General features: G+C 51.2%; 46 protein-coding genes, 3 tRNA genes, 3 rRNA genes, 1 pseudogene and 1 riboswitch (2 of these 54 cut by a window edge). Of the genes and pseudogenes, 15 read left to right on the forward strand and 38 right to left on the reverse strand.

What is annotated here, in order from left to right; all coding sequences use genetic code 11:
• The 7 genes from ubiB to argC form a co-directional block, all read right to left on the reverse strand.
• On the reverse strand, positions 1-1,233 hold the 5' portion of the coding sequence (gene ubiB, locus AACH44_RS19375; RefSeq protein ID WP_261849848.1) for a ubiquinone biosynthesis regulatory protein kinase UbiB. Its footprint begins 408 nt before the window's first position; 1,233 of the gene's 1,641 nt are visible here — the first part of the coding sequence; the start codon lies at positions 1,231-1,233; the stop codon falls past the left edge of the window.
• The gene (gene ubiJ, locus AACH44_RS19380; protein ID WP_261849847.1) at positions 1,230-1,853 is read right to left on the reverse strand and encodes a ubiquinone biosynthesis protein UbiJ; all 624 of its coding nucleotides are present in this window, start codon (positions 1,851-1,853) and stop codon (positions 1,230-1,232) included. Before ubiJ ends, ubiB begins: the two co-directional genes overlap by 4 nt.
• Positions 1,854-1,865: 12 nt before the next feature.
• Positions 1,866-2,621, reverse strand: a complete 756-nt coding sequence (gene ubiE, locus AACH44_RS19385; RefSeq protein ID WP_005973427.1) for a bifunctional demethylmenaquinone methyltransferase/2-methoxy-6-polyprenyl-1,4-benzoquinol methylase UbiE — start codon at positions 2,619-2,621, stop codon at positions 1,866-1,868.
• Positions 2,622-2,753: 132 nt separating this feature from the next.
• The gene (rmuC, locus tag AACH44_RS19390) at positions 2,754-4,316 is read right to left on the reverse strand and encodes a DNA recombination protein RmuC (RefSeq protein ID WP_261849846.1); all 1,563 of its coding nucleotides are present in this window, start codon (positions 4,314-4,316) and stop codon (positions 2,754-2,756) included.
• A gap of 225 nt (positions 4,317-4,541) precedes the next feature.
• A complete protein-coding gene (gene argH, locus AACH44_RS19395) occupies positions 4,542-5,915 on the reverse strand; it encodes an argininosuccinate lyase (protein ID WP_261849845.1) in 1,374 nt (457 codons plus the stop codon).
• 61 nt (positions 5,916-5,976) lie between these two features.
• Entirely contained in the window at positions 5,977-6,750 is a 774-nt protein-coding gene (gene argB / locus AACH44_RS19400; protein ID WP_015842151.1) for an acetylglutamate kinase, read from the reverse strand.
• 37 nt (positions 6,751-6,787) lie between these two features.
• Positions 6,788-7,792, reverse strand: a complete 1,005-nt coding sequence (gene argC, locus AACH44_RS19405) for an N-acetyl-gamma-glutamyl-phosphate reductase (RefSeq protein WP_261849844.1) — start codon at positions 7,790-7,792, stop codon at positions 6,788-6,790.
• A 202-nt stretch (positions 7,793-7,994) separates the two neighbouring features.
• Between argC and argE the strand changes: the two genes are divergently transcribed.
• Both argE and AACH44_RS19415 read left to right on the forward strand, forming a co-directional pair.
• A complete protein-coding gene (gene argE / locus AACH44_RS19410) occupies positions 7,995-9,146 on the forward strand; it encodes an acetylornithine deacetylase (RefSeq protein ID WP_261849843.1) in 1,152 nt (383 codons plus the stop codon).
• Positions 9,147-9,198: 52 nt separating this feature from the next.
• Positions 9,199-9,912, forward strand: a complete 714-nt coding sequence (locus AACH44_RS19415) for a GntR family transcriptional regulator (protein WP_261849842.1) — start codon at positions 9,199-9,201, stop codon at positions 9,910-9,912.
• Between the two features lie 8 nt (positions 9,913-9,920).
• On the opposite strand, the gene AACH44_RS19420 is transcribed toward AACH44_RS19415, so the two are convergent.
• Positions 9,921-11,120 (reverse strand): starvation-sensing protein RspA, encoded by a 1,200-nt coding sequence (locus tag AACH44_RS19420; protein ID WP_261849841.1) that lies wholly within the window; start codon positions 11,118-11,120, stop codon positions 9,921-9,923.
• Between the two features lie 322 nt (positions 11,121-11,442).
• On the opposite strand from AACH44_RS19420, the gene AACH44_RS19425 reads away from it, so the two are divergent.
• On the forward strand, positions 11,443-12,825 hold the full coding sequence (locus AACH44_RS19425) for a PTS transporter subunit EIIC (RefSeq protein ID WP_261849840.1): 1,383 nt from the start codon (positions 11,443-11,445) through the stop codon (positions 12,823-12,825).
• Between the two features lie 146 nt (positions 12,826-12,971).
• Here AACH44_RS19425 and AACH44_RS19430 read toward each other — a convergent pair whose 3' ends face one another.
• From AACH44_RS19430 to ilvL, 10 genes and pseudogenes are all read right to left on the reverse strand, one after another.
• Entirely contained in the window at positions 12,972-13,412 is a 441-nt protein-coding gene (locus AACH44_RS19430) for a lysozyme inhibitor LprI family protein (protein ID WP_261849839.1), read from the reverse strand.
• A gap of 131 nt (positions 13,413-13,543) precedes the next feature.
• Positions 13,544-13,984 carry a lysozyme inhibitor LprI family protein gene (locus tag AACH44_RS19435; protein ID WP_261849838.1) on the reverse strand — a complete coding sequence of 147 codons (441 nt, stop codon included), beginning with the start codon at positions 13,982-13,984 and terminating at the stop codon, positions 13,544-13,546.
• Between the two features lie 345 nt (positions 13,985-14,329).
• Positions 14,330-14,440: pseudogene (locus AACH44_RS19440) on the reverse strand (type VI secretion system tube protein Hcp); the annotation flags it as partial.
• Positions 14,441-14,468: 28 nt separating this feature from the next.
• Complete coding sequence (locus AACH44_RS19445; protein WP_338659414.1) at positions 14,469-14,678, reverse strand: hypothetical protein; 210 nt, start codon at positions 14,676-14,678, stop codon at positions 14,469-14,471.
• A gap of 299 nt (positions 14,679-14,977) precedes the next feature.
• Positions 14,978-16,522 carry a threonine ammonia-lyase, biosynthetic gene (gene ilvA / locus AACH44_RS19450; RefSeq protein WP_261849836.1) on the reverse strand — a complete coding sequence of 515 codons (1,545 nt, stop codon included), beginning with the start codon at positions 16,520-16,522 and terminating at the stop codon, positions 14,978-14,980.
• A 5-nt stretch (positions 16,523-16,527) separates the two neighbouring features.
• The gene (ilvD, locus tag AACH44_RS19455) at positions 16,528-18,378 is read right to left on the reverse strand and encodes a dihydroxy-acid dehydratase (RefSeq protein ID WP_261849835.1); all 1,851 of its coding nucleotides are present in this window, start codon (positions 18,376-18,378) and stop codon (positions 16,528-16,530) included.
• A 73-nt stretch (positions 18,379-18,451) separates the two neighbouring features.
• On the reverse strand, positions 18,452-19,378 hold the full coding sequence (locus tag AACH44_RS19460) for a branched-chain amino acid transaminase (protein ID WP_095700894.1): 927 nt from the start codon (positions 19,376-19,378) through the stop codon (positions 18,452-18,454).
• Positions 19,379-19,403: 25 nt separating this feature from the next.
• A complete protein-coding gene (ilvM, locus tag AACH44_RS19465) occupies positions 19,404-19,664 on the reverse strand; it encodes an acetolactate synthase 2 small subunit (RefSeq protein ID WP_005969103.1) in 261 nt (86 codons plus the stop codon).
• A 57-nt stretch (positions 19,665-19,721) separates the two neighbouring features.
• The gene (gene ilvG, locus AACH44_RS19470; protein WP_261849834.1) at positions 19,722-21,368 is read right to left on the reverse strand and encodes an acetolactate synthase 2 catalytic subunit; all 1,647 of its coding nucleotides are present in this window, start codon (positions 21,366-21,368) and stop codon (positions 19,722-19,724) included.
• Positions 21,369-21,508: 140 nt separating this feature from the next.
• The gene (gene ilvL / locus AACH44_RS19475) at positions 21,509-21,607 is read right to left on the reverse strand and encodes an ilv operon leader peptide (RefSeq protein ID WP_071531109.1); all 99 of its coding nucleotides are present in this window, start codon (positions 21,605-21,607) and stop codon (positions 21,509-21,511) included.
• A 405-nt stretch (positions 21,608-22,012) separates the two neighbouring features.
• Here ilvL and AACH44_RS19480 point away from each other — a divergent pair, with 405 nt between their 5' ends.
• The gene (locus AACH44_RS19480) at positions 22,013-23,539 is read left to right on the forward strand and encodes a YifB family Mg chelatase-like AAA ATPase (RefSeq protein ID WP_261849833.1); all 1,527 of its coding nucleotides are present in this window, start codon (positions 22,013-22,015) and stop codon (positions 23,537-23,539) included.
• A gap of 57 nt (positions 23,540-23,596) precedes the next feature.
• Here the strand turns inward: AACH44_RS19480 and AACH44_RS19485 are convergent, their stop codons facing one another.
• Positions 23,597-23,935, reverse strand: a complete 339-nt coding sequence (locus tag AACH44_RS19485) for a DUF413 domain-containing protein (RefSeq protein WP_261849832.1) — start codon at positions 23,933-23,935, stop codon at positions 23,597-23,599.
• Positions 23,936-24,055: 120 nt separating this feature from the next.
• Here AACH44_RS19485 and hdfR point away from each other — a divergent pair, with 120 nt between their 5' ends.
• Entirely contained in the window at positions 24,056-24,883 is an 828-nt protein-coding gene (gene hdfR, locus AACH44_RS19490) for an HTH-type transcriptional regulator HdfR (protein ID WP_261849831.1), read from the forward strand.
• A gap of 22 nt (positions 24,884-24,905) precedes the next feature.
• Here hdfR and yjfF read toward each other — a convergent pair whose 3' ends face one another.
• From yjfF to btuB, 12 genes are all read right to left on the reverse strand, one after another.
• Complete coding sequence (yjfF, locus tag AACH44_RS19495; RefSeq protein ID WP_261849830.1) at positions 24,906-25,868, reverse strand: galactofuranose ABC transporter, permease protein YjfF; 963 nt, start codon at positions 25,866-25,868, stop codon at positions 24,906-24,908.
• Positions 25,868-26,878: a galactofuranose ABC transporter, ATP-binding protein YtfT gene (gene ytfT / locus AACH44_RS19500; RefSeq protein WP_261849829.1), complete on the reverse strand. Its 1,011-nt coding sequence runs from the start codon at positions 26,876-26,878 to the stop codon at positions 25,868-25,870. Before ytfT ends, yjfF begins: the two co-directional genes overlap by 1 nt.
• Entirely contained in the window at positions 26,865-28,385 is a 1,521-nt protein-coding gene (gene ytfR / locus AACH44_RS19505; RefSeq protein WP_261849828.1) for a galactofuranose ABC transporter, ATP-binding protein YtfR, read from the reverse strand. The genes ytfT and ytfR overlap by 14 nt, the downstream gene beginning before the upstream one ends.
• Before the next feature lie 190 nt (positions 28,386-28,575).
• Complete coding sequence (ytfQ, locus tag AACH44_RS19510; RefSeq protein WP_261849827.1) at positions 28,576-29,532, reverse strand: galactofuranose ABC transporter, galactofuranose-binding protein YtfQ; 957 nt, start codon at positions 29,530-29,532, stop codon at positions 28,576-28,578.
• A gap of 439 nt (positions 29,533-29,971) precedes the next feature.
• Positions 29,972-30,047, reverse strand: a tRNA-Trp gene (locus tag AACH44_RS19515).
• Between the two features lie 53 nt (positions 30,048-30,100).
• A tRNA-Asp gene (locus AACH44_RS19520) sits at positions 30,101-30,177 on the reverse strand.
• A gap of 52 nt (positions 30,178-30,229) precedes the next feature.
• Positions 30,230-30,345, reverse strand: a 5S ribosomal RNA gene (gene rrf / locus AACH44_RS19525).
• A gap of 133 nt (positions 30,346-30,478) precedes the next feature.
• Positions 30,479-33,386 (reverse strand): 23S ribosomal RNA (locus AACH44_RS19530).
• A gap of 233 nt (positions 33,387-33,619) precedes the next feature.
• Positions 33,620-33,695, reverse strand: a tRNA-Glu gene (locus AACH44_RS19535).
• A 140-nt stretch (positions 33,696-33,835) separates the two neighbouring features.
• Positions 33,836-35,377, reverse strand: a 16S ribosomal RNA gene (locus AACH44_RS19540).
• The 16S, 23S and 5S rRNA genes sit together here with 3 tRNA genes alongside, the layout of an rRNA operon.
• 376 nt (positions 35,378-35,753) lie before the next feature.
• Positions 35,754-36,614, reverse strand: coding sequence for a glutamate racemase (gene murI, locus AACH44_RS19545; protein ID WP_261849501.1), 861 nt, complete (start codon positions 36,612-36,614; stop codon positions 35,754-35,756).
• Positions 36,559-38,436 carry a TonB-dependent vitamin B12 receptor BtuB gene (gene btuB / locus AACH44_RS19550; RefSeq protein ID WP_261849502.1) on the reverse strand — a complete coding sequence of 626 codons (1,878 nt, stop codon included), beginning with the start codon at positions 38,434-38,436 and terminating at the stop codon, positions 36,559-36,561. Before btuB ends, murI begins: the two co-directional genes overlap by 56 nt.
• 66 nt (positions 38,437-38,502) lie before the next feature.
• A riboswitch (cobalamin riboswitch) is annotated at positions 38,503-38,733 on the reverse strand.
• 130 nt (positions 38,734-38,863) lie between these two features.
• Here btuB and trmA point away from each other — a divergent pair.
• Positions 38,864-39,967, forward strand: coding sequence for a tRNA (uridine(54)-C5)-methyltransferase TrmA (gene trmA, locus AACH44_RS19555; protein ID WP_261849503.1), 1,104 nt, complete (start codon positions 38,864-38,866; stop codon positions 39,965-39,967).
• Between the two features lie 40 nt (positions 39,968-40,007).
• Here trmA and AACH44_RS19560 read toward each other — a convergent pair whose 3' ends face one another.
• Together AACH44_RS19560 and fabR are read right to left on the reverse strand one after the other, a co-directional pair.
• Complete coding sequence (locus tag AACH44_RS19560) at positions 40,008-40,394, reverse strand: YijD family membrane protein (protein WP_261849504.1); 387 nt, start codon at positions 40,392-40,394, stop codon at positions 40,008-40,010.
• Between the two features lie 32 nt (positions 40,395-40,426).
• Positions 40,427-41,056, reverse strand: a complete 630-nt coding sequence (fabR, locus tag AACH44_RS19565) for an HTH-type transcriptional repressor FabR (protein ID WP_010308157.1) — start codon at positions 41,054-41,056, stop codon at positions 40,427-40,429.
• A 211-nt stretch (positions 41,057-41,267) separates the two neighbouring features.
• On the opposite strand from fabR, the gene sthA reads away from it, so the two are divergent.
• Positions 41,268-42,674 (forward strand): Si-specific NAD(P)(+) transhydrogenase, encoded by a 1,407-nt coding sequence (gene sthA / locus AACH44_RS19570; RefSeq protein ID WP_261849505.1) that lies wholly within the window; start codon positions 41,268-41,270, stop codon positions 42,672-42,674.
• Here the strand turns inward: sthA and oxyR are convergent.
• The 4 genes from oxyR to metB form a co-directional block, all read right to left on the reverse strand.
• Positions 42,666-43,574: a DNA-binding transcriptional regulator OxyR gene (oxyR, locus tag AACH44_RS19575; RefSeq protein WP_261849506.1), complete on the reverse strand. Its 909-nt coding sequence runs from the start codon at positions 43,572-43,574 to the stop codon at positions 42,666-42,668. The two genes, sthA and oxyR, sit on opposite strands and share 9 nt — an antisense overlap.
• 493 nt (positions 43,575-44,067) lie before the next feature.
• Positions 44,068-44,964: a methylenetetrahydrofolate reductase gene (metF, locus tag AACH44_RS19580; protein WP_261849507.1), complete on the reverse strand. Its 897-nt coding sequence runs from the start codon at positions 44,962-44,964 to the stop codon at positions 44,068-44,070.
• A 261-nt stretch (positions 44,965-45,225) separates the two neighbouring features.
• Positions 45,226-47,661, reverse strand: coding sequence for a bifunctional aspartate kinase/homoserine dehydrogenase II (locus tag AACH44_RS19585; RefSeq protein ID WP_261849508.1), 2,436 nt, complete (start codon positions 47,659-47,661; stop codon positions 45,226-45,228).
• A 2-nt stretch (positions 47,662-47,663) separates the two neighbouring features.
• Positions 47,664-48,824 carry a cystathionine gamma-synthase gene (gene metB / locus AACH44_RS19590; protein WP_261849509.1) on the reverse strand — a complete coding sequence of 387 codons (1,161 nt, stop codon included), beginning with the start codon at positions 48,822-48,824 and terminating at the stop codon, positions 47,664-47,666.
• A 186-nt stretch (positions 48,825-49,010) separates the two neighbouring features.
• Between metB and metJ the strand changes: the two genes are divergently transcribed.
• Positions 49,011-49,328 carry a met regulon transcriptional regulator MetJ gene (metJ, locus tag AACH44_RS19595; RefSeq protein WP_005973355.1) on the forward strand — a complete coding sequence of 106 codons (318 nt, stop codon included), beginning with the start codon at positions 49,011-49,013 and terminating at the stop codon, positions 49,326-49,328.
• A gap of 142 nt (positions 49,329-49,470) precedes the next feature.
• Positions 49,471-49,824, forward strand: coding sequence for a type II toxin-antitoxin system HicB family antitoxin (locus AACH44_RS19600; RefSeq protein WP_261849510.1), 354 nt, complete (start codon positions 49,471-49,473; stop codon positions 49,822-49,824).
• Positions 49,825-49,923: 99 nt separating this feature from the next.
• Here AACH44_RS19600 and rpmE read toward each other — a convergent pair whose 3' ends face one another.
• Positions 49,924-50,139 (reverse strand): 50S ribosomal protein L31, encoded by a 216-nt coding sequence (gene rpmE / locus AACH44_RS19605; RefSeq protein WP_261849511.1) that lies wholly within the window; start codon positions 50,137-50,139, stop codon positions 49,924-49,926.
• A 292-nt stretch (positions 50,140-50,431) separates the two neighbouring features.
• Between rpmE and priA the strand changes: the two genes are divergently transcribed.
• The 6 genes from priA to AACH44_RS19635 all read left to right on the forward strand — a co-directional run.
• Positions 50,432-52,630: a primosomal protein N' gene (gene priA, locus AACH44_RS19610; RefSeq protein WP_261849512.1), complete on the forward strand. Its 2,199-nt coding sequence runs from the start codon at positions 50,432-50,434 to the stop codon at positions 52,628-52,630.
• A gap of 268 nt (positions 52,631-52,898) precedes the next feature.
• Positions 52,899-53,942 (forward strand): DNA-binding transcriptional regulator CytR, encoded by a 1,044-nt coding sequence (gene cytR / locus AACH44_RS19615; RefSeq protein WP_261849513.1) that lies wholly within the window; start codon positions 52,899-52,901, stop codon positions 53,940-53,942.
• A gap of 88 nt (positions 53,943-54,030) precedes the next feature.
• A complete protein-coding gene (gene ftsN / locus AACH44_RS19620) occupies positions 54,031-54,909 on the forward strand; it encodes a cell division protein FtsN (RefSeq protein ID WP_261849514.1) in 879 nt (292 codons plus the stop codon).
• An 83-nt stretch (positions 54,910-54,992) separates the two neighbouring features.
• On the forward strand, positions 54,993-55,523 hold the full coding sequence (gene hslV, locus AACH44_RS19625; RefSeq protein ID WP_005973334.1) for an ATP-dependent protease subunit HslV: 531 nt from the start codon (positions 54,993-54,995) through the stop codon (positions 55,521-55,523).
• A gap of 9 nt (positions 55,524-55,532) precedes the next feature.
• On the forward strand, positions 55,533-56,864 hold the full coding sequence (gene hslU, locus AACH44_RS19630; RefSeq protein WP_261849515.1) for an HslU--HslV peptidase ATPase subunit: 1,332 nt from the start codon (positions 55,533-55,535) through the stop codon (positions 56,862-56,864).
• Between the two features lie 145 nt (positions 56,865-57,009).
• A protein-coding gene (locus tag AACH44_RS19635; protein ID WP_261849516.1) for a 1,4-dihydroxy-2-naphthoate polyprenyltransferase crosses the window boundary here: on the forward strand, positions 57,010-57,671 show its 5' portion. The gene runs 256 nt beyond the window's last position; only the first 662 of its 918 coding nucleotides appear in the window; the start codon lies at positions 57,010-57,012; its stop codon lies beyond the right edge, outside the window.

A 57,671-nucleotide genomic window follows, 5' to 3' on the forward strand; every position in this document is an offset into this window, starting at 1 on the left:
ATACAGCAGCGTTTTTTGCAGTAACACCAACTGAGGCTGTACTTCCATATTGAAGCGACGCGCCGTATTAAACAAATTCAATAATACATGGCCGAACGAAATTTCTGCCAACGGCTTCTCAAAGATCGGTTCACAGACTGTACGAATAGCAAATTCAAAATCTGCCACATTAGTGTCCGCCGGCACCCACCCCGAGTCCACATGCAGCTCGGCAACTTTACGATAATCACGGTTGAAAAACGCGATGAAATTCTCAGCCAAATAGCGCTTATCTTCTTTATTCAACGAACCGACAATACCGCAATCAATACCGATGTATTGCGGATCTTCCGGATGCTCGTGGCTAATAAAGATATTGCCGGGATGCATATCCGCATGGAAGAAACTGTCGCGAAAGACCTGCGTGAAGAAAACCTGAACGCCGCGTTCCGCCAGTAACTTCATGTCCGTGCCATTGGCTTTCAGCGCATCGACATCAGAAACAGGAATACCGTAGATTCGCTCCATCACCAGCATGCTTTCGCTGCAATAATCCGAATAAATTTCCGGCACATACAGCATTGGGCTGTTATCAAAATTACGCCGTAGCTGGATGGCATTCGCCGCTTCGCGCAACAGGTTCAGCTCATCAAGCAGCGTTTTTTCGTATTCCAGCACCACTTCGCGTGGGCGCAAGCGGCGACCATCCGGCAACAGACGGGGCAACCAGCCAGCCAGACGTTTCATCAGGCGCATATCTGCCTTGATAACCGGCAGAATATCCGGGCGGATCACCTTGATAACAATCTCTTTTCCCGTACTTTTCAGGCGTGCGGTATGAACCTGCGCAATCGAGGCAGAGGCCAGCGGTTTAATGTCGAAATCGTCAAACCACGCTTCCAAAGGGATTCCCCCCATCGACAGCTCAATTTGCTCACGCGCCAGTTTGCCGTCAAACGGTTCAACCTGATCCTGCAACATCGCTAACTGATCGGCGATAGCAGGCGGGAACAGATCGCGACGCGTCGACATCATTTGCCCGAACTTAATCCACACGGGTCCCAGTTCCTGAAGCGCCAAACGCAGACGCTCCCCTAAAGGCATATTGAGGTGACGATTAGGTAACCAGAACAGCAGGCGACGCCCCGCGCGCAGCGGAAACGTCAGACGCATTTTAGGAATGAGTTCATCCAGACCATAGCTCAACAACACACGCACAATACTGTAAAGACGGCGTAATTCACCAGGCGTCATCGTAAAGCCTCCAGCTTAGCCAGCCGTTCGGACAGCATGTCGGCGGATTTATCCAGTGCAATAATTTCCTCATGGAACCAAGCATTTTCCAATTTTCCCGGCGCTAATCGCCACTCTTCCGTTAACGTCTCGGACAAGAAATGTTGTTGCTGGTGTGATGACCGTCTCAAGAAACTAAAGGTTTTCTGTGCTGTCTGGCTAAGCCCCTGAGCAACAATATCGCCCAGATAAGGGGACAACCATTCCGCCGGATCGAACTCCGCCAGATCGCACAGCGCGATGAACTGTTGAACGACTTGAATATCACCTTCAATAACCAGTTCACCGCTGCGCATCAACGATGATAGCTGTTGACGATCGCGCAATTTCATTAAAACCGGAACGCGTGTTTTCAAACGACAGTCGGCCAATTCGCCCCACTGGCTGACCACATCCAGCCGCTGTTCGCTAAACACCAGCACCAGGGGAGCATCCAGTTCAGCCAGTTCGATCTGGAGTGTTTTCCCCTGTAAGCGCTGACGGGCAGACTTCATGCTTCGATCGCAAGAAACCGTGTCGTGAAAAAGCAGCTGATTCAGCGCGGTTTCCAGCGTAGCAGTCAGAAAAGACGTTATCAGCATTGGCGTTTCCAATCAGAATTTAAACCCACGGTGCAGCGCAACGATTCCACCAGTGAGGTTGAAGTAATTAACGCTGTCAAAACCGGCATCGCTCATCATCCCTTTCAGCGTTTCCTGATCGGGGTGCATGCGGATAGATTCCGCCAGATAGCGGTAGCTTCCGGCATCGCTTGCCACGGCTTCGCCAATCCTCGGCAGGATATGAAATGAATACGCATCGTAAACGGTGCTTAGTTGTTTAATCACAGGCTTGGAAAACTCCAACACCAGCAACCGACCACCGGGCTTCAGAACGCGGTACATAGAACGCAGCGCTTTGTTCTTGTCCGTCACGTTACGTAAACCAAAGGAGATAGTAATACAGTCGAAGAAATCATCGGGGAACGGCAGCGCTTCTGCATTGGCCTGCACGTAGTTGATATTGTCGATAATGCCTTTGTTACGCAGTTTCTCGCGACCGACTTTCAGCATTGATGCGTTGATGTCCGCCAGAATAACTTCACCGCCTTCACCAACCATGCGGGAAAATTTAGCGGTTAAATCCCCTGTTCCTCCGGCAAGATCCAGAACGCGCTGGTTACGCCTTACCCCACTACATTCAATAGTGAAACGCTTCCAGATACGGTGGATACCGAAAGACATCAGGTCATTCATCAGGTCATACTTTGCTGCTACAGAATGAAAAACCTCAGCCACCATGACTTCTTTTTCATCCCTGGCGACAGTCCGAAAACCAAAGTCGGCCGTATTCTCCTGCTCACTTGCCATCTTATCCGCCTACTATTTCAGTCAAATTTCGGGTCTACCCATTAATGGTGAGAGTGTACCAGACCCAGATAAAAACCCCACTGCACTAATTTCGCAGTGCATAAGTGCCAAGCCCGCGAAATCCATATCTATTTAGTACGAATGAGTACCGGTAGCGAAGGGGGTTTCCCCTTCTTCACCCTCCGTTTTCACGGTTGATGAAACGGCGTCGGGTGCTACGGCATCCGGTAATTCATCGCGTTCAGTGTGCTCATGGGCCGTTGCTTTTTCTGCTAATGACGGGCTGATCGTGCGTTTAATTTCTACGCCCAGCGTACGAAACCCCTCAGCCTGGCCAATAAGGTTACCACGCCCAGAGGAAAGTTTATTCATCGCCTGACGATAAGTGCCCTGCGCTTTATCCAGACTCTGCCCCAGCGCTTCCATGTCGTCGACGAACAGCCGCAGCTTATCGTACAACCGCGAGGCTTTTTCGGCGATCTGCTGTGCATTGCGGCTCTGTTGTTCATAGCGCCATAAATTGTTGATGGTGCGTAATGCCACCAGCAGCGTGGTTGGGCTGACCAGCATAATATTGTTCTTCAGCGCCTCGTTGATCAATTCAGGCTGACGATCGATAGCGACCAGAAAAGCAGGCTCAACGGGAATAAACATCAGCACGTAGTCTAGTGAACGCAGCCCTGGAAGCTGCTGATAATCTTTGCTGCTAAGTTGCCGAATATGGTTGCGAACCGAGAGTAAATGTTCGTTCAGCGCTACGCTACGCTCTACGTCATCGTCACTATTGAAATAGCGCTCGTAGGCCACCAACGACATCTTGGCATCGATCACGACATCTTTGCCCTGCGGTAAACGCACGATGACATCCGGCTGCAAGCGGCTATTTGCCCCCGTTTGTACGCTGACCTGCGTTTGATATTCATAGCCTTCACGCAGACCGGAGGCTTCCAGCACGCGGCTTAACACGACTTCTCCCCAATTGCCCTGTGTCTTATTGTCGCCCTTCAGTGCTTTCGTCAGGTTGATGGCTTCATGTGCCATCTGCGCGTTCAGCTGTTGCAGATTGCGGATTTCATGCGCCAACGTGTGACGTTCGCGCGCTTCCGCGCCAAAGCTGTCCTGCACCTGACGGCGGAACCCATCAAGCTGCTCACGCAGCGGCATCAGCAGCTTATCCAGACTCTGTTTATTTTGTTCATCCACTTTACGACCACTGTGCTCAAAAATCCGGTTTGCCAGATTCTCAAACTGCGTCGTCAACCGCTGTTCGCTGTTTGCCAGCAGTCGCTGCTTCTCTTCCGCCGCCATCCGGGTTTCCTCCAGCCGAATAGTGACTTCCCGCAGCTCCGCTTCCTGCGCGCTATTGATTTCACGTAGCGTTCGCAATTCCTGATTTAACTGCGCACACTCCTCACGGAGTTCACCGAGCTGTTGCAGCTTTTCATGGCTGGCAGAGAGCTGAGCATGAACCGTGCGCAGCTCTAGCTCGTTTTGCCGCAGCCGCTGTTCGTCCTGCTGCTTTGCCTGCTGCTGCTCGCTGAGTGACTGTTGAGCCTGCTGCAATGTCTGCGCCAGCAAGCGCTGTTCAGTGTCATGCTGCGACAGCTTCTGCTGATGAATCAGACTGGCAACCAACCACCCGATCAGTAACCCGACCGCACTGCCACCCAGACCATAAAATATGCTGATATCCACTTTGCCTCCGCAGGCCTTTCACGCTGTCGCTCAAGGTAAAATGATACTGTATGGATGTCCAGAAACAATTCTGATGGGGAAGACGCTGAGCTGAAAAATGCGAGCCGCATTCCAGATGAACATGGATAGATGATAATTTGTAGAAGAATTAGATGGGTGACGCAGAAATCCCCCCCAACGCGAAACACCACGCTGGGGGGAACGGCTTAGACCTATTCCAGTGGCTTAATCTAAGCGCTGTTTCGCATCATCAATCGCTTTAGCGACCTGCTGCGGTGATACCCCACCCTGTGCAGCACGTTTATCCAGACAGGATTGCAACGCCAGAATCGGGTATACATCCTCGCCAATCACGGCGCTGAATTTTTGCAGATCGGCCAACGGCAGTGCTTCCAACGCTTTGCCCTGACGAATGGCTTCAACTACCGCTTCGCCCACGATATGGTGCGCTTCACGGAACGGAACGCCTTTCGCGACCAGATAGTCTGCCAGTTCTGTTGAATTTGCGTAGCCTTGCTCGGCCGCTTCTTTACAGCGCGGACGTTTCACCTGAATACCTTCCAGCACCAGACTTGCCATCATCAGGCAATCGTGCCAGGTATCCAACGCATCAAATAGCCCTTCTTTGTCTTCCTGCATGTCCTTGTTATACGCCAGCGGCAGACCTTTGAGCGTCATCATCATGCCGGTCAATGCCCCCTGTACGCGGCCACATTTACCGCGAATCAGCTCCAGCGCATCCGGGTTTTTCTTCTGCGGCATCAGGGAAGAACCGGATGTCACACGGTCAGACAGCTCAACGAACGCCGCTTCACCACTGTTGAAGAAGATCAAATCTTCGGCAAAACGCGACAGGTGGATCATACCGATCGAGGCGTCGGACAGCAGTTCCAGTACATGATCGCGATCGGAAACCGTGTCCAGGCTATTGCGCGTAGCTGAGGCAAATCCCAGCCAGCCCGCCAGTTGCTCACGGTCAATCGGATAAGCCGTTCCTGCCAGCGCGCCACAGCCCAGTGGGCTGACATCCAGACGCTTCAGCGTATCTTCCAGACGGCTTTCATCTCGCACTAGCATTTCATGATAGGCCAGACACCAGTGTGCAAACGTCACCGGCTGTGCGCGCTGCAAGTGGGTGTAACCCGGCATCACGGCATCCTGATTCGCTTCTGCCGTTGTGACCAGCGCCTGACGCAGCTGGCGTACTGACAGCAGCAGCTCGGCAATCTGTGCTTTGCACCACAGCTTCAGGTCGGTTGCGACCTGATCGTTACGGCTACGACCGGTATGCAGTTTTTTACCCAAATCGCCGACTTTCTCAATCAGGCGCAGCTCAACCCAACTGTGAATGTCTTCTGCATCGCTTTGCAGGATCATTTCAGGATCGGCTTGCACCTCAACCAGCAGCGCATTCAGCGCCTGTTCCAGCTGCTGCTGCTCCTGCTCGCTAAGCACATTGACCGTCACCAACGCTTTCGACCAACCGATCGAGCCAACGATGTCCTGCTCCGCCAGACGGTAATCAAACCGCAGTGAGTCATTAAATTGTTTAAAACGCTGATCTGCTGCCTGACTAAACCGACCGCCCCACAAAGCCATAACTCTTACTCCCAGAATTTAATTCATATTGGTATCGCATCATGCCATACCCAGAAACGACTTACGCCAGAATACGCGTGCCAATCGCCACGCCATTGAACAGCGCAGGTAGCTGCTCAGCATGACGCCAGCTGGCGATATCAACCGGACGACCCAGCGCACGAGCGGCATCCAACGCGGCGTTGACCTTAACAATCATGCCATCGGTGATGATGCCTTGAGCAATCAGTTGTTCGGCTTTTTCCGCCGTCATTTCGGCGATACGCTGGCCTTTACCGTCCAGAATGCCGCTCACGTCAGACAGCAAGATTAAATCCGCGCCCAGCGTTTGCGCCAGCGCCGTCGCCGCCTGATCGGCGTTGACGTTCATCAGGTCGCCCTGCGCCGTAATGCCAATGGAGCTAACGACAGGCAGATAGCCTGCTGACAGCAGCGTATTCAGCAGCGCAGGTGAACCTGCTTCCGCTTTACCCACAAAGCCCAGAGCTTCGTCTAACTGCGTAACCGTCGTACTGCCACCATCACCCAGACACAAACCGACTGCGTTGATATCATGCTTTTTCGCCCATGACAGTAGCGTCTTGTTGGCAGAACCCGCCAACGCACCGGTGATGATGTCGATCTGATCGGCAGGCGTGACGCGCAGGCCGTTTTTCTTCACGACAGGCAGCGACAGTTTCTTCATCAGGTCATCCACCAGACAGCCGCCGCCGTGCACAATCACCAGCGGGCGCTGATGCTCCTGACGGTAAGCCACCAGCGCAGTGAACAGACGTTCCAGCGCTTCTTCGCTATCCAGTAAAACGCCACCTAACTTGATAATTAACGGATTCATTATGCTTCGCGCCTCGAAATGTCGGGACCAGTAGTGATTAAATTAATGATTGGGTTTCAGGGAAACCAAAACGAATGTTCATGCATTGCACCGCCTGCGCCGCCGCGCCTTTCAGCAGGTTATCTTCGGTTGCCACCACGATGAGGTGCTCACCGTCAACGGAGAAACCGATATCGCAGAACGGCAGGCCGACAACGGATTTCAGCGCCGGGACACCCTTATCATACAGGCGCACCAGTGGCTTATCGTGATAGGCCGTGTGGTAAGCTTCCGCGATATCCTGCTGGGTGACGCCAGGTTGCAGACGACAGGTGATGGTCGCCAGTATTCCACGCGCAAAATTACCGAGATGCGGCGTGAAGATCACCGGCGTACCGAGATGCGTTGAAATTTCAACACCATGGCGGTGGTTGAAAATGCCATACGGTTGCAGGCTGACTTCACAGAAGCTGCTGGTCAGCGATGCTTTGCGCCCCGCCCCGCTCACGCCGCTCACGGCATTAATTACTGGCCACTGTGCCGAATTCAGCAGTTGAGCATCCAGCAGCGGCTTGAGTGACAGTTGTGCGACTGTCGGGTAGCAGCCAGGTACAGCAATCAGTTGTGCTTGCTTCACGCTCTCAGCATTCCATTCAGCCAAACCGTATACCGCCTGAACCAGCCAGTCCGCATGCTGGTGTTCAAACCCATAATAACGGGTATAGATATCAATATCCTGCACGCGAAACGCGCCGGATAAATCAAAGACAGTGCAGCCAGCAGCCAGAAAAACCGGAGCCAAATCGTGGCTGACTTTATGGTCGGTCGCCAAAAAAACGACATCCACACCTTTTGCCGCGTCTTCAACATCGGCCAGCGGTTTTACCGGAATATCGATGATGCCTTTGAGCTGCGGATGTAAATCAGAAATCAATTTTCCTGCATCGACACTTTGCGCAGAAACCATCAAAGCGGTTATGTTCATCTGTGGGTGACGGTTCAGGTAGAGCGCAAGCTCAGCGCCAGTATAACCACTTGCACCAACAATCAGCGTATTCAGCATGGGATCCGTATACCTTCTTATTTATCTATGGAACAGGTAATAGGGTTCACCAGCGTCGGTACGCTGTTCACCCGCGAAACTCAGTGAAAGTGACAAATCGTCATCGCCGCACCTTTGGGTTTCCTTTCGCTGAGCATTATTGTATTTTTATTCAAAATAAATGCATGAATATTGATACTATCCTAACCAGAGGCTGTCAACAGTGAAGATGAATTTACCCCCTTTTATTGAGCTATATCGGGCATTGATCGCCACACCGTCCATCAGCGCCACCGACAGCGCGCTCGATCAAAGTAATCATACCTTAATCAACCTGCTGGCAGGCTGGTTCGGCGATCTCGGCTTCCATGTGGAAGTCCAACCCGTTCCTGGCACCCTCAATAAATTTAATATGCTGGCGCGGATTGGTGAAGGAAAAGGTGGCTTATTGTTGGCAGGGCATACCGACACCGTCCCGTTCGACGATGGCCGTTGGACGCGCGATCCCTTCACGCTGACTGAACACGACAACAAGCTGTACGGTCTGGGTACAGCGGATATGAAAGGATTCTTTGCCTTTATTCTGGATGCCTTACGCGATATCGATCCGACCAAACTCACGAAACCGTTCTACGTGCTGGCAACGGCGGATGAAGAGACGACCATGGCCGGTGCCAAATATTTCTCCGAATCGACGCAGATTCGCCCAGACTGCGCCATTATCGGTGAACCGACTTCACTGCAACCGGTGCGTGCCCACAAAGGCCATATGTCCAACGCGATCCGCATTCAGGGACAATCCGGCCACTCCAGCGATCCGTCGCGCGGCGTGAACGCGATTGAGCTGATGCACGAAGCGATTTCCCACTTGCTGGTGCTGCGTAACACGCTACAGGAACGCTATCACAACCCCATTTTCCACATTCCTTATCCCACAATGAATCTCGGCCACATTCACGGCGGCGATGCCGCTAACCGCATCTGCGGCTGCTGTGAACTGCATATGGATATTCGCCCGTTGCCGGGTATTACGCTTAACGATCTGGACGGGCTGCTGTCAGAAGCGCTTGCGCCCGTCAGCCAGCGTTGGCCGGGACGCTTGACCATCAGCGAGCTGCATCCACCGATTCCCGGCTATGAGTGCCCACCGGATCACCGTTTGGTATCCGTCGTGGAGAATCTGCTGGGGACGAAAACGGAAATCGTGAATTACTGTACCGAAGCACCGTTTATTCAGACGCTGTGTCCGACGCTGGTCTTAGGGCCAGGCTCGATCGAGCAGGCACACCAGCCGGACGAATATATCGATACCGCGTTTATCAAACCGACGCGGGAACTGATTTCGCAGGTTATTCATCACTTCTGCCACCACTGATTCGATGCAAACGACCCAGCCAGCCACGCTGGCAGGGCTATTTGAGACAGCCATGAAAAAGAAAGATTTCATCGCGCAGGATTTACTGAGCAAAATCTATCAGCACACCGATCCGCTGCCGGAAAAGCTGCCACCAGAACGTCAATTGGCGGAAGAATACGGCGTGTCACGCTTCACTATTCGTCAGGCGCTGGAAAAGCTTGCCAGTATCGGCGCGATCCATATGGTGCAAGGATCTGGTAACTTTATTAATCAGAACGTTCGCAGTAATCCATTGGTTTATAACTCGATTACCGAAAAGAAATTTACTCAGATTTCATCTCGCCTGCTTAGTCTACATAAACGGCTGCCAAGCCGAGAGGAGCAGCAGATATTTGCTATCGGCGAAAATTCGTTCATCTGGGAATTCAGCCGCTTACGTTATGTCGATAACCGCAAAGTACAGATTGAGATATCGAAAATGCCTGCCGCAGACTTCCCGGAAATGAGTCAGAAGATCATTGAAGGCTCTATTCAGCAGTATGTGCTCAGCAAGGGCTATGCGATTTCACACTACCTGACACATTATCAGGCGGTTAATATCACGAAAGCACAGGCTGAGCTGCTGGATTGCAAGAAAGGTACGGCGGCGATGCATATTCTTAATCGCGGTATTTTACAGGGCGGCCGTGTGTACGAATCGAGCGATATCATCGACATCAACTACACCTGTACCTATGTCATCCCCTTCAACCGCGATAACCTGAATTTCCGCCAGTCGCCTTAATGCTTCACTCAGGGCGTATGCATCGTGCCATCTGGCAAGCGGCTCTGCGTCCACTCGTGTGGGCGATAGACAACGGGGAACTGCCGCGCCGCGTTCAGATCGATACCCACGCCAATACCGGGACGTTCAATCGGATACAGATAGCCATTCTCCGGTTCCACCGCTTGCGGGAAGACCTTGCGGGTATTTTCCGAGTAAGCGACAAATTCCTGAATCGCGGCGTTATGCAGGTGGATATTCAGGTGAATGTTGACCGCCGCACCGATGGGCGTCATATCCGGCGGGCAATGCCACGCGAGACGAACGCCAAAGTTCTGACAGAACGCGCCCAGTTTCAGCGCTGGCGTAATCCCGCCAATCTGTGAGACATGGCAGCGAATGTAATCAACCTGTCGATTAATCACCAGGCTCTGCCACTCGGCGGGGTTATTAAACAGCTCTCCGGTCGCGAGCGGCACCGCGCTCTGGCTGCGGATTTGCGCCAGCCACTCATTTTGCGCAGGCGGCAAAATGTCTTCGATGAAATAGGGACGATAAACTTCTACTGCTTTGGCGAACTGCACTGCCTGATTCGGGAACAGACGCTCATGGACATCATGCAGAATGTGGAAACGATCGCCGTATTTCTCGCGCAGCGCACGGAACATGGCGAGCGTGTTGGCCATGTACTGATCCTGATCGTAATAGGCTCCCTCCGTTGGCTGCCGCGTGCTGTGCAGCGCATCAGGATTACCGCCATAGAATCCTAGCTGGCAGCGGATATGACGATAGCCTTGCGCATACAGCCGATCCACTTCCTGATACAGCCCGTCCAGCGTATCGCTGGCAGCATGGCTGTAAGCAGCAATGGCATCGCGGGATTTCCCACCAAACAGGTGATAAAGCGGCATATCCGCCAGTTTGCCTTTGATATCCCACAGCGCCATATCGACGCCCGCCACCGCATTGTTGATAACCGGACCATTACGCCAATAAGCGTTGACCATCATCATGTGCCACAGATCTTCAATGTGGTTAGCATCTCGTCCTAGCAGAAGCGGTTTGAGGTACTCGTCTACCATCGCTTTTACGGCTAGCGGACGTTGCTGGAAAGTCGCACACCCATAACCCGTAACGCCTTTATCCGTATAAACCACCACCGTTACTAAATTATGGCGGTCGGGACGCGTAACAAGACATTCAATGTCAGTAATGATTGTCGGCAACACAAAAATATCCTCCGGAGTGCTTACCGAAATAGCTATATCCGGCAAAAACACAGTCTAAAATCAGTTTCTTTTTTGTTTTCTACTTATTTTTTCTTTTATTGTAAACCTATTCTTAAAAAGAATTATTTTGGTTTGTAAAAGCCACTTAATTGACTAAAAAACCAGACCAATTATAGGTTACTAGCAACAAAACCCATCTAACAGACTAATCATGTGATGAACCTCATGTTTTATTGGTTTGTTTTTTATTTTTTAATTTCTTACTATCTGAGGAAATAATTCAACCAAAAAATAACACAAGGCTATGCGGGGAGTTTATTCCATGGAAAAAAATGACGTTATTCAGTCGATCATTAAACTGGTTGGTGGAAACGATAATATTAATAAAGTCTGGCACTGTATGACTCGACTTAGATTTGATTTAGTTGATGAAAGTAAGGTGCAGACTGACGCAATCAAGAACCTACCGGGTATATTAGGTGCTCAACATCAAAGTGAGCAATTTCAGATTATTATCGGGCCACAGGTCAGCGAGTATTACGAACTGTTGAACGCACAGCTTTCTCCGACAGGTCTTTCTTCCACAACAACAGCACAGCCAGACGCGAAAAAGCAGAAAAAAGGGCTGATCTCTCTGTTCATGGATACGGTTTCTGGCGTATTTGGTCCGATCGTACCCGCCATTGCGGGTGCGGGGATGATCAAAGGGCTGCTGGCAGGGCTGATTGCCTTGAAAGTGGTTTCTGCCAAAACCGATACCGTGATCGTCATCGATCTGATCGCTAGCGGCGTATTTTATTTCCTGCCGTTTTTCCTCGCCGTCTCGGCTGCCAAGATATTCAAAACGAACGAATATTTAGCCGCAGCGGTAGCGGCATGCCTGATGTATCCGTCGTTGATGGAGGCTGCAAAAGCGCTAGCCAGCCACAGCCCTGATGCGGTCAGCGCCTTTTACTTCATGGGTGTACTGCCCATTTCGGTGTTCAACTACTCCGCCAGCGTCATTCCAGTGATTTTCTCCGTTCTGGCGTTGAGCTATATCCACCGTTGGGTCGATCACATTATGCCTTCGGTGCTGAAAACGGTGTTTACCCCAACGCTGACGCTGTTTATCACCGCACTGGTGTCACTCACCGTTATCGGACCATTCGGGATTTATCTCGGCAAGCTGCTGGCGCTGTTTATCCAGAGCCTGTTCGATATATCCGCAGTATTCGCTGGTTTTGTGGTGGGTGCGATCCGGCCTGTCGCCATCCTGACCGGTATGCATCACGCCATGACACCCATTGCGCTACAAAACTTCTCTGACCAGGGTTTTGATATGCTGATGCCAATGATGTGTATGGCCAATATGGCAATTGCAGGTGCCACGTTTGCCATTTACTTCCATGCCAAAACCCGTCAGGACAAATCTGTCGTGCTATCTGCTGGTGTGTCTGCGCTGCTGGGCATCACCGAACCCGCGCTCTTCGGCGTGCTGACCAAGTACAAAAAAGCGTTTATCTCCGCCACGGTAGCCAGCTCCATCGCCTCAGCCTTCATCGCGTACTTCGGTGTCCGGCTGTATGGCTACATTCTGTCGAGTATTTTCAGCCTGCCAGCGTATATCGGCCCGTACTTTAGCTACGCTATCTCCGGTATGGCGATCGCCATCGTGCTGTCTTTTACTCTGACTTATATTCTGGTCGTCAGAGCCTCTAAGTAGGCCATAACATTCTGCATCCACCAGCGTGCGGAACGGCGTTGCCATAAAGAAATACCATCCCTGTTGCTGTCAGATAGCATTAAAGATAACGCCGCCGACTGTAAAACACCATCGGCGGCGTGACACGCTTATCCAAAGGATGAGCATTAAGGTATGCTAGGTTCGCCTTCTAATGTTTCGATCCGCCTATAATTTTCTACCGCCTCGCAAAGATCTTTATTTGAGAAATAAACGTAGCTATCTTTATCATACGAGTGTCCCTTATACGCACAACGATGAACAACGTAATTTTTCCACGCAATCTGATCTTTTTTGAAAAGCATAATCACCTCCTCCGATCTACCAGAATCCTTAAGTTTGGAGAGATATTTTATTACTTCTTTATTTTTCTTTTTCAGTTTCTCTGTCGAATCAAAATTCATCCGCTCAGTACACCTATACAACTCCCAATAGGTCTCGCCTTTCATAATATCTTTACATAGCACTTTTTCCATCGAATCCAGTTTACTCCAGTAAATCTCACCAAATGCAGGAGATATACCGCTCACAGAAAATAACATCGAAATAAAGAAGTAAATATTTTTCATTTTCTCATCCTTAAATAACCCCCTCGATTTCTTCCGGCCTAAAAATCTAGCAACTCTTGCGTACTCTCTATTTTTTACGCCGCCAGTGAAATACCATCGGCGGCGTGACACACTTATCTAAAGGATGAGTATTAAGGGATATTGAGTTCACCGTCTAGCGACTCGATCCGTCTGTAGTTTTCGACCGCCTCGCAAAGGCTTTTATCTGAGAAATAAATAGGGCTATCTTTAATATACGGGTGTACTTTATACGCACAACGATGGACAACATAATTTTTCCACGCGGCTTGATCTGCTTTGAAGAGCTTAACTGCACTTTCCTCATCTTCCATAGTTATAAATTTGGAAAGAAAGCTTATTGCTTCTTTATTTTTTTGTTCTAATTTTTCTGTCGAATCAGCAAGCATCCGATCAATACAAATATCCACTTCATGATAACTCTCTCCTTTCATTAGGTCTTTACATAACGTTTTTTTCATCAAATTAAATTGGTTCAGGTAAATTTCACCAAATGCAGGAAATATACCGTTTACTACAAATAACATCAATATACAAAAATATATAGGTTTCATTTTTTCATCCTTAGATAACCCGCTCGATTTCTTCCGGCCTCATACTCTAGCAACTTCGGTGTATTTTCTATTTTATTTATTAACAGATCGATATCATTCTTTGCTGCGACAGGGATAGTCGTCTCCCCAGCGATCCCTTGATAGGCCAGATCCACCAAAATATCTCGAATAGCGGGATGAAGTTCAGCCCAATTCACTCTACCGGGTACATCAGTGGAATAGCGTGCGTATCGCTATTTCGCTATTTCTATATACCTGATGTAAACCATATTAAACAATTCCGCTTGCTGTTGATGTGTAATTTTCCTATTTTCGTTTTGTGTTTAAACTTAATACTTTAATTTAATCTTCATGACCAATTTGACTTCTATTACCAATTGACTGCAATGTTGAACAACCAGAAGAAATTAACCCCTGTTTATCGCCCGTCAATTCCAAATAGATAATACTCGACATTTTTAGCTCCCTCTAAGAATAAATATTATTAATGCACTGATAATGTCTCAAGCTTGAGTGAAAGCTTTTGCCCATCTGACGTTTTCATTTCCACCAAATTACTTTGGGTCACCTGCATCAGCGAAAGGCATAGTTTCATCATCAATGCGAGTATTTCTTCAGGTGGTAATGAACTATTAATAAGGCTACTTTTTAATTGTTCATTTAACTGAATGACACGTTTTTCTTTATTTTTCACACTCGATCTCCACGTGTTACCCCACTTTTCACCAAATTAACCTAGAAAATAATAATTAGCAATATTTAAAGAAATTAGAAAAACGAGTAATTAATTTAAAAATAATAATAACACACCACAATTAGATTTATTCAACAACGCCTTGATAGGCAAGTTGAAGAAACGTTAAACCCACTTGAGAAAAACCGGTGAACGGCATTGCCATAAAGAGATGCCATCTCTGTTACTGTCAGATTGCATTAAAGATAACGCCGCCGACGGTGAAACACCATCGGCGGCGTTAGGAGAAAACTCAGCAATTAACCCGCCAGAAAGAAGCGGAATGCTGGGTTATTGGTTTCGTCATGGCATTCATAGCCCAACGCCTGCAAGTGCTGTTCGAATTCCCGATCGCCTGCTTCCAGTTCGAACGCGGCCAGCACGCGGCCAAAATCCGTACCGTGGCTGCGATAATGGAACAGCGAAATATTCCAGTGCGTTCCCAGTGTATGCAGGAACTTCAGCAACGCGCCCGGTGACTCAGGGAATTCAAAGCTGTACAGCCGTTCCTGTAACGGTTTGGAAGGGCGTCCACCAACCATATAGCGAACGTGCAGCTTCGCCATTTCATCATCGGACAAATCCACCACTTCATAACCGTCTGCGGAAAGCTCGGCGATAATCTCCTGCCGCTCCGCATAGCCGCGCGTCAGGCGCACGCCAACAAAAATGCAGGCGTCTTTAGCATCGGCGTAACGATAGTTGAACTCGGTAACGGAACGACCGCCCAGCAGTTGGCAAAACTTCAGGAAGCTGCCCTGTTTCTCAGGGATCGTCACGGCCAGCAAGGCTTCACGCTGTTCACCCAGCTCGCAGCGTTCAGAAACGTAACGCAACCCGTGGAAATTGACGTTCGCACCAGACAGGATATGCGCCAGACGCTCACCCTGAATCTGATGCTGTTGGATATATTTTTTCATCCCCGCCAGCGCCAATGCACCAGACGGTTCCGCAATCGCACGGACATCTTCAAACAGATCTTTCACGGCTGCACAGATAGCATCACTGTCGACGGTAATCACGTCATCCAGATATTCCCGACACAGGCGGAAAGTTTCATTGCCGATGCGCTTCACCGCCACACCTTCGGCAAACAGCCCAACACGTGGTAGATCGACCGGTTGCCCAGCGTCCAGCGCCGCGCGCAGACAGGCGGAATCTTCCGCTTCCACGCCAATCACTTGAATCTGCGGCATCAACTGTTTGATCAGTACGGCAACACCCGCCGCCAAACCACCACCACCGACGGGCACAAACACACGATCCAGATGGGCATCCTGCTGTAGCAACTCCAGCGCCAGCGTACCTTGTCCGGCAATCACCGCAGGGTGATCGAACGGCGGCAGAAAGGTCATATGCTGCTGCTCTGACAGTTCAATCGCCTTGGCTTTGGCTTCATCAAAGTTAGCGCCGTGTAGCAGCACTTCTCCGCCAAAACCACGCACCGCATCTACTTTGATGTCGGCTGTCGCCACCGGCATCACAATCAGCGATTTAATCCCCAGCTTGCTGGAGGAGAGCGCGACCCCTTGCGCATGGTTACCGGCTGACGCCGTTACCACACCGTGTGATTTTTGCTCATCGCTCAGACCCGCCATCATCGCGTACGCGCCGCGCAGCTTAAAACTGTGCACCGCGTGCCTGTCTTCACGTTTTACCAGAATGACATTACCCAGCCGCGAAGAGATCTTATCCATTTTCTCCAACGGTGTGACCTGCGTGATTTCATACACTGGCGACCGCAAGATCGCCCGCAGATACTCCGCGCCCCCCGGCGCGGCAGGAAGAGGTTGTGACACAGCCATCAGCATTAGCCTCCCAGCTTGCTTTTATCCCGTACAGCGCCTTTATCTGCGCTGGTTGCCAGACTGGCGTACGCGCGTAGCGCAAAAGAAACCTGGCGTTGACGATTATGTGGCGTCCAAGCGGCATCGCCTCGTGCCAATTCTGCTTCGCGGCGGCTTGCCAATTCATTTTCCGCTACGTCCAGCGCAATGCTGCGATTCGGAATATCAATGGCAATCATGTCGCCATTCTGCACCAAACCAATGGTGCCACCGTTTGCGGCTTCCGGTGACGCATGTCCGATAGACAGCCCTGACGTACCACCAGAGAAGCGTCCGTCGGTGATCAACGCACAGCTTTTACCCAATCCCATCGATTTCAGGTAGGTAGTCGGATACAGCATTTCCTGCATACCCGGCCCGCCTTTCGGCCCTTCGTAACGGATAACCACCACATCGCCCGCCACGACTTTTCCGCCCAGAATCGCGTCTACCGCATCATCCTGACTTTCGTAGACTTTTGCCGGACCGCGGAAAATCAGGCTATCTTTATCAACCCCTGCGGTTTTTACAATACAGCCATCTTCCGCGATGTTGCCGTAAAGCACAGCCAGCCCACCGTCTTGGCTGTAAGCATATTCACGTGAACGAATGCAGCCTTCCTGACGATCGGTATCCAGCGAATCCCAGCGACAGTCCTGGGAAAACGCCTTGGTAGTACGAATACCCGCCGGGCCAGCAGAATACATACGCTTCACGCTTTCATCCTTCGTCAGCATAACGTCGTAGGTTTCCAACGTTTCAGCCAGCGTTTTACCCAACACGTTGTTGACTTCACGATTCAACAGACCAGCCCTATCCAACTCGCCCAAAATACCGATAACCCCACCAGCACGGTGTACGTCTTCCATGTGGTATTTTTGACCGCTAGGCGCGACTTTACACAGATGCGGCACCTTACGTGAGAGGCGGTCGATATCCGACATGGTGAAATCAATTTCACCTTCCTGTGCCGCTGCCAGCAGGTGCAATACGGTATTGGTGGAACCGCCCATGGCGATATCCAGAATCATGGCGTTTTCAAATGCGGCTTTATTAGCAATATTGCGTGGCAATACGCTTGCGTCATCCTGTTCGTAATAACGTTTCGCCAGACCCACGATACGTGTGCCTGCATTCAGGAACAGATCTTTACGATCGGCATGCGTTGCAAGCAATGAACCATTGGCTGGCTGAGAAAGCCCTAATGCTTCGGTCAGACAGTTCATGGAGTTCGCCGTAAACATTCCCGAACAGGAACCACAGGTCGGACAGGCGGAACGTTCAATTTGCTCACTGTCGGCATCGCTAACGTTAGGGTTTGCACCCTGAATCATGGCATCGATGAGATCGAGCTTGATAATTTGGTTAGAAAGCTTGGTTTTTCCCGCTTCCATTGGGCCACCAGAGACAAAAATCACGGGAATATTCAGGCGCAGCGACGCCATCAACATCCCTGGGGTGATTTTGTCGCAGTTGGAGATACACACCATCGCATCCGCGCAGTGGGCATTCACCATGTATTCCACGGAGTCGGCGATCAGTTCACGGGAAGGCAGGGAATAGAGCATACCGCCATGCCCCATCGCGATACCGTCATCCACCGCAATGGTGTTAAATTCTTTCGCGACGCCACCGGAGGCTTCAATCTGCTCGGCGACCAGTTTGCCCAGATCGCGCAAGTGAACATGGCCCGGCACGAATTGGGTGAAGGAGTTGACCACGGCAATAATTGGTTTACCAAAATCGTCGTCGGTCATCCCGGTGGCGCGCCACAAGGCTCGGGCACCCGCCATATTACGGCCGTGTGTAGTTGTGGCTGAACGGTACTTAGGCATGCTCTGTTACTCCAAAAATTACGAATTGGGCGATGACGGAACGTATCACCGCCTGACTGTCTTAATTGATTACTTACTGATTTATCGGATCCAACCAACCCCATTTATCTTCGGTTTCACCCGTAAAGAGGCCGAAGAACGCCTGCTGCAAGGCTTTGGTGACCGGGCCGCGTTTGCCAACGCCGACCTGAATGCCATCGACGCTGCGCACTGGGGTGATTTCCGCCGCCGTGCCAGACATAAACACTTCATCCGCCAGATACAGTGACTCGCGGGACAGCACCTGCTCACGCACCTCATATCCTGCGTCTTTCGCCAGTTTGATGATAGCGTCACGCGTAATGCCCGGCAGCGCCGAAGAGGTAAACGGCGGCGTAAAGATAATACCGTCTTTCACTTCAAACAGGTTCTCACCCGCCCCTTCGGAAACATAGCCGTGGACATCCAACGCAATCCCTTCCTGATAGCCGTGGCGGCGTGCTTCACTACCCACCAGCAAGGAGGACAGATAGTTACCACCGGCTTTTGCAGCGGTTGGAATGGTATTCGCCGCGACACGATTCCAGGACGACACCATTGCATCAATACCGGCTTCCAGCGCCTCTTCCCCCAGATACGCGCCCCACGGAAAGGCTGCAATGATCACATCGGTTTGATAACCATCTGGCGGGTTAACACCCATACCCACATCACCAATAAACACCAGCGGACGAATATACGCGCTGGTCAGGTTATTTTTGCGCAATGTTTCACGACAGGCTTCCATCAACTCATCCACGCTTTGCGCGACGGGCATACGGTAGATTTTTGCCGAATCCCGCAGGCGCTGCATGTGTTCACGATGACGAAAAACCACCGGCCCCTTGTGTGAATTGTAGCAACGAACACCCTCAAACACGGAGGTGCCATAGTGCAGGGCATGCGACATCACGTGTACTTTTGCTTCAGCCCAAGGAACCATCTCGCCATTGAACCAAATGTAGTCCGCTTTTTTTGTCATTCTTCTTTTTCCTTACTCTTTTGCGTTAGGCGCTGATCTGCTGTGATGTCGTCATCGGTTGAATGTCAACGCAGGCAATATCCAACAACTTGCTCAATTGCGTTGACAATAAATCCACCGAACGATGGCTGGCAACGGTCAGCTCAATATTAATGTGATCGGTATTGGTGGTTTGCACCATATTCATCGCGCAAACTTTGAAACCGCGATGGCGGGTAACACGCAATACACGCTCTAAAACCTCGGGACGAAAGCGCGCCTGAATCGAAAGTTGATGATGTGTCATTCTGTTGTCTCCAGCACTTATTCTGTGTAAGTCAGCCATTAGTGGGTTTCATCGAGCTTATTGGATTTTATCGAGCATCGTTTCATTACCAGCACCCGGCGGAACCAGCGGCCAGACGTTTTCATATTCATCGATCGATACGTGCAGCAAATAGGGTCCTTCGCTGTTAAATAGGGCATCCAGCGCGATATCAATTTGATCTTTACGGGTGATGCGCTGGCCGGGGATATCAAACGCGCTTGCCAGCGTCAGGAAATCAGGGTTATCGGAGAGGTCAGTTTCACTGTAGCGTTCATCAAAGAATAACTGCTGCCACTGTCGCACCATGCCTAACCGTTGGTTATCCAGCAGTACGATCTTCAACGGTAGCCGTTTTCGTTTGATGGTGCCCAATTCCTGCACGTTCATCATGAAAGAACCGTCGCCGGAAATGCAGATAACCATGTCGTTCGGGCGCGCAACCTGTGCGCCTACCGCAGCGGGTACGCCGAAGCCCATCGTACCAAGGCCGCTGGAGGTGATGAAATTCTCAGGGCGGCTGAACGTCATATGCTGTGCAGTCCACATTTGGTGCTGACCTACATCGGTCGTGACCACCGTATCTGCATCCATTCGTTCAGAGATCGTTTTCAACAACGCAGGGGCATAAATCGCCTGACCGGGATGATCGTAACGCCACGGATATTCCGCCTTCATCATGATGGCTTGCTGACGCCATGCGCTAACGTTCAGCGACTGTTGCAGCGCGGGTAATATCGCCTTCAAGTCACCTTGCAAAGCCACATTAGCATGGCGCAATTTACTCAGCTCCGCTGGGTCGATATCAATATGGATAACGCTGGCATGAGGCGCGAAGGCGTTCAACTTGCCGGTCACGCGGTCATCAAAACGCGCACCAACCGCGATTAACAGATCGCACTCCTGCACAATCAGGTTCGCCGCCTTCGTGCCGTGCATACCAATCATACCGAGGTAATAGGGATGATTGGCATCCACGGCACCCAACCCTTTCAGCGTCGAAACGGAAGGGATAGCCGTTACGTTCAGGAATTCACGCAGTGCCGGAACTGCATTCGCCATGCCGACTCCACCGCCAACGTACAGCACCGGTTTTTGCGCTTTCGCCAACAGAGCGTACGCCTGCGCAATATCTTGATCGGGGAAATCAACATCGTTAGCAACGGGCGTAAAGTTCGGCGTGAAATCGCCGACCGCTAACTGAATATCTTTAGGAATATCGACCAGAACAGGACCAGGACGACCGCTATTGGCAATCGCGAACGCTTCTGCCATCACTTCCGGCAATGATTCAAGAGACTCAACCAGAAAACTGTGTTTCGTACAGGCTAGTGACAGACCCAACACGTCGATCTCCTGAAAAGCATCGGTGCCAATCAGCGCCGCCCCTACCTGTCCAGTGATCGCCACCACAGGTACGGAGTCCAGCAGCGCATCGGCCAAACCGGTGATCAGGTTAGTAGCACCTGGGCCAGATGTCGCAATGCAGACGCCCACATTACCCGTGGAACGAGCATAGCCAATCGCCGCCATTGCCGCGCCTTGCTCATGGCGACACAGCAGGTGTTTTACGCCGCCGTCATAAAGTGCATCATAGACTGGCATTATCGCGCCACCCGGATACCCAAAAACGGTGTCCACTCCCTGCGCTCGCAACGCTTGTACCACCCACTGTGCTCCATTCATAGTTATTTCCCCGACATTTTATGGGAATAACAGAATTTTGTGCTGATGTTCATTTTCTGTTCCTTTCTGTTATAGATTGCGCTCAACAAAAAACCCCCGACCTTTCGGTGCGGGGGTTTTCTTGAATCAGGCCTTGATTTCTAAGCCATTCTTCTTCCAAGTGCAGCCCCGCACGGTGGGATAATAATCACCACCACGCTAATCACGACTAGGCTAATCACTAGGGATAGGGCTTTCATAATAGGTTGTTCATTAATCTTGTGTCGAACGAATGCCTACAGAGTTATCACAGTAAGACATGCCATTACAACCATTTTTTTTCATTGCCACCGGTGAGAATTACCAACGATACGAAAAAAAACACAACGTAATCATGAGGTAGAAGCATGAAAAATTATTTTCGTCTATTGGCGTAAAAATGAGCAAGCAAGGGGAAACGTAGCAATGAAAACATGCGTTGCCGATCGTCAGATAATGTTAAGAGAACCGTTTCCTTAAATAAATGCGGCGCAGTACGCACAAATTTTATCCATTACTGAAACAGAAGATTATTTTATGACACTGCCGCGCAGGCTAGCGACAACGGTCTCTACTTCTTCTCCCCTACCAGACATGATGCAAGCCATCAGCAAAGGGGAAATAGTATGTCATTGGCAGTTACCTATACTCGGGCAATGATTGGTGTACAAGCACCGGACGTTTACATCGAAGTTCACATCAGCAGCGGGTTACCCGCTTTAACGCTGGTAGGCTTACCAGAAACCACCGTGAAGGAAGCGCGCGATCGCGTGCGCAGTGCACTCATTAATTGCGGATTTACGTTTCCAGCAAAACGCATCACGGTCAATCTCGCTCCCGCAGACCTGCCAAAGGAAGGGGGACGCTACGATCTACCCATTGCTTTGGCGATTCTAGCAGCATCAGAACAAATCGATGGTGAAAAGCTAAGCCGCTATGAGTTTCTCGGCGAGCTTGGCCTGTCTGGCACGTTACGTGGCGTTAATGGCGCGATTCCCGCCGCCTTGGAAGCCATAAAATCAGGCCGTCAGCTTATCCTGCCAGATGACAATAAACGGGAGATGACATTGATACCGCAGGGTGAAGCGCTGATGGCTGGTCATCTGCTAGAGGTGTGTGCTTTTCTCCGTGGAGAAGGGGAACTACCCAGTTGCTCCACTATCACGCCCGTTATACAGGCAGGGGAAGATACACTAGACCTGAAGGATATTATCGGTCAGGAGCAAGCTAAACGCGCATTGGAAATCGCGGCGGCAGGTGGCCACAACCTGTTATTGCTAGGGCCGCCAGGAACAGGGAAAACGATGCTGGCGAGTCGGCTAGGCAATCTGATGCCGCCATTGAGCAATGAAGAGGCGTTAGAAAGCGCCGCTATCAACAGCTTGGTCAACATTGATGCCACCATGACACGCTGGCGAGCCAGGCCCTTCAGAGCACCTCACCATAGCTCTTCCATGGCTGCACTCGTAGGTGGAGGCTCGCTGCCCAAACCCGGAGAAATCTCTCTCGCCCACAACGGTGTACTGTTTTTGGATGAATTACCAGAGTTTGAGCGACGCGTCTTAGACTCGCTGCGAGAACCTCTGGAATCTGGTGAAATTATCATTTCCCGCACCCGAGCCAAGGTGTGCTACCCGGCACGCGTTCAGCTCGTCGCCGCGATGAATCCCAGCCCGTCAGGGCATTATCAAGGCATTCATAACCGATTACCGGCTCAACAGATACTACGCTATCTCAGTAAGCTCTCCGGCCCCTTCTTGGATCGCTTTGACCTTTCGATCGAAGTTCCTTTACTGCCACCTGGAGTGTTATCTCAGCAACATTATCAAGGGGAAAATAGCGCGACGATTCGTGAACGCGTACTGATCGCACGACAGATACAACTGAAGCGGGCAAACAAAATCAACGCACTGCTTACTTCACGCGAAATAGAAAAACACTGTGCGTTAGAAGCACCTGATGCGGCTTACCTTGAGGACGTGATGAACAAACTTGGCTTATCCGTACGTGCCTGGCACAGGATATTGAAAGTCGCCCGCACAATCGCTGACCTTGGCGATCGGGACAACATTGAGAGAAAGCATCTTGCCGAAGCGCTGAGCTACCGTTGTATGGATCGATTGCTCATCCAGCTCCACAAAAGCCTTGAATAGCGGAAGTTCGGTAATGAGTTGCCCCAAAAGGAAATGGGGCTAACGCCCCATTCTTAATTAATCATCACTTTCAGTGTATTCTTCCACTGCATCCATTTGCGGCTTACCGCCAGACAACGTATGGAAGCGTTTAGGACGACGGACACGTTCCAGATATTTGGACCAGATTTTTTCCAATTCTGTTTCCGCTTTACGTTCGCCGCGACACATCGCAAGAAACGATGTCTCTTCCTCAGTCACTGGTTCACGTTTACCCAAATCCAGTTCGTTAAACGCGTAACCGTGGCGTTCCAACAGTTGTGCTTCTTTAATCGTAAAGTCGCCATGTCGGGAAAAACCACGCGGGTAGAACTTGTTATCAAAAAAACGATGAGTGGTAGAGAAGCTTTCTGCCATCTTACACGCTCCTAATTCTTCTATGGTCGTGTTGTTTATGGCGCGGAGTATTAGATAGGCTTGACATTGTGTAAAACAAAACATTTAAATCATTACGACAAAATTTTTTTGGAGATGTGCGTGGACACCGAATTACTAAAAACCTTTCTGGAAGTAAGCAGGACAAGACACTTTGGTCGTGCCGCCGAATCCCTGTATCTGACGCAGTCAGCGGTAAGTTTTCGGATTCGCCAGTTAGAAACGCAGCTTGGTGCCAACCTGTTCACGCGCCATCGGAACAATATACGTCTAACCCCCGCCGGCGAACGGCTTCTGCCCTATGCGGAAAGCCTTATCGGTACCTGGCAGATCGCCAAAAAAGAGGTCGCACGCTCGCAGCAACACAGCCTGCTCTCGGTTGGAGCAACCGCTTCATTATGGGAGGTGTATCTGACACCGTGGCTACAATCTCTCTACCAACAGCGCCCGTTACTCCAGTTAGAGGCGCGGATTGCCTTGCGCCACTCGCTGGTAAAGCAGCTCCATGAACGTCAGTTGGATCTGTTAATTACGACTGAACCCCCCAAAATGGAAGAATTGGCGAGCCAACTACTGGGCAATTTTTCCCTTTCGCTGTTTGCAGCAGAAGCGCACCCACTCGGACAGGAACTGCACTATATAAAACTTGAATGGGGAGCAGATTTTCATCAGCAAGAGACTCGCCTGTTGGCCAGCGAGCAGCTTCCCGTCCTGACAACAACATCAGCCCATTTGACCCGCCAGTTACTTGAAACAACCGGTGGTTGCGCGTTTTTACCTAGCCATTGGTTACAAACGTACACCAATCTACGGATAGTCGGCGACAACCAGCCCGTCATGCGCCCATTTTATGCCGTTTGGTTACAAAACAGCGATCAGCAGACGATGATCCGTCAGTTACTGAAAACGCCTATCGTGGTTAATTCATGACCTATTTTTACTCACATCTGACTTAAGCACGTCTGGCTAACCAGAATGTGCTTAACGCCTTCTGTAACCCAATGAAAGCAAACAGCAGGAAACCGATGACGATTTTTGTCCACCATGAGCTCAAAGTGCCGTCAAACGTGATATACGTCTGAATCAGGCCCTGAATCAATACGCCAAACAGAGTGCCCAATACGGTTCCGACACCGCCGGTCAGTAGCGTGCCGCCGATTACAACGGCAGCGATGGCGTCCAATTCCACACCGCTTGCCGCCAGGGCATAACCCGCGGAGGTGTAGAGCGAAAAAACAATGCCTGACAGCACCGCTAACGTACTGGAAAGCATGTAGATATGAATCGTCGTCCGTCTAACGGGCACCCCCATCAGCTCTGCAGAATAGCTATTACCGCCAATCGCATAAACACGGTTACCGAAACGGGTACGATGCGCCATCACCATTCCTACCAGCACCACGATCAGCATAACCAGCGCCAGAAAGGTAAAACGTCCTCCATCGGGCATGCGCCATGCTAAACCCGCCAGTTGGCTGTAGACCGGGTGCTCGATGGGAATCGATTCCTGTGAAACGATAAAGCTCATACCCCGGACAAAGAACATTCCGGCCAGCGTGATAATAAATGCAGGCAATTTCAGCGTATCGATAATCCATCCCATCAATCCGCCAAACATGGCGCCCATCACCAGCGCAATGGCGAACGCAAAGAAAGGATCAATACCATACGCACCGATCAATTTGGCCAGTAACACACCGGTAAACGCAATAACTGATCCTACAGAGAGATCGATCCCGCCAGACAGAATAACAAACGTCATCCCAACCGCCACGATCCCTAAAAAAGCGTTATCCGTCAGTAAATCAAAGAAAACTCGCGTCGAAGCAAAGCCGGGAAACTGGCTGAGACAGAATAAATAGCCCGCAATAAATACCAGAATCGTCATCAACAGGGGGAAGTGGCGTTTCAACATTATGTTTTCCTCCTAAACAGTTGATGCAGCGAAATGCGCGGAGATTGCATGACCAAAACCAGTAGAACGACAAGCGCCTTCAAAACCAGATTAAATTCCGGCCGATAGCCAGATAGCAGGATTCCGGTATTCATACTCTGAATAATCAAAGCGCCGACGACAGAGAGCAGTAAATTAAAGCGTCCTCCGAGTAGGGAGCCGCCCCCGATCACCACAGCCAGAATCGCATCTAATTCAAGCCAGAGGCCCGCGTTATTCGCATCCGCACCACGGATATCCGCCGTGACGATAACGCCTGCCACGGCGGCGCATACGCCGCAGATGACATAAGCCGCGACTAATACCAGCTTTGTACTCACACCAGCATTGCGAGCGGAGCGCAGATTAATACCGACGGATTCGATAAATAGCCCAAGCGCCGTTTTACGCGTCAGCGCCCACAGCGCTAATAACACCACGCAGGCAATCATCACTGGCATCGGTAGATAGAACAGAGTTCCACTACCCAGCTTAGCCAACCCTGCATTATCAAAGGTAATAATCTGGCCTTCAGTAATCAGTTGAGCAATACCTCGACCAGCGACCATCAGCATTAAGGTCGCCACAATCGGCTGAATCTGTAGCACTGCGACCAGAAAACCGTTCCATAGCCCACAGAGTGCGCCAACCAATAGCGCGGTCAGTAATACGGAAGGGAGTGGGTGACCAGCAGCCGTAAGCGTTGCGGCTGTCGCTCCTGCAATCGCCATGACGGCACCGACCGATAAATCGATGCCACCCGTTGCAATAACCAGCGTCATACCTAGTGCCAGCAGCGCAACGGGCGCTCCGCGGTTAAGAATGTCGATAAGGCTACCGAACAAGCGCCCGTCCTGAATGTGCAGGGAGAAGAAATTTGGCGCGACCATGCTGTCAATCAACAGGATAGCGACCAGTGCCAGAAGCTGTGGCACGCCCTTGGTAAACGTTAGGCGCACTTTTTTGGCAGGTTTGATGTTATTGTCTGTCATCAGACTCTCCCGTTTGTACTGCGATTGCCTGCATCACTGCGGCAACCGAGATCTCGCTATGTTCAAGATGCGCAACGTGTTGCCTGTCACGCAGCACAATAATGCGGTCGGCATAGCCGGTCAGTTCTTCCAGTTCGGAAGAGATCACCAATAGCGCCATCCCCTGTTCACACAGTTTTTCGATCAGGCGAATGATTTCGGCATGTGCACCAACGTCGATTCCTCGCGTTGGCTCATCCAAAATCAAAAAACGCGGTTCTGTGGCCAGCCAGCGCGATAACAGGACTTTTTGCTGATTCCCTCCCGATAGATACTGAATTTCCTGCTCAGTACTGGGTGTCCGAATCCCCAATAGGCTGATAAACTTTTCAGCGATACGGGTTTGCTCGCGCAAAGAAATGGGCTTCAGCCAGCCGCGCTGTGCCTGAAGTGCCAGAATGATGTTCTCTCGCACCGTTGCTGCACCAACGATGCCATCAGTTTTACGATCCTCTGGGCAATAGCCAAAACCCAGCCTTCCTGCTGCACGCGGCGTGCGAATGTTGATTCGTTTGCCATCAACCCACGCTTCACCAGCGTCAGGCACGGTGATGCCAAATATCAATTGTGCCGTTTCTGTCCTGCCGGACCCTAATAAACCGGCCAGACCAACGATTTCTCCCGGGCGCACGGAAAGATCGAAGTCATTAATCGAACCACGCCGGCCATAGTGTTTAAATTGCACAATGGGTTCACCAGAGACATCACTATGCTCACCCCGCTTCAATAATGTTTCATCAAAACTGTGTCCCAACATCATTTGGACTAATTCAATACGTGGTAATTCTGCGGCAGGTAATGTTCCAACTAGCCGTCCATTACGCAAAACGGTAATTCTGTCGCTAATGCGGTAAACCTGATCCAGAAAATGCGTGACAAATATCATGCCAATTCCGCGCTCACGCAATTTCCTTAATATATCCAGCAGCATATCGACTTCTTTTGCATCAAGGCTTGCGGTGGGTTCATCAAGAATTAAAACTTTAGCGGAAAGATCGATAGCTCTGGCAATAGCGATAATTTGCTGAACTGCAATGGAGTAATTACCAAGCGGGTGGCTAACATCAATCATCAGCCCGTAATTCAATAATATCGCTTCGGCCTGGCGCAGTATTTTATGTTGGTCAACAATGCCCCAGCGGGTGGGTTCGCGGCCAATAAATAAATTTGCCGCAACGGACAGATTAGGTAATAGATTGACCTCCTGATAGACGGTGCCGATCCCCAATGACTGGGCGTGCGCAGTATTAACAGGATTAATCGCAATACCATCGAGAATAATGTCACCCGATGAGCGATGGTAAACGCCAGTCAATGCCTTAATTAACGTTGACTTCCCTGCACCATTCTCCCCCAATAAAGCGACTATCTCGCCACGATTAAGCGTGAAGTCCACCAGATCTAATGCTTTCACCCCTGGAAACTCAACGCTCATACTCCGAATATCTAACAACCGTGTCGTTTCCATCAGCATCACCTATACGACAACTTGACAAGGCTACGTCACACCTGAGCAATATGATGGTAAATAGGCTAACAATATTCACTGTTCCTTTGTCTAAAAGAGCAGAAAACAGAGTAAACCTACTTTTCCATTTTCATATTTCCGCCAAGTATTTAGCAGAATTTATATAAATGATGAATTCATATTATAAATATCAATAACCAAGATCTTTTTTGGTTTCATATTCCTGTTTTGCCGTGTCAGGCAGTAATAAACGTGATTCGGTTTGAATGAATTTTTCAGGCTGTTTCCCATCCTTCTTCATCGCTAATAAAGCATCAAAAGCAGGCCCGGCCATATTAGGCGTTAATTCAACGGTGGCATTAGCTTCGCCATTCATCATGGCTTTGAAAATATCAGGGACACCATCAATAGAGACTACTTTTATCTGTGAGCCAGGTTTTAGACCTGCTTCTTTAATTGCCTGAATAGCACCTATAGCCATGTCATCATTATGTGCATAAACCGCACAGATATTCTTTCCGTTCTGCTCAGCTTTAATGAAGCTTTCCATAACCTCTTTACCCTTGCTGCGAGTAAAATCTCCCGATTGTGAACGGATAATTTTTATCTGTGGGTCTGAAGCTATACCTTCAGCAAACCCTTTCTTGCGGTTTATCGCTACGCTAGCCCCAACGGTTCCCTGTAACTCGACGACATTACAAGGTTTACCTGCGGCCTCTTTAACAAGCCACTCCCCTGCCACTTTTCCTTCATAGACACTGTCAGAGGCAATAGCAGCGGTGTACAGCGATGGGTCACTGACTTCAATCGTTCTATCAAGTAGGAAAACTGGGATTTTTGCTTCTTTAGCTTCTTGTAAGACTGGAGCCCAGCCCGTCGCTACGACCGGCGCGATAAATATGGCATCTACGCCCTGAGCAATGAATGACCGCACTGCCTTGATCTGATTTTCTTGTTTCTGCTGAGCATCAGCAATCTTCAGCGTGATTCCACGTTTATCGGCTTCCTGCTTTGACACTTTAGTCTCCGCAGAGCGCCATCCTGATTCTGAACCAATCTGGGAAAAACCAACAGTTAAGGGTTTTGCCTGTACGGCACCGCATAACGCCGTGCTTACAGCAACAGCTACCAGTAAACGTCTGTACATACTTAAACTCCTTCTGTGTAGCCTTACAGCTACGTAGTCAGATTTCAGGTACAGCATAGCGCAGCAAATTTATGCTATAGCGCTACCGATGTGATGTTGGCAGAAATCACTCACAAGTGAATGTAACCTGAAGGAGTGCTTTGAAAACGATTTACTCTTCGCTCAGGTTGTAGATAGTTTTAGTTCAAATATCGAACAAGGTTGATGAGCAAGTTCACAACCTGGTATTACGGTGATTTTGTGCATATTTACAGCTAAATTAGCACGTTCTATCAGAAGTACATTAATGGGTTTTATCTGTTAAATAACAATGTATTAGATTAATGAGATGTATGGAGGTGATTAATAATTAGGAAATCAGGGAGCGGGATACAAGACAGGATCGAGCATAAAGTACAGATCAAAAAAAACCCTTCACGATAGTGTGAAGGGTTTTATCTGGCAGGGGCGGAGAGACTCGAACTCGCGACACCCGGTTTTGGAGACCGGTGCTCTACCAACTGAGCTACGCCCCTAAATTTCTCTTAACATTATGCCTGCTAAAATTAGCAGGCATAATTTTAATAAGTGGCGGAACGGACGGGGCTCGAACCCGCGACCCCCTGCGTGACAGGCAGGTATTCTAACCAACTGAACTACCGCTCCACCGAATTTCTCTACAACCACCAGATTGCTCCGGCTTACTGCTTAATTTGATGCCTGGCAGTTCCCTACTCTCACATGGGGAGACCCCACACTACCATCGGCGCTACGGCGTTTCACTGCTGAGTTCGGCATGGGGTCAGGTGGGACCACCGCGCTATCGCCGCCAGGCAAATTCTGTTTCATTCCAACCGTTATGCTTCGCTCTCGCTCTCGCACAACCATCAGAACCAATACTAAAACAAGCTAAATATCAAAACATGTCTCTATGAGTCATCATCACTCAAAACACCTTCGGTGTTGTAAGGTTAAGCCTCTCGGGTCATTAGTACTGGTTAGCTCAACGTATCGCTACGCTTACACACCCAGCCTATCTACGTCGTCGTCTTCAACGGCCCTTCAGGGGCATCAAGTGCCCAGGGAAGACTCATCTCGAGGCAAGTTTCCCGCTTAGATGCTTTCAGCGGTTATCTCTTCCGCACTTAGCTACCGGGCAATGCAATTGGCATCACAACCCGTACACCAGTGGTGCGTTCACTCCGGTCCTCTCGTACTAGGAGCAACCCCTCTCAATCTTCCAACGCCCACGGCAGATAGGGACCGAACTGTCTCACGACGTTCTAAACCCAGCTCGCGTACCACTTTAAATGGCGAACAGCCATACCCTTGGGACCTACTTCAGCCCCAGGATGTGATGAGCCGACATCGAGGTGCCAAACACCGCCGTCGATATGAACTCTTGGGCGGTATCAGCCTGTTATCCCCGGAGTACCTTTTATCCGTTGAGCGATGGCCCTTCCATTCAGAACCACCGGATCACTAAGACCTGCTTTCGCACCTGCTCGAGCTGTCACTCTCGCAGTCAAGCTAGCTTATGCCTTTGCACTAACCTCCTGATGTCCGACCAGGATTAGCTAACCTTCGTGCTCCTCCGTTACGCTTTGGGAGGAGACCGCCCCAGTCAAACTACCCACCAGACACTGTCCGCAACCCCGATTAGGGGCCCACGTTAGAACATCAAACATTAAAGGGTGGTATTTCAAGGTCGGCTCCATGCAGACTGGCGTCCACACTTCAAAGCCTCCCACCTATCCTACACATCAAGGCTCAAGGTTCAGTGTCAAGCTATAGTAAAGGTTCACGGGGTCTTTCCGTCTTGCCGCGGGTACACTGCATCTTCACAGCGAGTTCAATTTCACTGAGTCTCGGGTGGAGACAGCCTGGCCATCATTACGCCATTCGTGCAGGTCGGAACTTACCCGACAAGGAATTTCGCTACCTTAGGACCGTTATAGTTACGGCCGCCGTTTACCGGGGCTTCGATCAAGAGCTTCGCCTTGCGGCTGACCCCATCAATTAACCTTCCGGCACCGGGCAGGCGTCACACCGTATACGTCCACTTTCGTGTTTGCACAGTGCTGTGTTTTTATTAAACAGTTGCAGCCAGCTGGTATCTGCGACTGGCTTCAGCTCCGTCCGCAAGGGACTTCACCTACGCGCCAGCGTGCCTTCTCCCGAAGTTACGGCACCATTTTGCCTAGTTCCTTCACCCGAGTTCTCTCAAGCGCCTGAGTATTCTCTACCTGACCACCTGTGTCGGTTTGGGGTACGATTTGATGTTACCTGGAGCTTAGAGGCTTTTCCTGGAAGCGTAGCATTGGTTACTTCATCACCGTAGTGACTCGTCATCACGCCTCAGTGTTAACGATGACCCGGATTTACCTAAGTCACCCACCTTCACGCTTAAACCGGGACAACCGTCGCCCGGATAACCTAGCTTTCTCCGTCCCCCCTTCGCAGTAACACCCAGTACAGGAATATTAACCTGTTTCCCATCGACTACGCTTTTCAGCCTCGCCTTAGGGGTCGACTCACCCTGCCCCGATTAACGTTGGACAGGAACCCTTGGTCTTCCGGCGTGCGGGTTTTTCACCCGCATTATCGTTACTTATGTCAGCATTCGCACTTCTGATACCTCCAGCAACCCTCACAGGTCACCTTCGACGGCTTACAGAACGCTCCCCTACCCAACAACACCTAAGTGTCGCTGCCGCAGCTTCGGTGCATGGTTTAGCCCCGTTACATCTTCCGCGCAGGCCGACTCGACCAGTGAGCTATTACGCTTTCTTTAAATGATGGCTGCTTCTAAGCCAACATCCTGGCTGTCTGTGCCTTCCCACATCGTTTCCCACTTAACCATGACTTTGGGACCTTAGCTGGCGGTCTGGGTTGTTTCCCTCTTCACGACGAACGTTAGCACCCGCCGTGTGTCTCCCGTGATAACATTCTTCGGTATTCGTAGTTTGCATCGGGTTGGTAAGTCGGGATGACCCCCTAGCCGAAACAGTGCTCTACCCCCGAAGATGAGTTCACGAGGCGCTACCTAAATAGCTTTCGGGGAGAACCAGCTATCTCCCGGTTTGATTGGCCTTTCACCCCCAGCCACAAGTCATCCGCTAATTTTTCAACATTAGTCGGTTCGGTCCTCCAGTTAGTGTTACCCAACCTTCAACCTGCCCATGGCTAGATCACCGGGTTTCGGGTCTATACCCTGCAACTTAACGCCCAGTTAAGACTCGGTTTCCCTGCGGCTCCCCTATTCGGTTAACCTTGCTACAGAATATAAGTCGCTGACCCATTATACAAAAGGTACGCAGTCACCTAACAAGTAGGCTCCCACTGCTTGTACGTACACGGTTTCAGGTTCTATTTCACTCCCCTCGCCGGGGTTCTTTTCGCCTTTCCCTCACGGTACTGGTTCACTATCGGTCAGTCAGGAGTATTTAGCCTTGGAGGATGGTCCCCCCATATTCAGACAGGATGTCACGTGTCCCGCCCTACTCATCGAACTCACAACTTGTGCATTTTTGTGTACGGGACTATCACCCTTTACTGTGCGACTTTCCAGACGCTTCCACTAACACACAAACTGATTCTGGTTCTGGGCTCCTCCCCGTTCGCTCGCCGCTACTGGGGGAATCTCGGTTGATTTCTTTTCCTCGGGGTACTGAGATGTTTCAGTTCCCCCGGTTCGCCTCATTAACCTATGTATTCAGTTAATGATAGTGTGTCGAAACACACTGGGTTTCCCCATTCGGGTATCGTCGGGTATTACGCTTCATATCAGCTTACCGACGCTTATCGCAGATTAGCACGCCCTTCATCGCCTCTGACTGCCTAGGCATCCACCGTGTACGCTTAGTCGCTTAACCTCACAACCCGAAGGTGTCTTTGAGTAATCAAAGTCACGTATCGCGCTGCGATTATTTGAGAGACTCATTGACAGACTGATTCACCATTGACACCCGCAGGTATCAATGTTCATTCAGCTGTCATGTTTCAATTTTCAGCTTGTTCCAGATTGTTAAAGAGCAATATCGTAAACATGACTCCGAAGAATCATCTTTAAGATATTCATGATAATGTCTTTCACTCATTATCGGATTGGCGTCCCCAAGGGGATTCGAACCCCTGTTACAGCCGTGAAAGGGCAGTGTCCTAGGCCTCTAGACGATGGGGACACGAAAAATCCGTACCGGATCATAAACCCGGCACTCTCGCGTCAGCATGAGTTTACACTCATCGCATCAACAGGTGCGCTTGCTCAGTATTTTCATCAGACAATCTGTGTGAGCACTTCACTCAACGCACATCTTTTTGGTAAGGAGGTGATCCAACCGCAGGTTCCCCTACGGTTACCTTGTTACGACTTCACCCCAGTCATGAATCACAAAGTGGTAAGCGCCCTCCCGAAGGTTAAGCTACCTACTTCTTTTGCAACCCACTCCCATGGTGTGACGGGCGGTGTGTACAAGGCCCGGGAACGTATTCACCGTAGCATTCTGATCTACGATTACTAGCGATTCCGACTTCATGGAGTCGAGTTGCAGACTCCAATCCGGACTACGACGTACTTTATGAGGTCCGCTTGCTCTCGCGAGGTCGCTTCTCTTTGTATACGCCATTGTAGCACGTGTGTAGCCCTACTCGTAAGGGCCATGATGACTTGACGTCATCCCCACCTTCCTCCGGTTTATCACCGGCAGTCTCCTTTGAGTTCCCGACCGAATCGCTGGCAACAAAGGATAAGGGTTGCGCTCGTTGCGGGACTTAACCCAACATTTCACAACACGAGCTGACGACAGCCATGCAGCACCTGTCTCACAGTTCCCTAAGGCACCAAAGCATCTCTGCTAAGTTCTGTGGATGTCAAGAGTAGGTAAGGTTCTTCGCGTTGCATCGAATTAAACCACATGCTCCACCGCTTGTGCGGGCCCCCGTCAATTCATTTGAGTTTTAACCTTGCGGCCGTACTCCCCAGGCGGTCGATTTAACGCGTTAGCTCCGGAAGCCACGCCTCAAGGGCACAACCTCCAAATCGACATCGTTTACAGCGTGGACTACCAGGGTATCTAATCCTGTTTGCTCCCCACGCTTTCGCACCTGAGCGTCAGTCTTTGTCCAGGGGGCCGCCTTCGCCACCGGTATTCCTCCAGATCTCTACGCATTTCACCGCTACACCTGGAATTCTACCCCCCTCTACAAGACTCTAGCCTGTCAGTTTTGAATGCAGTTCCCAGGTTAAGCCCGGGGATTTCACATCCAACTTAACAGACCGCCTGCGTGCGCTTTACGCCCAGTCATTCCGATTAACGCTTGCACCCTCCGTATTACCGCGGCTGCTGGCACGGAGTTAGCCGGTGCTTCTTCTGCGGGTAACGTCAATCGGTAAGGTTATTAACCTTACCGCCTTCCTCCTCGCTGAAAGTGCTTTACAACCCGAAGGCCTTCTTCACACACGCGGCATGGCTGCATCAGGCTTGCGCCCATTGTGCAATATTCCCCACTGCTGCCTCCCGTAGGAGTCTGGACCGTGTCTCAGTTCCAGTGTGGCTGGTCATCCTCTCAGACCAGCTAGGGATCGTCGCCTAGGTGAGCCATTACCTCACCTACCAGCTAATCCCATCTGGGCACATCCGATGGCAAGAGGCCCGAAGGTCCCCCTCTTTGGTCCGAAGACGTTATGCGGTATTAGCTACCGTTTCCAGTAGTTATCCCCCTCCATCAGGCAGTTTCCCAGACATTACTCACCCGTCCGCCGCTCGTCACCCAGAGAGCAAGCTCCCCTGTGCTACCGCTCGACTTGCATGTGTTAGGCCTGCCGCCAGCGTTCAATCTGAGCCATGATCAAACTCTTCAATTTAAGATTTGTTTGATTTGCTGAACTCGTCAGCGATGCTCAAAGAATTAAAACTGTTTATTCGTAATGAATTTACTGTTGTTCACTCTTCAAGACTTTTTATATCGTTAAGATACGGTCTTGTGAGTGCCCACACAGATTGTCTGATTATATTGTTAAAGAGCAGTGCCACTTCATCGGTGGCGCGGGCTGCATATACTATGCTTTTCCGCTGTGAAGTCAAGTCATTACTGACCGCCTTCGTTGAATCTTTTTTCCTGACACCGCAATCGCGTGTCGCTGTTGCCGTGTCAGTGGAGGCGGATTATAGGGACTTCTCGCTCGCTGACAAGTGCTAAATGCAAAAAAGTTATCACTTGTCTACTATTTGCCCACAAGGCTATGAAAGTGGCAGTTTTTCCAGCGAATCGAAGCCATAACGCTGCAATATTGGCCACAGCGTAGCGACTTTAGGCGTAATCGTCAGGCAGTAAACCAGATTCTTATCTGTCGAAAATGGGGGATTATCCAGATTAGCAATCAGCCATGCTGTTCTTTTAGCTATAGCAGCGCCAGAATCCACAAGACGCGTACCATCTGGCAAGGCCATTTTCAGTTCTTCTGCTAATAATGGAAAATGCGTACACCCAAGCACGACTGTATCTGGCGGTTCCGGTAAACGCAGCCAAGGGCGCAGAATTTTTTGCAATTCAGAAATAGAGATCGTCTCACCCTGCAATTTCGATTCTGCTAACTCGACCAGTTCTGACGATCCCAATGACAAAATCTGGCAATCCGTCGCAAAACGGGCAATCAGTTCGTGCGTATAGGGGCGTTGAACCGTTGCGCGAGTCGCCAATAGGCCAACAACACCGTTGCGTGTCAGCTTAGCCGCCGGTTTAACCGCTGGGACGACGCCCACGACAGGAAAAGTAAAGCGCTCACGTAGCGCAGGAAGGGAAATCGTACTCGCCGTATTGCAGGCAATCACAACTAATGCAAGCTGATGGCGTTGTTGAACTGCGTTAACAATCTCAACCACGCGCTCGATAATAAACTGCTGTGATTTCTCACCATAGGGAAACGCTTCGTTATCGAATGCGTATATATAGTGAAGATCCGGCAGAAGCTGCCGGATCTCATCATAAACAGACAGCCCGCCTACGCCGGAATCGAAGACCAGAATCGTAGGACGGGATGGCAGGTTAGAAGGTATAGCTTCCTGTGAGATAGTATTCTCGCCCTGCCGTGCGGTAGCCATATGCCGTCTCATAATCTTTATCAAACAGGTTGGCGATTCTACCACGAACTGTCAGATGAGAGGTGATCGGATATGAGGCTGCGAGATCCCACAGACTTACACCGCCTAACTTCACAGTCTGGAAAGTGTTGTAATCCGTGTCATAACGCTGGCCTAGATACTGGTAAGTCACCGACCAATCAATATTAGCTACATCCCAATCCAACTGGTACTTGACCTGCTGTTTAGCGCGACGCAATAACACTTTATTAGTCTGGCTATTACGCGGATCGAGATAATCAAAAGAAACCTTATGAGACAAAGGACCAGTATCGAAAGATGCCGTTGCTTCGGCACCTTTGATTCGTGCTTTTTGGATGTTGCTATAGCGATTTGTTGGATCAAAGTTGATGAGGTTGTCAATATCATTGCGATAGCCAGACAGCCTCCAATTAACCGGGCCTGTCAAACCTTCGAAACCACCTTCCCACTGCTTACTTTCTTCTGGCTTAAGATTGAGGTTACCGTACTTTTCGCTGTAGACCTGATTCAGGTTCGGTGCTTTATAAGCAGTACCATAAGAGGCAAAAATACTGTACCCCTCAATAAACTCCCACGCAGCACTCGATTGCCAAGTGTTATGCCAGCCAAAAACATTATTGTCATCGCCTCTAACAGCACTTTCTAGCGTCACACTGCTTATTTTTTGTTGGGCAGTGGCGTAGATACCGACGTTACGCTGCTCATGCCCAGCAACCACGTAATTTGTACCCGGCTGTGATGTCTGTTTTTGCCAGTCCACACCCGCACTGGCACTCCCTGCGCCAACGGCAAGCGTATTACCCCATTGCAGATTATATTGCTTTACATTGTCCAACGTTGATGCGGGGCTATAACGTCCCTTATCAGGATCAAAATTTAGATCCTTGGTATGGCTATAACTGGCGACTAATTGGCTCGAATAAATATCTCGGTTAAATTGCAGTCCTGTATCCCACGTTTGACTATAAAGCTGTCGAATACTCGGTGTACCTAATACAGCCCAGGTCGTGTTATCAAGAGCGTCATAGCCATCATAATTGGTTCTATTATCAAAACCATAGCCACGTAGAAAACCGCTAAACTCATCATTGAACTGCTGTTTCACCGCACCATAAATGGATTTGCTCATGAATCCATCACGATCTGGCTGACGCGGCGCATCAGCAGCGGCGATGTCAAACCCTTTAGTGTAGGCGTAGTTACCCGCTAACGTGATCGTTGTACCGCTATCTAAAGTCTGTTGAGTTGCCAGATCATAGGCTTGGTAACCTTTTGAACCAACACCCGCAGCCAATGTAGTGCCATTTTTCTCTCTGGTGGTAATAATGTTTACCACGCCACCAATAGCATCAGAGCCATAGACCGCAGAACGTGCACCACGGATATATTCAACCTTTTGTACCAAAGAAAGAGGGATTTGGCTGAGGTCAGAAGAGCCGCTAATACCGGCTTGATTCAAACGAATGCCGTCCATCAAAATAAGAACATGCCTGCTCTCAGATCCTCTGATACGTAATGTACTCTGTTGTCCCAATCCACCACTCTGCTCAATATCCACACCCGGCAAACGCCGCATAACATCAGTTAGGCTTTTCGCCTGCCAGCGGTCGATCTCTTCTCTTGTCACTACAGTCGTGGGCGCCAGCACCGAAGAAACCGGCTGTGCGAAACGGTTTGCGGTTACCACTATGTCATCGGTATTTTTTTCCGATGACGAATTTGGAGATGAACTGTTTTCCTGTGCCCAGCCAGAAAATGCCGTGACGGAAAGCGCCGTCAGCAGCGAAACTTTTTTAATCATTGTTAAAGCATCCGAGAAATAATAAGGATGCCGCAGGCTCTGTTAATAGCACGCGATATGCAGAACCAATTGCGACGTATTCCGGCAGGTCTTCGGGCTTGGATGCCGTTGTGACCACAAACCGTCAACGACGGTAGGGGGTACAACGAAAGCGATGACTTCCCATCTATAAAAGACAGTGTCTGCATAATAATAATGCTATCGCCGGGGCATTCCTTACCGCTGCGCGTCAGCTCCAGATTTACACTGGATTCCCTTTTGACTTGTGATACAAGGCCGGACGCTCATCCTACAATTGCGAATTGTGGAAGTCTAGACTTCTATATCACTACAGGATAATAACGTAACAAAACTGGACTTCCTGGGTGGATTCCCTACAATTCCCGGCCAATAACACCCTTTTAGACGCTGTTCAGACGAGAAAACCATGACGCCAGAAATCCTGCCCATCGAACAATACAACGACCAGCTTGCAGAGAAAACCGAGCGTCTGCGTGGAATGATGGCACCTTTCAATGCACCGGAGCCTGTCGTCTTCCGTTCTCCCGTCAGCCACTATCGGATGCGTGCCGAATTCCGTATCTGGCACGAGGGTGACGAGCTTTATCACATCATGTTTGACCAGCAAACCAAACAGCGTATTCGGGTCGATCGCTTTCCGGCAGCTAGCGAACTAATCAATCACCTGATGCCGGAACTGCTTGCCGCCATTCAGCCTGACTCCGTACTGCGCCGTAAACTGTTCCAGATAGACTATCTGTCGACAATGAGCGGCGAAGTGATCGTTTCGCTGCTGTATCACCGTGCACTGGATGAGGAATGGCAGGAACATGCCCGCGCACTGCGTGATAGCCTGACGGCGCAAGGGTTTAACCTACAGTTGATTGGTCGCGCGACGAAAACCAAAATCTGCCTCGATCGCGATTATGTCGATGAATGTCTGCCGGTTGCCGGTCGGGATATGATTTACCGGCAGGTGGAAAACAGCTTCACGCAGCCGAATGCCGCGATAAATATTCAGATGCTGGAATGGGCAGTGGATGCAACTGCGGGATCAACAGGGGATTTGCTGGAACTGTATTGTGGTAACGGTAATTTTTCACTCGCGCTGGCAAGAAATTTCGAACGCGTACTGGCAACCGAAATCGCCAAGCCATCCGTCGCGGCAGCACAATATAATATCGCCGCGAATCAGATAGAGAACGTGCAGATCATCCGCATGGCGGCAGAAGAATTTACGCAGGCCATGCAGGGCGTGCGTCAGTTTAACCGTTTACAAGGTATCGATCTGACAAGCTACCAGTGCGAGACCATTTTTGTTGACCCGCCGCGCAGCGGGCTGGATGACGAAACGGTGAAACTGGTGCAGGCTTATCCGCGCATTCTTTATGTTTCCTGTAACCCGGAAACATTGAGTCGCAACCTGCAAACGCTATCGGAAACCCACGACATTCGCCGTCTGGCGCTGTTCGATCAATTCCCTTACACCCATCATATGGAGTGTGGCGTACTGTTGGAAAAACGTCAGTAACGCACACAAACTGGCGGGCCACCCCGCCAGCATGCAACCGCTATAGTGTTTCGCTCTCTTCTGCTGCTACGGGTTCCGTCGCTTTTCTGCGACGCAGTTTCAGGCCAATCCAGAAAACCAATGCCACGCACAGGATCGAGGGAATAAAGTTCGATCCAATGGCGGGATATTCAACGCGCACAATGGCGCTGTAAATCAATAAACCCAGCAGAAAACTGGCCGCCACCAGTATCGGAATGCCTTCCGGCATACTGTGGTGCAAATAACGTTCATGCAGGCAGTAGATCGACAATACCAGCGCAATCAGAGGAAAAATCGAGAACGGAACAATACTGCTGAACAAGGCGGCGAATGCGCCGTTGACGGATAAGCCCGCAATCAGCGCCAGAACCAGTGTACCTTTTTCTTGGTGAGGTTTTTCTGTCATGGTTTCTCCCTTCTCATGTTGGTATAGAGGATTTATGGCACGGTAAAGCTGCTGTCGTGTTCTTTTCTGTACCAGTAATAAGCGCCTTTGGCGATCATCCGCAATTGCAGCACCAGCCGCTCTTCCAGCTGTTTACGCTGTTCCAGAGAAACATCCAACGCTTCCGCCCCTGCGCTGAAAACAATGGTCACCATCGCTTCCGACTGCGCTTCTGCGAAGCTGCGGGGAATATGGTTTTCCACCTCAAGATAATCCGCCAGTTCAGCGATAAAATGCTGAATTTCCCGCGCGACCGCCGCACGGAAAGCCGCCGATGTCCCTGAACGCTCACGCAGCAAGAGCCGGAAGGCATTAGGATTATTACCGATAAATTCCATAAAGGTGGAAACCGACGTCCTGATCACGCTACCCGTTTTGGCAATACGTTGCCGAGCCTGCCGCATTAGCTGGCGCAGCATTAATCCGCTTTCATCAACCATTGTCAGCCCCAGCTCATCCACGTCTCGAAAATGACGATAGAAGGACGTCGGCGCGATACCCGCTTCGCGGGCAACCTCACGCAAACTCAAGCTGGCAAAGCTACGCTCAGCGCTTAACTGGCTAAATGCGGCTTCAATAAGGGAACGACGAGTCCGTTCTTTTTGTTGTGCTCTGACACCCATTATGCTGCCCAAATGATCTCTCCCCTTTCCAGAGGGTCACTATAGCAAAATTTATTGTCCGCAGAATGAGACAAAGTTTGCCATATTAAGAATGTGAAAATCTGTTTCCATAGTAAAGGCAGGGATGATTGGGTTCTGCCGCCGTCGATGCTACAATCGCACGATGTTAAGGCCACGTTATTATTTTGTATAAAAACAGGTTTAACCTACCATGACTCTAGAACATCAATTCGATTATGATGCCATCGTTATTGGTTCCGGTCCCGGCGGTGAAGGTGCAGCAATGGGATTGGCCAAGCACGGCGCCAAAATTGCGGTGATTGAACGTCACTACAATGTCGGCGGCGGCTGTACCCACTGGGGTACGATTCCTTCCAAAGCCCTCCGCCACGCCGTCAGCCGTATTATCGAGTTCAATCAAAACCCCCTCTACAGTGACAACTCCCGTATTATTCGCTCCTCATTTTCCGACATCCTGCGCCACGCCGACAGCGTCATTGGTCAGCAAACCCGTATGCGGCAAGGGTTTTATGAGCGTAATCAGTGCGAATTGTTTTCCGGTGAAGCCAGCTTCATCGATGCACACACGATTGCCGTTCACTACCCAGACAATACCCATGAGACGCTGACCGCCGCGAATATCATTATCGCGACCGGTTCACGTCCATATCATCCGGCAGACGTCGATTTCGACCACCCACGCATTTACGATAGCGACTCTATACTGCAACTCGACCACGAACCCCAGCACGTCATCATCTATGGTGCAGGCGTTATCGGCTGCGAATACGCCTCTATCTTTCGCGGCCTGAGCGTTAAGGTCGATCTAATCAACACCCGCGATAGGTTGTTGGCTTTTCTCGATCAGGAAATGTCAGATGCCTTGTCCTACCACTTTTGGAACAACGGCGTGGTGATTCGCCACAACGAAGAATTCGAGAGTATTGAAGGGCTGTCTGATGGCGTTATCGTCAACCTGAAATCCGGCAAAAAGATGAAGGCAGACTGCCTGCTCTATGCCAACGGACGCACAGGAAACACGGAAACGCTGGGGCTGGAAAATATCGGCCTGAGCACCGACAGTCGCGGTCAACTCAAGGTCAACAGCATGTACCAGACCGCGCTGGCGCATATTTATGCTATCGGTGATGTTATCGGCTACCCCAGCCTGGCATCCGCCGCTTACGATCAGGGTCGGCTCGCCGCGCAGGCGATCATCAAAGGCGATGCTAGCGCACATCTGATCGAAGATATCCCCACTGGTATTTATACCATCCCGGAAATCAGCTCCGTAGGGAAAACCGAGCAAGAACTCACCGCGATGAAAGTGCCTTATGAAGTCGGGCGCGCGCAGTTTAAACATCTGGCACGGGCGCAGATTGTCGGAATGAACGTGGGGAGTTTGAAGATTCTGTTTCACCGTGAGACAAAACAGATTCTGGGTATTCACTGCTTTGGTGAGCGCGCCGCTGAGATTATCCACATCGGTCAGGCCATCATGGAACAGAAAGGTGAAGGTAATACTATCGAATATTTCGTTAATACCACCTTCAACTATCCAACCATGGCAGAAGCGTACCGCGTAGCGGCGCTGAACGGACTTAACCGCTTATTTTGACAGGGTTTCCATATAACCCTGCATGTGCTCGCGGATGGTATCAGCAAGCTGCTCATAGCGTCCGCGCAGCGGTGAACCGGGGCGGTACACCAGCGCGATAGTGCGCTTAGGCTCTGGTTTATAGCACGGTAAATAGCAGACGCCATCGCGCTCGCGCTCGTGCGGTACTGATAGCGCTGGCAACAACGTAATCCCACTTCCGGCTGCGACCATGTTGCGCAGTGTCTCTAGGCTGGTCGCCCGGAAATGCGTATCTTCATCTGCTCCGGCCTGAAAACAGAATCCCATCGCCTGGTCGCGCAGACAGTGACCGTCTTCCAGCATCAGCAGCTTTTCACCCGCCAGATCAGACATTGCCACACGTTCGCGGTTTGCCCAAGGGTGATCCTGATAAATCGCTAGCTTCATCGGCTCGTCAAACAGAGGAACTTCGATAAAGGCTTCAGACTCTTTCACCATCGCCAGAATGGCACAGTCCAGTTTGCCGCTGTCCAATTGCGCGAGCAGTTGATGGGTTTGCGCTTCGTGCAGATACATTTCGAGTTTGGGGAAGGTGCGATGCAGCATCGGAATAATTTGCGGCAGCAGATAAGGCCCCACAGTAGGGATCAAGCCAATATGCAACGGCCCCGACATGGTTTCGCCCTGCTGACTCGCCATCTCTTTTAATACCTTGACCTCGCGTAATACCGTTCGCGCCTGCTCGACCAACAGCAGCCCGGCTTGCGTAAACAAGACCTTGCGGCTGGTCCGCTCCAACAGCATCACGCCTAGCTCATCTTCCAGTTTGCGAATTTGTCCACTGAGTGTTGGCTGACTCACATGGCAAGAATCTGCCGCACGCCGAAAGTGACGATGTTCTGCCAGCGCGACAAGATACTCTAAGTCCCGAATATTCATTATTATTCTCCTTATCATGATAGCTAACAGCGATAGATAGGATATCAACGAACGACAATCCCTATCAACATCCAAAAATGAATAATATATCCCACCGAAACGTGTTTGCTAATTGCAGCCACCTGCCACGCTATAACGAGCAGGCTAATATATTCAAGTGATTTGACGATGACAGCATTTTGTGTTCTTCGGTCAAACCAAGAAGCGTGATGGAGACCAGAAAATACAATGCATAGGTTGGGCGATTAGCAATACAAATAGGCACAAAGCGACAGAGGGAGCATATGGGGGTTGGTAAGATTGATACAGTCAAAGGAGCAAGAAAAAAATTATTCAGTCCGTTACGGTACGTCGAAGCATACGAATAGGAATCTCATCCCTGAGACTCCTCCCTTTTCAGGCTCCCACAAGCCATAGATTCAGCTATTCCAATACCTAAATCTATCGCAACGGCGTGGCAGCCTTTTTTCTTCCTGAAACCTTGCGCGCGACCTTAGCGTGCCACTTCTGGGCGCACACCCAGCGTGTGGCAAATCGCGTAGCTCAACTCAGCGCGATTCAACGTATAGAAGTGGAAATCTTTTACCCCTTCGCGGCTCAGGATTTTCACCATGTCCATCGCAATAGAGGCACCAACCATTTTGCGGGTTTCCGGGTCGTTATCCAGACCGTCAAACACGCTTGTCATCCAGTTCGGCACGCGCACATTTGTCATCGTGGCGAATTTTTGCAACTGCTTGAAGTTTGATACTGGTAAAATCCCCGGCACGATCTCTACATCGATGCCTGTAGCCACGCAGCGGTCACGGAACCGCAAATAGCTTTCTACGTCGAAAAAGAACTGTGTGATAGCGCGATTCGCACCCGCATCAATTTTATGCTTGAGGTTAATCAGGTCAGCCTGCGCGCTTTTGGCTTCAGGATGCACTTCAGGATAGGCAGCAACCGAGATATCGAAATCGCCAACCTCTTTCAGCAGGGAAACCAAATCGGCCGCATACATGTCCGGTTTGCCGCCTTCAGGAGGCAAATCGCCGCGCAGCGCGACAATATGACGGATACCACTCTCCCAGTAATCTTGCGCGATTTCACGCAGCTGTTCACGCGAAGCGTCGATACAGGTCAGGTGGGGTGCTGCTTCCAAACCAGTACGCTCTTTAATCGTTTTGATAATGCTGTGAGTACGGTCACGCTCGCCGGAATTCGCCCCGTAGGTCACAGAAACAAACTTGGGCTTCAGGCTGCTCAGTCGATCAATCGAGTTCCACAGAGTTTCTTCCATGTCGCTGGTACGTGGCGGGAAAAATTCGAATGACACATTAATTCGTCCCTGCAATTCCGCCAGACTTTGATTCAGCGCTTCCCGCTGGTTTGCGTGAAAAAAGCTCATACCTGCTACCCCGTTGACCGTGACTGTTATTATCATTCGCTACACGTCTATACGTTTAGACGTCTATATAGAAAATGACGTAATCCGCTTAAAGAGTCAACGTTTTTCAGCTCGGCAGGAGGTGATGATTACTCACGCTAAATGAAAAAATTTCATGATAAGAGGTGTGTGAAAACGTGAGGAGCAATATGTCGCTTGCGGATTGGCTGCCTCCCCAATACGCGGAGGCGGCCAATAATGATGTCGTGATTACAGCAGGTTCTACAACAACTGCGCTAAACGACTGAGGTCAGATTGAAGCGCACCAGCGGTGACATCGCGCCCTGCACCTGGCCCACGGATAACCAACGGGTTATCCCGATACCAACGGCTTTCAATCGCAAACACGTTATCACCCGGCAATAGCGAGGCCAGCGGATGATCGGGGCGAACCGCTTCAACGCCCACACGTGCTTTGCCGTTGCTGTCGAAGCGTGCGACATGACGCAGAACTAAGCCCATTTCCTGTGCCGCTTCCAGACGTTGCAGCATCTGTTCGTTCAGCGAATCACCGTTCTCGAAGAAGTAATCGACTGATCCCTGTTCACAGCCCGGCGGCACTAGCGACTCAACCCGCACCTGACTCGGTTCGATATCATATCCCGCCTCACGTGCCAGAATCACCAGCTTGCGCATAACGTCCTGACCAGACAGGTCAACGCGCGGATCGGGTTCGGTCAGCCCCTGCTGGCACGCCTGATCGACCAGATCGGTGAACGGTACGGTGCCGTCGAACTGCAAAAACAACCAGGAGAGCGTACCGGAGAAAATCCCGCTGATCGCCAGAATACTGTCGCCACTTTCCCGCAGATCGCGTACCGCAAAGTTGACCGGCAACCCTGCGCCGACGGTCGCGTTATACAGCCAGTGGCGATCCGTTTTCGCGAACGCATCACGGATTTGGCGATAGTTATTGCCGCCGGAGGCACCCGCCAGTTTGTTGGCACTGATGACATGGAAGCCGTAGCTGGCGAAATCCAGATACAGATCGGCGACCGACTCACTGGCGGTGACATCCAGCACCACCAAATCATCAAAGGGATGTGCACGCATCCACAGAAACAGATCTTCGCCATCCCGCTCTTGCGCTTCACTTTCGAAGAAGGCCAATGCGCGGCTGGCATCCAACCCATCATAGTTCAATAGGCTGCGCGTACTGTCCACCACGCCAGCCAGTACAAACTCAAAACCGGTACGGGCAGACAGGTTGCTCTGCTCACGCGCAAACAGCTCCAGCCAGCGTGAACCTATATTTCCCTTGCCGAACAGCACCAGACCGATACGCTTTTCCGCCCGGAACAACGAATGGTGCAGCCCACGAATTAAATGCTCCGTCGGACCAACACGCAGCACAGCAACCAGGCTGATGCCATCATCGGCCTGACGGATAAATTCAATCGGCTGATCTTTCAACTGCTGGTAGAAACGGTGGCTATGCAGTGGATTTTTACCCACGCCCGCACCGACCATCGCCACCATCGCCAACCCATCACGCTGGCTGAGTTCCACTGGCAGGTTGGCTTGTGCCAGCAACTGTAATGCGCTTTCCACCACTTCAGAGGTATAGCACAGTTGCAACAGGCTACGATCCTGATGAGCGCCGATTGCCAGCGGTTTCAACTGCGCACGGTTCAGAAGTTGTTCGACTTCTTTTTGCAACAGAGCGAAATCGTGTTCAGAAGGAACCTGAACTTCAATCAGGCATACATCGTCGTGGCTGGTGACAATTTTGGCACCCGTACCCGAGGCCAACACGCGTTCGATGCGCGTCGACCCTTGTTCAGGCTGATAGCTGCAACGCAGTTGCAAGTCGATATCGCTACCAGAAACAGGCTGTAAGGTACGCGTATGCAGCACCGGCGCAGCCAGACGTGCCAGTTCGCTGGCTTCATCCAACCGCAGCAGCGGCAGCAGGCAGGCATCTTTCACTTTGCGTGGGTCAGCGCTATACACCCCGGCGACGTCGCTCCAAATGGTTACACGTTCAACCCCGGCCAGCGCACCGATTTGTGTCGCAGAGTAGTCACTTCCGTTACGTCCCAGCAGTACCGTCTCACCCGCGTCATTACGGCAGATAAAACCGGTTACCACTAAACGCTGCCCGGCATGTTGCGCCAGATATTGCTGCAACAGCGGCCAGGAACGACCTTCATCAACCTGCGGCTGCGCGGCACGTTCCGCGCAGAGAAAATCACGCGCATCCAGCCAGGCTGCATTCATATCGCGGTGATTCAGCAACGCCGACATCAAACGAGCTGACCAGATTTCACCGTGCCCAACCACTTCGGCGTAGACGGCATCCGTCATCTTGCCATCCAGCAGCGCAGCCAAACGCTCCAGATCGCGAATAAACCGGGCTGTCAGCGTCTCTGCCTCTTGCGCAGGTAGAAGTCCGGCAATCAGTTCACTGTGATAGCGGCGTAATGCCTGCTGAACCTGATGCGCCGACAGACGGTCGCTCTGGCTCAGTTTCAACCAGCTAATCAGCTGGTTGGTGGTACTGCCTGCGGCAGACACCACCATCAAATCACCGGGGTGGCTATATTCCGCCATAATACCGGCTACGCGCAGGTAACACTTCACATCGGCCAGACTGCTACCGCCAAACTTATGCAGTTGTCGGCCTGTTACCGATGGCGCTACTCCTAATGCACTCATTCTTACCTCTTGGCTGCGGCTTGAAACGCACGATCCAGATCGGCAACCAGATCATCGCCGTCTTCAATACCGGTAGAAATACGCAGTAATGTTTCAGAGATACCCGCGGCGGCACGCGCCTCCGGTGCCATACCCGCATGCGTCATCGTTGCCGCATGCGAGATAAGGCTTTCCACCCCGCCCAGCGATTCGGCCAGCGTAAACAGCTCCAGCGATGCCAGAAAACGCCGCAGGGTGTCTTCATCTCCATCCAGCTCAAAACTTAGCATAGCGCCAAAGCCAGATTGTTGACGGCGGGCAATATCATGGCCGGGATTGTTCGGCAGTGAAGGATGGTACAACGCCTTCACGAGCGGCTGCGTCTGTAAGAATTCAACCACTTGTTGCGCATTACGCTGCGCGGCCGCCATACGCGGCGATAAAGTACGCAGGCCACGGAGCAGCAGATAGCTGTCAAACGCCGCGCCCGTGACGCCAATGTTGTTCGCCCACCAGGCCAGTTCAGTGATGGTATCGGAATCTTTGGCGATCACCGCACCTGCGACCACATCAGAGTGGCCATTCAGGTACTTGGTACACGAATGCACCACCAGATCGGCGCCCAGCTCCAGCGGTTTCTGCAATGCTGGGCTCAGGAAGGTGTTATCCACCACGCTGACGGCGCCCGCGTCCCGCGCCGCCTGGCAAATCGCGGCAATATCCACAACGCGCAGTAGCGGATTGCTCGGGCTTTCCACCAGCACCAATTTCGGCTTTTCTGCCAACGCCGCGTTGAGCGCATCAGTATCACTTTGATCGACAAATTTAACGCGAAACGCACCGCGCTTGCTCAGGCTGTCAAACAGACGATAGCTGCCGCCGTAGCAATCATGCGGTGCCACCAGCAGATCGCCGGGACGCAGGAACACCGTGCAAACCAGCATAATCGCCGACATCCCGCTGCTCGTCATTACCGCCCCCGCGCCACCTTCGAGTTCGGCGAGCGCACGCTGTACCACATCACGCGTGGGGTTACCGCGGCGCGAATAGTCATGTGCGCGTGGCTGGTTGAATCCGGTAAAGTTATACGTGCTGGAAAGGTGAATGGGGGGGACAACGCAGCCATACTGTTCATCATCATTTAACCCACTGCGGACTGCGATCGTTGCCTGTTTACGCGTCATCGGCTCTTTTCCTGGCTGGAGACTGAAAAATAGGAACTTAAGAGTAAACGCAGTTTTAATGGACGTCAACACATCTAGACATCTAAACTTCTTTGCGTATAGATTGAGCATAAGCATAATAACCGCTAGAATTGTGGCATTTCATGACAGATGCTGTCTTCATTAGATTAATTTTTAAGGTATCCCATGGCTGAGTGGAACGGCGAGTATGTCAGCCCTTACGCTGAACACGGTAAAAAAAGCGAACAGGTCAAGAAGATAACAGTATCTATCCCGCTGAAAGTATTAAAGATACTGACCGACGAACGCACACGTCGCCAGGTGAATAACCTGCGCCACGCCACCAACAGCGAGCTATTGTGCGAAGCATTTCTGCATGCGTTCACAGGTCAGCCTTTACCGAATGATGAAGACCTGCGTAAAGAGCGCAGCGATGAAATTCCTGAAGCAGCGAAAATCATCATGCGTGAAATGGGCATCGACCCAGATACGTGGGAGTACTGATCGCTCGCGGCAACTAATCTGTCTAACAAAACCCCCGCTGGTGGGTTTTGTTAGACAGATACCCTCTCTTTTATTAACCCCCTTCTCTTCTTTCCATCATCTCCTCCCTCTCACATTGTGAATCAGGGTTATTACCGCAGGATTGGGCGGCGTCTTCGTTCTGGGGCTGCGGGAAACAAGCAGGAATATGATCATCGCAAATGCTAAAGAGGCGATTACCGGACATATCGAACTGCTGGTCGAAATGGGCCAGGATATTCCCAGCGTGTCGTCAGTCGGCCAACTGGCAAAAAACGCCGAATACGCTGGATACACGTGGGCAGTTGTTGATATCGATGTGACGCGTTTAATGGGCGGGTCAGAAAAAATTAATGTCACGCTGCCTAAGTCGCTGATTGACCATATTGATCGTTGCATCGCGAGTAACCCAGAATTTAAAAGTCGCTCGGGTTTTCTCGCACAGGTAGCATTAGGGCGAATTTCGTCTTCCCGATGAACAATTTCTTGATGAAAAATGCTGACCCGCCAGAAACAACAAAGGCACCTGTCGGTGCCTTTGCAGAAAGTTACTATGCCAATAATTGGTCAGTAGAACTTATTTTTTAGCGCCTGGAACGGAGAAACGCTTGTTGAAGCGGTCAACACGGCCACCGCTTGCAACATCACGTTGTTTGCCGGTGTAGAACGGGTGGCATTCGCCACAGACGTCCAGGTTCAGGTCACGACCCACAGTAGAATGGGTTTTGATCACATTACCGCAAGAGCAAGTTACGGTAATTTCAGAATAATTCGGGTGAATACCTTTTTTCATGGGGAAACCTCTGTTAAGGCCGTGTCGCTATCCAGCCCTGTTCCGCCAGACACCACACGAAAGTTGAGTAAGTAAGTTCATTATGCGAACAACACAAGCGTTTGCGCGAACAGCATAGTGGCGGCGGATCATACAGAATCTGCTACCCCGATGCAATCGTATCCACACATTATCCCTCTCAGCATGTACACTAGCGCCTCGCGTTATTTTCTACCCGCGTCGCGCGTGATATAGACCACTCGGTTATGTCATTGATCGCCACGCAGATCACATCGACTACCACGGAGAAGTTATGTCTGTCGCTCAGGTCGCTTTGCCCGTGCCACTGGCACGTACATTCGATTATTTGCTACCCGCAGGAGGAATCGCTCCGCAGGTTGGCACTCGCGTCAGTGTCTCCTTTGGTAACCGTAAAGCCATCGGCATTATTACCGCGCTGAGCGACACCAGCGAACTTCCGCTTGAGCAATTAAAACCCGTGCATGACGTGCTGGACGAGCAGCCACTGTTCCCGCCCAGCCTGTGGCGTATTTTGCTGTGGGCAGTCGAGTACTATCACTACCCGATTGGCGAAGTGCTGTTCCACGCGCTGCCGATACTACTGCGTCAGGGGAAACCCGCCCACCGCGCGCCGCTCTGGCAGTGGTTTGCTACCGAACAAGGCCGGGCAACGCCACTCAGCACGCTCAAACGCGCCGCGAAACAGCAGCAGGCGCTGGCGGCCTTGCTTCAGTCACCGCTTTATCGCCATCAGGTAAGCGAAATCGGGCTGACGGAGACGGCATTGCAGGCGCTGCGTAGCAAAGGGCTGTGCGAATTACAGGCCGCCGAGCAAACGCCTCATGACTGGCGTCAAAGCTTTAGCATGGCAACCGACCGCCTGCGCCTGAATACTGAACAGGCCACTGCTGTCGGCGCGATCCGCAGCGAAGATAACCACTTTGCCGCCTGGCTGCTCGCAGGCATCACCGGCTCGGGCAAAACCGAAGTCTATCTCAGCGTGCTGGAAAACGTGCTGGCACAGGGCAAACAGGCGCTGGTATTAGTACCGGAAATTGGCCTGACGCCGCAAACCATCGCCCGCTTCCGTGAACGGTTTAACGCCCCAGTGGATGTGCTGCACTCGGCACTCAACGACAGCGAACGCCTCGCCGTTTGGCTACGCGCCCGTAGCGGTGAAGCCGCGATCGTTATCGGGACACGGTCAGCGTTATTTACCCCGTTTGCCCGCTTGGGGCTGATTGTGATCGATGAAGAGCACGACAGTTCTTACAAACAGCAGGAAGGCTGGCGCTATCACGCCCGTGATTTGGCGGTCTTTCGTGCCAGAGAAGAAGACATTCCGATCGTCATGGGAACGGCAACACCCGCGCTGGAAACGCTGTATAACGTCCAGATCGGCAAGTATCGACGCTTGAATCTGACCAAAAGAGCGGGCAATGCCGCGTTGGCCAAACAGCACGTGATCGATCTGAAAGGGTTGCCGCTGACAACCGGGTTATCTCAACCGCTAATTACCCGCATCCGACACCATCTGACGAACGATAATCAGGTCATTCTTTTCCTCAATCGTCGCGGCTTCGCCCCCGTGGTGATGTGCCACGAATGCGGCTGGATTGCCGAATGTCAGCGCTGCGATCACTACTATACCTACCACCAGCATCAGAAAATGTTGCGCTGCCATCACTGCGACAGCCAGCGCCCGGTTCCGCAACAATGCCCCGGCTGCGGCTCGACCAATATGGTGCCCGTCGGTCTGGGCACCGAGCAGTTAGAGCAGAGTCTTGCTCCGATCTTTCCAGATGTCCCAATCACCCGCATCGACCGTGATACCACCAGCCGTAAAGGCGCGCTTGAGCAGCAGCTCTCACAGGTCAGACAGGGAGGCGCACGCCTTCTTATCGGTACACAGATGTTAGCAAAAGGCCACCATTTCCCTGACGTAACACTCGTCGCCTTGCTGGACGTGGACGGTTCTCTGTTCTCCGCCGACTTCCGTGCGGCCGAACGTTTTGCCCAGCTTTATACTCAGGTAGCTGGACGTGCGGGGCGTGCGGGTAAAGCGGGCGAAGTCGCACTGCAAACGCATCACCCAGAACACCCGCTATTACAAACGCTGCTGCACCAAGGCTACGATGCCTTTGCCAGCCAGGCACTCACCGAACGAAAGAGTGTTTTTCTGCCGCCGTATACCAGCCATATCCTCTTCCGCGCTGACGATCACGATAATCAGCAGGCTGCCTTATTTCTCCAGCAGTTGCGTAATTTACTGGAGGCGAGCCCGCTACGGGATGAGTCACTTTGGCTACTGGGCCCAGTGCCCGCTTTACAGCCCAAACGCGCAGGACGTTTCCGCTGGCAGCTCCTGCTACAGCACCCTTCCAGAGCGTTGTTACAAAAACTGGTCAGAACATCGTTGGCGCTAATCGGCACGCTGCCGCAGGCTCGCAAAGTGAAATGGGTGCTGGATGTCGACCCCACGGACGGTTAGCGTTTCCCGTTAAGCAATGTCAGGTTTTTGCCACACATTTTTGCGATCGGCATCGAGAACACGATATTCATCACATTTTCTGTGCAAATTAAGCAACAAAACCTGCGTTCAATCTGTTATCACTGTCTGCGCAGGCAGTATCCTGAGGCGCGGCACCTTTCCCTTAGTCTGCGTGCCGAACAGCATTATCGTAATCATAGAGCGTCAGCAGACAGGGGCATTCTGCTGACAGTCAGCGCCAGTTAACGCTGACGCAAGGAGAAAAGCGTTGAAGCAGAAGAAAGGCGTCACCACGGCGACGATGAAAGACGTGGCGGATGAAGCGGGCGTTTCCACCGCGACGGTATCCCGAACGTTAATGAACCCGGAAAAAGTCTCTGCGACCACCCGCAGGAAGGTCGAGCAGGCTGTCATCGCCGTTGGCTATTCGCCTCACGCACTCAACAGAAACCTCAAGCGTAACGAATCGCGCACGATCCTGACGATCGTGCCAGATATCTGCGATCCCTATTTCTCCGAAATATTTCGCGGGATCGAGGAAACGGCGGCCGAACACGGCTATCTGGTGTTGATTGGCGATTGCGCTCACCAGCATCAAAAAGAAAAAACCTTCGTCGATCTGATTATCACCAAACAGATCGACGGTATGGTACTGCTCGGTTCCAATCTACCGTTTGACGCAGGCCAGGAGGAACAACGTAATCTGCCGCCAATGGTGATGGCGAACGAGTTCTCACCGGATCTGGCGCTGCCAACCGTGCATATCGATAATCTGACCGCCGCCTTTGAAGCCGTACATTATCTGCATCAGGCGGGTCACCAGCGCATCGCCTGCATTGCCGGCCCAGAGCACATGCATCTGAGTCAATACCGCTTGCAGGGATACATTCAGGCCCTGCGTCGCAATGGCATTCTTATCGATAACCAGTATATCTTTCGGGGCGATTTCACTTATGAAACGGGAATCAACGGCCTGATTGCGCTGATGCAGCACCCGCAGCCGCCCAGTGCCATCTTCTGCCATAGCGATCTCATGGCGCTGGGCGTTCTGACCCAAGCCAGAAAGATGGGGTTGGATATCCCGCGCGATCTCTCCATCATCGGTTTCGACGATATCGAACAGGCGCAATACTGCTGGCCTCCACTAACTTCAGTCGCCCAGCCCCGTTATCAGATCGGACGCGAGGCAATGCTGCTACTCTTAGAGCAGTTGCAAGGTAATACGGTACAAAGCGGTTCCCGTCTGCTGTCCAGTGAACTGGTTATACGCGACAGCGTCGCCGCCCCGAATTACGTCCGTAACAGGCTTTAAGACTTCAGGTGCTGGTCAAATATTTGAGGGTTCAGTAACATGACCCCCTAATTATATTATCTATCTATCAATTCACAGCGAAACGACAGTGGCACAAAGAGACTACGTGAGCCGGGGACGTTCATCAGGAACGCGCCGGAAAACGACAAATAGCCGAAAAAAAGGCAAGGCTTCAGGTGCATCCAAAACGATGGTCGCGCTTGCTGTTGCCGTTTTGGTCACCTTCGCGGGCGGCCTGTACTTCATCGCCCATAATAAACCCGAAGAGTCCCCCGTCCTGCCGCATCAGAACGTGGGCAAAGGCAACGGGCTGCCACCCAAGCCAGAAGAACGTTGGCGCTACATCAAAGAGCTGGAAAATCGTCAGTTGGGTGTGACTACGCCAACAGAACCTTCCGCAGGTGGCGAGATTCAGTCACCCGTGCAGTTGACGAATGAACAGCGCCAGTTGCTGGAACAAATGCAGTCTGATATGCGGCGTCAACCCACACAGCTTTCCGAAGTGCCGTATAACGACCAGACGCAGATTCCACGCTCGCAGGTGACCATTAAGCCACCGACGCAATCGATGCCGCCGCCGCCGCCCGTCGTGACGACACAGCCTGCAACGCGTGCACCAACGGTCACGCAAACGACGCCTGTGGTACCAAGACAAGACATTCCAAGACAAGAGGCGCCAAGGCAGGAAGCACCGAAGCAACAGCCGGTCAAACAGCCTGAAGCACCAAAAGCCGAAAAAACGCAACGCTGGGCGATTCAATGCGGCTCCTTCAAAACCATAGACCCTGCGGAATCAGTGAGAGCACAGCTGGCGTTTGCCGGTATCGAAAGCCGCATCACCTCTAACGGCGGCTGGAATCGCATTATGCTAGGGCCTTACAACAATCGGGCTGCCGCAGACAGCATGCTCCAACGTCTTAAAGGCGCAGGCGCATCAAACTGCATTCCTCTTGCCAGCGGGGGTTGAAAACCCTCACGCGTTCCCCCATCTATAACATCAATGTGCCCCGCATCATGCGGGGATCTTTTTCTTCAAACGGGGACTGACTCGTGACAACAATTGTAAGCGTACGCCGCAATGGCCAAGTGGTCATTGGCGGTGATGGACAGGCGACTCTCGGCAATACCGTGATGAAAGGCAACGTGCGTAAAGTACGTCGTCTCTACCATGACCGCGTCATCGCGGGTTTTGCAGGTGGCACCGCAGATGCCTTCACCCTCTTTGAGCTTTTTGAGCGTAAGCTGGAGTTACATCAGGGTCATCTGGTGAAAGCTGCCGTCGAGCTGGCGAAAGACTGGCGTACCGACCGCATGTTACGCAAGCTGGAAGCCCTGTTAGCCGTCGCAGACGAAAATGCCTCATTGATCATTACCGGTAATGGCGATGTCGTACAGCCTGAAAACGATCTGATCGCCATTGGTTCCGGTGGTCCTTACGCGCAAGCCGCTGCGCGCGCTTTACTGGAAAATACCGAACTGGGTGCCCGCGATATCGTCGAAAAATCTCTGGGGATTGCTGGCGACATCTGTATCTACACCAACCAGTTCCACACGATAGAAGAATTAGCCTCCAAGGCGTAAGGATCAACTATGTCTGAAATGACCCCGCGCGAGATAGTCAGCGAACTCGACAGCTATATTATCGGCCAAAATAAAGCCAAACGTGCCGTTTCCATCGCACTGCGTAACCGCTGGCGCCGTATGCAGCTGGACGAAGCACTTCGTCATGAAGTGACACCTAAAAATATTCTGATGATTGGCCCAACTGGCGTAGGTAAAACCGAAATCGCTCGCCGTCTGGCGAAGCTGGCCAATGCGCCGTTCATCAAAGTGGAAGCGACCAAATTTACCGAAGTCGGCTATGTCGGCAAAGAAGTGGATTCTATCATCCGCGATCTGACCGATTCTGCGATCAAAATGGTTCGCCTCCAGTCCATCGAAAAAAACCGCTTTCGTGCAGAAGAGATGGCGGAAGACCGCATTCTGGACGTGCTGATTCCTCCCGCGAAAAACAACTGGGGACAGTCAGAAAGCACGCCGGAGCCTTCCGCCGCACGTCAGGCATTCCGCAAGAAACTGCGTGAAGGTCAGTTGGACGACAAAGAGATCGAGATCGATCTGGCTGCCGCCCCCGTTGGCGTAGAGATCATGGCACCGCCGGGCATGGAAGAGATGACCAATCAGCTACAGTCCATGTTCCAGAATCTGGCAGGGCAGAAGCAGAAAGCCCGTAAGGTCAAAATCAAAGATGCCTTCAAGCTGCTGATAGAAGAAGAAGCCGCCAAGCTGGTGAACCCGGAAGAGCTGAAACAGCAGGCGATTGAAGCCGTTGAGCAGCACGGTATCGTGTTCATCGACGAGATCGACAAAATCTGTAAGCGTGGCGAAAGCTCCGGCCCAGATGTTTCCCGTGAAGGCGTTCAGCGCGACCTGCTACCGCTGGTGGAAGGCTGCACCGTATCGACCAAGCACGGTATGGTCAAAACTGACCACATCCTGTTTATCGCCTCCGGCGCGTTCCAGGTTGCCAGCCCATCCGATCTGATTCCTGAATTACAGGGACGTTTGCCGATTCGCGTAGAGTTGCAGGCGCTGACGACGGAAGATTTCGAGCGAATACTGACAGAACCGAGTGCCTCACTGACCGAACAGTATAAAGCGCTGATGGCGACAGAAGGCGTGGACATTTCGTTCACCGCCGATGGTATCCGTCGCATTGCCGAAGCGGCCTGGCAGGTAAACGAAAGCACCGAGAATATCGGCGCACGCCGTTTGCATACTGTGATGGAGCGTCTGATCGAAGATGTTTCTTACGACGCCAGTGAAATGCACGGTCAAAGCGTTACTATTGACGCAGATTACGTACGTAATCATCTGGATGAATTAGTAGCAGATGAAGATCTGAGTCGATTTATCTTATAATCCATTTTCGCGGATCGCACGATTAACGATAAAGTGGGAGGCGTTGGCCTCCCACTTTTGTTTCTGACGCCGCCATCACTGACTTTTTTTGTTTATAAACGGATGATTCACGCAATTGAATCGTCAATAAAAATTGAAGCACACCATGACTTTATCGACCCATAGCAGCAAAACCAAAGCCTGGCTGGATAGTCTGCGTCCAAAAACGTTGCCATTAGCTTTTGCGTCCATCGTCACTGGCTCGGCGATTGCGAGCTGGCATAGCAGCTTTAAACCGGGCGTAGCATTACTGGCGTTGTTAACCGCCGGGCTGCTGCAAATTCTTTCCAATCTGGCGAACGACTATGGGGATGCAATAAAAGGCAGCGACACCAAGGAACGCATTGGGCCATTGCGCGGCATCCAGACCGGCGCCATTACGCTAATGCAGTTGCGCAATGCGCTCATCGCCACCGTAGTGCTCACCATCATTTCCGGCGTGAGTCTGGTGATTCTGGCGTGTGAAAAGCCAGCGGATATCTTCGGTTTCCTGATTCTGGGGCTGCTGGCGATTTTCGCCGCCATTACCTATACCGTCGGTAATAAACCCTATGGCTACATCGGACTCGGCGATATCTCGGTGTTGATCTTTTTCGGCTGGCTCAGCGTAGCAGGGTCGTATTATCTGCAAACTGGCCACTTCGACAGCATCGTGATACTGCCTGCAACGGCCTGCGGCCTGCTGGCGACGGCGGTACTGAATATCAACAACCTGCGCGATATCGACAACGATCGCATTAGCGGAAAAAACACGCTGGCGGTGCGTCT

This window comes from Pectobacterium araliae (assembly GCF_037076465.1).
GTDB classification, from domain to species: domain Bacteria; phylum Pseudomonadota; class Gammaproteobacteria; order Enterobacterales; family Enterobacteriaceae; genus Pectobacterium; species Pectobacterium araliae.

Coding starts and splice junctions, on each gene's coding strand:
- AACH44_RS19460 (WP_095700894.1), bottom strand. CDS start 19,378: ATGACAAAAAAAGCGGACTACATTTGGTTCAATGGCGAGATGGTTCCT.
- oxyR (WP_261849506.1), bottom strand. CDS start 43,574: ATGAATATTCGGGACTTAGAGTATCTTGTCGCGCTGGCAGAACATCGT.
- priA (WP_261849512.1), top strand. CDS start 50,432: ATGTCTGTCGCTCAGGTCGCTTTGCCCGTGCCACTGGCACGTACATTC.
- trmA (WP_261849503.1), top strand. CDS start 38,864: ATGACGCCAGAAATCCTGCCCATCGAACAATACAACGACCAGCTTGCA.
- btuB (WP_261849502.1), bottom strand. CDS start 38,436: ATGATTAAAAAAGTTTCGCTGCTGACGGCGCTTTCCGTCACGGCATTT.
- AACH44_RS19435 (WP_261849838.1), bottom strand. CDS start 13,984: ATGAAACCTATATATTTTTGTATATTGATGTTATTTGTAGTAAACGGT.
- ilvA (WP_261849836.1), bottom strand. CDS start 16,522: ATGGCTGTGTCACAACCTCTTCCTGCCGCGCCGGGGGGCGCGGAGTAT.
- rpmE (WP_261849511.1), bottom strand. CDS start 50,139: ATGAAAAAAGGTATTCACCCGAATTATTCTGAAATTACCGTAACTTGC.
- ilvL (WP_071531109.1), bottom strand. CDS start 21,607: ATGAAAGCCCTATCCCTAGTGATTAGCCTAGTCGTGATTAGCGTGGTG.
- yjfF (WP_261849830.1), bottom strand. CDS start 25,868: ATGTTGAAACGCCACTTCCCCCTGTTGATGACGATTCTGGTATTTATT.
- metF (WP_261849507.1), bottom strand. CDS start 44,964: ATGAGCTTTTTTCACGCAAACCAGCGGGAAGCGCTGAATCAAAGTCTG.
- ytfR (WP_261849828.1), bottom strand. CDS start 28,385: ATGGAAACGACACGGTTGTTAGATATTCGGAGTATGAGCGTTGAGTTT.
- AACH44_RS19560 (WP_261849504.1), bottom strand. CDS start 40,394: ATGACAGAAAAACCTCACCAAGAAAAAGGTACACTGGTTCTGGCGCTG.
- argH (WP_261849845.1), bottom strand. CDS start 5,915: ATGGCTTTGTGGGGCGGTCGGTTTAGTCAGGCAGCAGATCAGCGTTTT.
- AACH44_RS19585 (WP_261849508.1), bottom strand. CDS start 47,661: ATGAGTGCATTAGGAGTAGCGCCATCGGTAACAGGCCGACAACTGCAT.
- argC (WP_261849844.1), bottom strand. CDS start 7,792: ATGCTGAATACGCTGATTGTTGGTGCAAGTGGTTATACTGGCGCTGAG.
- ubiJ (WP_261849847.1), bottom strand. CDS start 1,853: ATGCTGATAACGTCTTTTCTGACTGCTACGCTGGAAACCGCGCTGAAT.
- AACH44_RS19430 (WP_261849839.1), bottom strand. CDS start 13,412: ATGAAAAATATTTACTTCTTTATTTCGATGTTATTTTCTGTGAGCGGT.
- AACH44_RS19480 (WP_261849833.1), top strand. CDS start 22,013: ATGTCATTGGCAGTTACCTATACTCGGGCAATGATTGGTGTACAAGCA.
- sthA (WP_261849505.1), top strand. CDS start 41,268: ATGACTCTAGAACATCAATTCGATTATGATGCCATCGTTATTGGTTCC.
- ytfQ (WP_261849827.1), bottom strand. CDS start 29,532: ATGTACAGACGTTTACTGGTAGCTGTTGCTGTAAGCACGGCGTTATGC.
- AACH44_RS19415 (WP_261849842.1), top strand. CDS start 9,199: ATGAAAAAGAAAGATTTCATCGCGCAGGATTTACTGAGCAAAATCTAT.
- ubiE (WP_005973427.1), bottom strand. CDS start 2,621: ATGGCAAGTGAGCAGGAGAATACGGCCGACTTTGGTTTTCGGACTGTC.
- metJ (WP_005973355.1), top strand. CDS start 49,011: ATGGCTGAGTGGAACGGCGAGTATGTCAGCCCTTACGCTGAACACGGT.
- argB (WP_015842151.1), bottom strand. CDS start 6,750: ATGAATCCGTTAATTATCAAGTTAGGTGGCGTTTTACTGGATAGCGAA.
- fabR (WP_010308157.1), bottom strand. CDS start 41,056: ATGGGTGTCAGAGCACAACAAAAAGAACGGACTCGTCGTTCCCTTATT.
- ilvM (WP_005969103.1), bottom strand. CDS start 19,664: ATGACACATCATCAACTTTCGATTCAGGCGCGCTTTCGTCCCGAGGTT.
- ytfT (WP_261849829.1), bottom strand. CDS start 26,878: ATGACAGACAATAACATCAAACCTGCCAAAAAAGTGCGCCTAACGTTT.
- hslU (WP_261849515.1), top strand. CDS start 55,533: ATGTCTGAAATGACCCCGCGCGAGATAGTCAGCGAACTCGACAGCTAT.
- ilvD (WP_261849835.1), bottom strand. CDS start 18,378: ATGCCTAAGTACCGTTCAGCCACAACTACACACGGCCGTAATATGGCG.
- metB (WP_261849509.1), bottom strand. CDS start 48,824: ATGACGCGTAAACAGGCAACGATCGCAGTCCGCAGTGGGTTAAATGAT.
- murI (WP_261849501.1), bottom strand. CDS start 36,614: ATGGCTACCGCACGGCAGGGCGAGAATACTATCTCACAGGAAGCTATA.
- AACH44_RS19485 (WP_261849832.1), bottom strand. CDS start 23,935: ATGGCAGAAAGCTTCTCTACCACTCATCGTTTTTTTGATAACAAGTTC.
- AACH44_RS19425 (WP_261849840.1), top strand. CDS start 11,443: ATGGAAAAAAATGACGTTATTCAGTCGATCATTAAACTGGTTGGTGGA.
- ilvG (WP_261849834.1), bottom strand. CDS start 21,368: ATGAATGGAGCACAGTGGGTGGTACAAGCGTTGCGAGCGCAGGGAGTG.